At 71.6% G+C, this 57671-nt stretch carries 49 protein-coding genes and 4 tRNA genes (2 of these 53 only partly in view); 20 read left to right on the top strand and 33 right to left on the bottom strand.

The genetic code is table 11. The features are described 5' to 3' along the window. Positions 1 to 30: the 3' portion of an MIP/aquaporin family protein gene (locus ACO0E0_RS08025; RefSeq protein ID WP_422870875.1), read on the top strand. 693 nt of this gene lie to the left of the window's left edge; 30 of the gene's 723 nt are visible here — the last part of the coding sequence; its start codon lies beyond the left edge, outside the window; the stop codon is at positions 28 to 30. A 127-nt stretch (positions 31 to 157) separates the two neighbouring features. Then, entirely contained in the window at positions 158 to 1669 is a 1512-nt protein-coding gene (gene glpK, locus ACO0E0_RS08020) for a glycerol kinase GlpK (RefSeq protein WP_422870874.1), read from the top strand. A 212-nt stretch (positions 1670 to 1881) separates the two neighbouring features. Here the strand turns inward: glpK and trpD are convergent, their stop codons facing one another. Then, the gene (trpD, locus tag ACO0E0_RS08015) at positions 1882 to 2940 is read right to left on the bottom strand and encodes an anthranilate phosphoribosyltransferase (protein ID WP_422870873.1); all 1059 of its coding nucleotides are present in this window, start codon (positions 2938 to 2940) and stop codon (positions 1882 to 1884) included. A 78-nt stretch (positions 2941 to 3018) separates the two neighbouring features. Between trpD and ctaE the strand changes: the two genes are divergently transcribed. From ctaE to ACO0E0_RS07990, 5 genes are all read left to right on the top strand, one after another. Beyond that, positions 3019 to 3648 carry an aa3-type cytochrome oxidase subunit III gene (gene ctaE, locus ACO0E0_RS08010; RefSeq protein ID WP_422870872.1) on the top strand — a complete coding sequence of 210 codons (630 nt, stop codon included), beginning with the start codon at positions 3019 to 3021 and terminating at the stop codon, positions 3646 to 3648. A 21-nt stretch (positions 3649 to 3669) separates the two neighbouring features. Continuing rightward, on the top strand, positions 3670 to 4494 hold the full coding sequence (gene qcrC, locus ACO0E0_RS08005; protein WP_422870871.1) for a cytochrome bc1 complex diheme cytochrome c subunit: 825 nt from the start codon (positions 3670 to 3672) through the stop codon (positions 4492 to 4494). 33 nt (positions 4495 to 4527) lie between these two features. Further along, a complete protein-coding gene (gene qcrA, locus ACO0E0_RS08000; protein ID WP_422870870.1) occupies positions 4528 to 5592 on the top strand; it encodes a cytochrome bc1 complex Rieske iron-sulfur subunit in 1065 nt (354 codons plus the stop codon). Further along, positions 5592 to 7286, top strand: coding sequence for a cytochrome bc1 complex cytochrome b subunit (gene qcrB, locus ACO0E0_RS07995; protein WP_422870869.1), 1695 nt, complete (start codon positions 5592 to 5594; stop codon positions 7284 to 7286). Before qcrA ends, qcrB begins: the two co-directional genes overlap by 1 nt. A gap of 176 nt (positions 7287 to 7462) precedes the next feature. Beyond that, entirely contained in the window at positions 7463 to 8434 is a 972-nt protein-coding gene (locus ACO0E0_RS07990; RefSeq protein ID WP_422870868.1) for a phosphodiesterase, read from the top strand. Positions 8435 to 8604: 170 nt separating this feature from the next. On the opposite strand, the gene ACO0E0_RS07985 is transcribed toward ACO0E0_RS07990, so the two are convergent. The 4 genes from ACO0E0_RS07985 to ACO0E0_RS07970 all read right to left on the bottom strand — a co-directional run bounded on the left by ACO0E0_RS07985 (position 8605) and on the right by ACO0E0_RS07970 (position 12853). Next, positions 8605 to 10155: a stealth conserved region 3 domain-containing protein gene (locus tag ACO0E0_RS07985; RefSeq protein WP_422870867.1), complete on the bottom strand. Its 1551-nt coding sequence runs from the start codon at positions 10153 to 10155 to the stop codon at positions 8605 to 8607. A gap of 100 nt (positions 10156 to 10255) precedes the next feature. Next, positions 10256 to 10633 carry a DUF6804 family protein gene (locus tag ACO0E0_RS07980; RefSeq protein WP_422870866.1) on the bottom strand — a complete coding sequence of 126 codons (378 nt, stop codon included), beginning with the start codon at positions 10631 to 10633 and terminating at the stop codon, positions 10256 to 10258. 80 nt (positions 10634 to 10713) lie between these two features. Further along, entirely contained in the window at positions 10714 to 11313 is a 600-nt protein-coding gene (locus tag ACO0E0_RS07975) for a GDSL-type esterase/lipase family protein (RefSeq protein WP_422870865.1), read from the bottom strand. Between the two features lie 31 nt (positions 11314 to 11344). Beyond that, positions 11345 to 12853, bottom strand: coding sequence for an SDR family oxidoreductase (locus ACO0E0_RS07970; protein WP_422870864.1), 1509 nt, complete (start codon positions 12851 to 12853; stop codon positions 11345 to 11347). A 25-nt stretch (positions 12854 to 12878) separates the two neighbouring features. On the opposite strand from ACO0E0_RS07970, the gene deoC reads away from it, so the two are divergent. The 3 genes from deoC (at position 12879) to ACO0E0_RS07955 (ending at position 15404) form a co-directional block, all read left to right on the top strand. After that, positions 12879 to 13622: a deoxyribose-phosphate aldolase gene (gene deoC / locus ACO0E0_RS07965; protein ID WP_422870863.1), complete on the top strand. Its 744-nt coding sequence runs from the start codon at positions 12879 to 12881 to the stop codon at positions 13620 to 13622. Between the two features lie 128 nt (positions 13623 to 13750). Continuing rightward, a complete protein-coding gene (locus ACO0E0_RS07960) occupies positions 13751 to 14695 on the top strand; it encodes an ROK family protein (RefSeq protein ID WP_422870862.1) in 945 nt (314 codons plus the stop codon). 169 nt (positions 14696 to 14864) lie between these two features. Continuing rightward, positions 14865 to 15404, top strand: coding sequence for a hypothetical protein (locus ACO0E0_RS07955; RefSeq protein ID WP_422870861.1), 540 nt, complete (start codon positions 14865 to 14867; stop codon positions 15402 to 15404). 69 nt (positions 15405 to 15473) lie between these two features. On the opposite strand, the gene ACO0E0_RS07950 is transcribed toward ACO0E0_RS07955, so the two are convergent. From ACO0E0_RS07950 to ACO0E0_RS07870, 17 genes are all read right to left on the bottom strand, one after another. Beyond that, positions 15474 to 17825: a RelA/SpoT family protein gene (locus ACO0E0_RS07950; RefSeq protein WP_422870860.1), complete on the bottom strand. Its 2352-nt coding sequence runs from the start codon at positions 17823 to 17825 to the stop codon at positions 15474 to 15476. 64 nt (positions 17826 to 17889) lie between these two features. Next, on the bottom strand, positions 17890 to 18249 hold the full coding sequence (locus ACO0E0_RS07945) for a rhodanese-like domain-containing protein (RefSeq protein WP_422870859.1): 360 nt from the start codon (positions 18247 to 18249) through the stop codon (positions 17890 to 17892). Between the two features lie 2 nt (positions 18250 to 18251). Then, a complete protein-coding gene (gene secF / locus ACO0E0_RS07940; protein ID WP_422870858.1) occupies positions 18252 to 19247 on the bottom strand; it encodes a protein translocase subunit SecF in 996 nt (331 codons plus the stop codon). Then, positions 19247 to 20998 carry a protein translocase subunit SecD gene (gene secD / locus ACO0E0_RS07935; protein WP_422870857.1) on the bottom strand — a complete coding sequence of 584 codons (1752 nt, stop codon included), beginning with the start codon at positions 20996 to 20998 and terminating at the stop codon, positions 19247 to 19249. Before secD ends, secF begins: the two co-directional genes overlap by 1 nt. A gap of 120 nt (positions 20999 to 21118) precedes the next feature. After that, positions 21119 to 21529, bottom strand: a complete 411-nt coding sequence (locus ACO0E0_RS07930; RefSeq protein ID WP_422870856.1) for a preprotein translocase subunit YajC — start codon at positions 21527 to 21529, stop codon at positions 21119 to 21121. Positions 21530 to 21634: 105 nt separating this feature from the next. Further along, on the bottom strand, positions 21635 to 22687 hold the full coding sequence (ruvB, locus tag ACO0E0_RS07925) for a Holliday junction branch migration DNA helicase RuvB (RefSeq protein WP_422870855.1): 1053 nt from the start codon (positions 22685 to 22687) through the stop codon (positions 21635 to 21637). Beyond that, on the bottom strand, positions 22684 to 23295 hold the full coding sequence (ruvA, locus tag ACO0E0_RS07920; RefSeq protein WP_422870854.1) for a Holliday junction branch migration protein RuvA: 612 nt from the start codon (positions 23293 to 23295) through the stop codon (positions 22684 to 22686). The genes ruvB and ruvA overlap by 4 nt, the downstream gene beginning before the upstream one ends. Beyond that, positions 23292 to 23900 carry a crossover junction endodeoxyribonuclease RuvC gene (gene ruvC, locus ACO0E0_RS07915; protein ID WP_422870853.1) on the bottom strand — a complete coding sequence of 203 codons (609 nt, stop codon included), beginning with the start codon at positions 23898 to 23900 and terminating at the stop codon, positions 23292 to 23294. Before ruvC ends, ruvA begins: the two co-directional genes overlap by 4 nt. Positions 23901 to 23907: 7 nt before the next feature. After that, positions 23908 to 24675, bottom strand: a complete 768-nt coding sequence (locus ACO0E0_RS07910) for a YebC/PmpR family DNA-binding transcriptional regulator (RefSeq protein ID WP_422870852.1) — start codon at positions 24673 to 24675, stop codon at positions 23908 to 23910. Between the two features lie 133 nt (positions 24676 to 24808). After that, a complete protein-coding gene (gene pdxT / locus ACO0E0_RS07905) occupies positions 24809 to 25402 on the bottom strand; it encodes a pyridoxal 5'-phosphate synthase glutaminase subunit PdxT (RefSeq protein WP_422870851.1) in 594 nt (197 codons plus the stop codon). Between the two features lie 3 nt (positions 25403 to 25405). Then, positions 25406 to 26323, bottom strand: coding sequence for a pyridoxal 5'-phosphate synthase lyase subunit PdxS (gene pdxS, locus ACO0E0_RS07900; protein WP_422870850.1), 918 nt, complete (start codon positions 26321 to 26323; stop codon positions 25406 to 25408). A 30-nt stretch (positions 26324 to 26353) separates the two neighbouring features. Continuing rightward, positions 26354 to 26896, bottom strand: coding sequence for an HIT family protein (locus ACO0E0_RS07895; protein ID WP_422870849.1), 543 nt, complete (start codon positions 26894 to 26896; stop codon positions 26354 to 26356). A gap of 1 nt (position 26897) precedes the next feature. Further along, positions 26898 to 28802 (bottom strand): threonine--tRNA ligase, encoded by a 1905-nt coding sequence (thrS, locus tag ACO0E0_RS07890; RefSeq protein ID WP_422870899.1) that lies wholly within the window; start codon positions 28800 to 28802, stop codon positions 26898 to 26900. A 239-nt stretch (positions 28803 to 29041) separates the two neighbouring features. Continuing rightward, positions 29042 to 29575 (bottom strand): adenine phosphoribosyltransferase, encoded by a 534-nt coding sequence (locus ACO0E0_RS07885; RefSeq protein WP_422870848.1) that lies wholly within the window; start codon positions 29573 to 29575, stop codon positions 29042 to 29044. A 73-nt stretch (positions 29576 to 29648) separates the two neighbouring features. Beyond that, the gene (locus ACO0E0_RS07880; RefSeq protein WP_422870847.1) at positions 29649 to 32261 is read right to left on the bottom strand and encodes an ATP-dependent Clp protease ATP-binding subunit; all 2613 of its coding nucleotides are present in this window, start codon (positions 32259 to 32261) and stop codon (positions 29649 to 29651) included. A 154-nt stretch (positions 32262 to 32415) separates the two neighbouring features. Next, the gene (gene ybaK, locus ACO0E0_RS07875; RefSeq protein ID WP_422870846.1) at positions 32416 to 32901 is read right to left on the bottom strand and encodes a Cys-tRNA(Pro) deacylase; all 486 of its coding nucleotides are present in this window, start codon (positions 32899 to 32901) and stop codon (positions 32416 to 32418) included. Between the two features lie 68 nt (positions 32902 to 32969). Beyond that, the gene (locus ACO0E0_RS07870) at positions 32970 to 33200 is read right to left on the bottom strand and encodes a hypothetical protein (protein WP_422870845.1); all 231 of its coding nucleotides are present in this window, start codon (positions 33198 to 33200) and stop codon (positions 32970 to 32972) included. An 85-nt stretch (positions 33201 to 33285) separates the two neighbouring features. On the opposite strand from ACO0E0_RS07870, the gene ACO0E0_RS07865 reads away from it, so the two are divergent. Together ACO0E0_RS07865 and ACO0E0_RS07860 are read left to right on the top strand one after the other, a co-directional pair. Next, on the top strand, positions 33286 to 34071 hold the full coding sequence (locus ACO0E0_RS07865; RefSeq protein WP_422870844.1) for a hypothetical protein: 786 nt from the start codon (positions 33286 to 33288) through the stop codon (positions 34069 to 34071). Next, positions 34068 to 34931, top strand: a complete 864-nt coding sequence (locus ACO0E0_RS07860) for a UbiA family prenyltransferase (protein WP_422870843.1) — start codon at positions 34068 to 34070, stop codon at positions 34929 to 34931. Before ACO0E0_RS07865 ends, ACO0E0_RS07860 begins: the two co-directional genes overlap by 4 nt. Before the next feature lie 37 nt (positions 34932 to 34968). Here ACO0E0_RS07860 and ACO0E0_RS07855 read toward each other — a convergent pair whose 3' ends face one another. Next, the gene (locus ACO0E0_RS07855; RefSeq protein WP_422870842.1) at positions 34969 to 36216 is read right to left on the bottom strand and encodes an FAD-dependent oxidoreductase; all 1248 of its coding nucleotides are present in this window, start codon (positions 36214 to 36216) and stop codon (positions 34969 to 34971) included. A 490-nt stretch (positions 36217 to 36706) separates the two neighbouring features. Here ACO0E0_RS07855 and ACO0E0_RS07850 point away from each other — a divergent pair, with 490 nt between their 5' ends. Further along, positions 36707 to 38125, top strand: coding sequence for an MFS transporter (locus ACO0E0_RS07850; RefSeq protein WP_422870841.1), 1419 nt, complete (start codon positions 36707 to 36709; stop codon positions 38123 to 38125). Between the two features lie 63 nt (positions 38126 to 38188). Here the strand turns inward: ACO0E0_RS07850 and ACO0E0_RS07845 are convergent, their stop codons facing one another. The 4 genes from ACO0E0_RS07845 to ACO0E0_RS07830 form a co-directional block, all read right to left on the bottom strand. After that, positions 38189 to 40477, bottom strand: a complete 2289-nt coding sequence (locus tag ACO0E0_RS07845; RefSeq protein ID WP_422870840.1) for a carboxypeptidase regulatory-like domain-containing protein — start codon at positions 40475 to 40477, stop codon at positions 38189 to 38191. Positions 40478 to 40579: 102 nt separating this feature from the next. Further along, positions 40580 to 41116, bottom strand: a complete 537-nt coding sequence (locus ACO0E0_RS07840) for an NUDIX hydrolase (protein WP_422870839.1) — start codon at positions 41114 to 41116, stop codon at positions 40580 to 40582. A 156-nt stretch (positions 41117 to 41272) separates the two neighbouring features. Next, positions 41273 to 41629 (bottom strand): PRC-barrel domain-containing protein, encoded by a 357-nt coding sequence (locus tag ACO0E0_RS07835; protein WP_422870838.1) that lies wholly within the window; start codon positions 41627 to 41629, stop codon positions 41273 to 41275. Between the two features lie 67 nt (positions 41630 to 41696). Then, entirely contained in the window at positions 41697 to 42695 is a 999-nt protein-coding gene (locus ACO0E0_RS07830) for a glycoside hydrolase family 16 protein (protein WP_422870837.1), read from the bottom strand. Positions 42696 to 42871: 176 nt separating this feature from the next. Between ACO0E0_RS07830 and ACO0E0_RS07825 the strand changes: the two genes are divergently transcribed. Further along, the gene (locus ACO0E0_RS07825) at positions 42872 to 44587 is read left to right on the top strand and encodes an ABC1 kinase family protein (RefSeq protein ID WP_422870836.1); all 1716 of its coding nucleotides are present in this window, start codon (positions 42872 to 42874) and stop codon (positions 44585 to 44587) included. Between the two features lie 16 nt (positions 44588 to 44603). Here the strand turns inward: ACO0E0_RS07825 and ACO0E0_RS07820 are convergent, their stop codons facing one another. Continuing rightward, a complete protein-coding gene (locus ACO0E0_RS07820; protein WP_422870835.1) occupies positions 44604 to 46454 on the bottom strand; it encodes a glycoside hydrolase family 2 protein in 1851 nt (616 codons plus the stop codon). 185 nt (positions 46455 to 46639) lie between these two features. Then, positions 46640 to 48745, bottom strand: coding sequence for a glycosyltransferase family 39 protein (locus tag ACO0E0_RS07815; RefSeq protein ID WP_422870834.1), 2106 nt, complete (start codon positions 48743 to 48745; stop codon positions 46640 to 46642). Between the two features lie 175 nt (positions 48746 to 48920). On the opposite strand from ACO0E0_RS07815, the gene ACO0E0_RS07810 reads away from it, so the two are divergent. Further along, positions 48921 to 50003, top strand: a complete 1083-nt coding sequence (locus ACO0E0_RS07810; protein WP_422870833.1) for a LacI family DNA-binding transcriptional regulator — start codon at positions 48921 to 48923, stop codon at positions 50001 to 50003. Position 50004: 1 nt separating this feature from the next. Then, entirely contained in the window at positions 50005 to 51855 is a 1851-nt protein-coding gene (locus ACO0E0_RS07805; RefSeq protein ID WP_422870832.1) for a DEAD/DEAH box helicase, read from the top strand. Between the two features lie 133 nt (positions 51856 to 51988). Here ACO0E0_RS07805 and ACO0E0_RS07800 read toward each other — a convergent pair whose 3' ends face one another. From ACO0E0_RS07800 to ACO0E0_RS07785, 4 genes are all read right to left on the bottom strand, one after another. After that, positions 51989 to 53230, bottom strand: a complete 1242-nt coding sequence (locus ACO0E0_RS07800; RefSeq protein ID WP_422870831.1) for an MFS transporter — start codon at positions 53228 to 53230, stop codon at positions 51989 to 51991. 179 nt (positions 53231 to 53409) lie between these two features. After that, positions 53410 to 53484 (bottom strand) — tRNA-Val (locus tag ACO0E0_RS07795). A gap of 24 nt (positions 53485 to 53508) precedes the next feature. Next, a tRNA-Cys gene (locus ACO0E0_RS07790) sits at positions 53509 to 53582 on the bottom strand. A gap of 73 nt (positions 53583 to 53655) precedes the next feature. Next, positions 53656 to 53727, bottom strand: a tRNA-Gly gene (locus ACO0E0_RS07785). Positions 53728 to 54007: 280 nt separating this feature from the next. Between ACO0E0_RS07785 and ACO0E0_RS07780 the strand changes: the two genes are divergently transcribed. The 4 genes from ACO0E0_RS07780 to ACO0E0_RS07765 form a co-directional block, all read left to right on the top strand. Further along, positions 54008 to 54080, top strand: a tRNA-Val gene (locus ACO0E0_RS07780). Between the two features lie 133 nt (positions 54081 to 54213). Continuing rightward, on the top strand, positions 54214 to 55719 hold the full coding sequence (locus tag ACO0E0_RS07775; RefSeq protein WP_422870830.1) for a DUF3375 family protein: 1506 nt from the start codon (positions 54214 to 54216) through the stop codon (positions 55717 to 55719). Beyond that, entirely contained in the window at positions 55712 to 56578 is an 867-nt protein-coding gene (locus tag ACO0E0_RS07770) for a DUF4194 domain-containing protein (protein ID WP_422870829.1), read from the top strand. Before ACO0E0_RS07775 ends, ACO0E0_RS07770 begins: the two co-directional genes overlap by 8 nt. After that, positions 56575 to 57671, top strand: the 5' end (the start) of a protein-coding gene (locus tag ACO0E0_RS07765; protein WP_422870828.1) for an ATP-binding protein. The gene runs 2278 nt beyond the window's last position; 1097 of the gene's 3375 nt are visible here — the first part of the coding sequence; the start codon lies at positions 56575 to 56577; its stop codon lies off the right edge, out of view. Before ACO0E0_RS07770 ends, ACO0E0_RS07765 begins: the two co-directional genes overlap by 4 nt.

The raw sequence follows: 57671 nt of genomic DNA, 5'->3' as shown, positions 1-57671 counted from the left end.
CTCTCCGGACCGCTCCTCCCCCTCACCTGACGCAGCCCGGGCGGCACGACCGTCCGGCGTCGCACACCCGGCCGGGGCGGTCCCACCGCCCCGGCCACCCACACCCCGCCGGGGCGGTCCGACCGCCCCGGTCCCCGAACACCCGTAAGGAGCACCAATGGCCGACTACATCGTCGCCATCGACCAGGGCACCACGTCCACCCGCGCCATCGTCTTCGACCACTCCGGCTCGATCATCTCGACCGGACAGAAGGAGCACGAGCAGATCTTCCCGCGTGCCGGGTGGGTCGAACACGACCCCGCCGAGATCTGGGACAACACCCGCGAGGTCATCGGCCAGGCACTGTCCCGCGCCGACATCACCCGCCACGACGTCGCAGCCGTCGGCATCACGAACCAGCGCGAGACCGCGGTGGTGTGGGACCGGACGACCGGCAAGGCGGTCTACAACGCCATCGTCTGGCAGGACACGCGCACGCAGTCGATCGTCGACGAGCTCGCCGACGGCGACACCGACCGCTACAAGGCGATCGTCGGGCTCCCGCTCGCGACGTACTTCGCGGGCACCAAGATCATGTGGATCCTCGAGAACGTCGAGGGTGCACGGGAGAAGGCCGAGGCGGGCGACCTGCTCTTCGGCACGACGGACACCTGGGTCCTCTGGAACCTCACCGGCGGCGTCGACGGCGGCGTCCACAAGACGGACGTCACGAACGCCTCCCGCACGCTGTTCATGGACCTCGAGACGCTGCAGTGGCGCGACGACATCCTCGCCGACTTCGGCGTCCCGAAGTCGATGCTCCCGGAGATCGTCTCCTCGTCCGAGGTCTACGGCCAGGTCGAGTCCTCGAACCTCCTCCGCGAGGTCCCGATCGCCGGCATCCTGGGCGACCAGCAGGCCGCGACGTTCGGGCAGGCCGCGTTCGACAAGGGCGAGTCCAAGAACACGTACGGCACCGGCAACTTCCTCATCTTCAACACGGGCGAGGACATCGTCCGGTCGGAGAACGGACTGCTCACCACCGTCGGCTACAAGCTCGGCGACCAGCCGACGCACTACGCCCTCGAGGGGTCGATCGCCGTCACCGGGTCCCTCATCCAGTGGCTCCGCGACAACCTCGGGCTCATCGGCAGCGCTCCGGAGGTCGAGGCGCTCGCCAAGACCGTCGACGACAACGGTGGCGTGTACTTCGTGCCGGCGTTCTCGGGGCTGTTCGCGCCGTACTGGCGCCCGGATGCCCGCGGCGCGATCGTCGGCCTGACCCGCTACGTCAACAAGGGGCACATCGCCCGTGCGGCGCTCGAGGCCACGGCGCTCCAGACCCGCGAGGTCCTCGACGCCGTGAACGCGGACTCGGGCGTCGACCTGACCGAGCTCAAGGTGGACGGCGGCATGACCGCGAACAGCGAGCTCATGCAGTTCCAGGCGGACATCCTCAACGTGCCGGTGGTGCGCCCGGTCGTGGCGGAGACCACGGCGCTCGGTGCCGCCTACGCCGCGGGCCTCGCCGTCGGGTTCTGGTCGAACCTCGACGAGCTCCGCGCGAACTGGCAGGAGGACAAGCGCTGGACGCCGAACCTCGACGACGCCGAGCGCGAGCGCACCCTGCGCCTCTGGAAGAAGGCCGTCACGAAGACCTTCGACTGGGTCGACGAGGACGTCAACTGACGCTGCTGGTGCCCTGACCCGGGGCCTTCTCGGCCTCGGGGTCGAGGGCTCGGGGTCGAGAACGCGGAGACCCGCAGTCCGGACATGTCTGGACTGCGGGTCTCCGCGTTCTCGGCGGGCGCTCTCGGCGGGGCGGCGCTCTCGGCCGGCGTCCTCGGCGGGGTGGCCGGACCGTCCGCGGCGCGACACGCCCGCCGAGCGTGAGAGCGGACTCAGCCTGCGGCGGGCGACACGCCCACCCAGTCGGCGAGTTTCCGCTCCCCCGCACCCGAGTCGATCGCCTGCGCCGCCACGACGAGCTCCTCGCGGAAGCGGTGCAGGAGCGGCCGGGACGCCTGCATCGGGTCGCGGGCGAGTCGGAAGGCGACGAGCCCGGCGGCGGCGTTCAACAGCACGATGTCGCGGACCGGCCCCGGTTCGCCGGCGAGGACACGGCGCACCACCGCCGCGTTGTGCTCCGGGGCACCGCCGAGCAGGTCCTCGGTGCGGGACCTGGCGATGCCGAGGTCCCGGGGGTCGAGGTCGTGCTCGGTGACCGAACCGCCCGAGACCTCCCAGATGTGGCTGTGGCCGGTGGTGGTGAGCTCGTCGAGACCGTCGTCGCCCCGGAACACCAGCGCGGTCGCGCCGCGCGTCTGGAACACGCCGGTGATGATCGGGACGAGGCCGAGCTGGGCGACGCCGACCGCGTTCGCCTCGCAGCGCGCGGGGTTGACGAGCGGCCCGAGGAAGTTGAACACCGTCGGGACCCCGATCTCGCGGCGCACCGGGCCGGCGTGGGCGAACCCGGGGTGGAACGCCGACGCGAACGCGAAGGTCAGCCCGACACGCCGGAACGTCGCGGCGACACGCGCGGCGTCCATCGTGAGGTCCAGGCCGAGCGCGGCGAGCACGTCCGAACTGCCGGACTGCGAGCTCGACGCGCGGTTCCCGTGCTTGACGACGGGGACACCGGCCGCCGCGACGACGATCGCCGCCATGGTGGACACGTTGACCGTCCCGACCACGTCTCCCCCGGTCCCCACGATGTCGAGGGCCATCGGGTCGACGTCGAGCGGTACGGCGGACTCGAGGACGGCGTCGCGGAACCCGACCACCTCGCTCACGGTCTCGCCCTTCATCCGCAGGGCGACGAGGAACGCAGCGATCTGGGCCGGCGTGGCCTGTCCGCCGATGATCCGCTCCATGGCCCATGAGGACTCGCTGATCGTGAGGTCGGTGCTGGCCATGAGGGAGCCGATGACGGCAGGCCACGAGATCGAGTCGTCCATGGCTCGATCGTACTGATCTGGAAAGCCCCGCCAGTTCGCCACGAAAACACTGTCGGTGGTTTCGGCCATAATGGACCTGTGACAAGCACCCCTCTCTCCAGACCAGTCAGCGGAACGGTCCTCAACCGGCCGAACCCCGTCGCTGTGGGGACGATCGTGTGGCTGGGCAGCGAGGTCATGTTCTTCGCCGGCCTGTTCGCGATCTACTTCACGCTGCGGAGCACGTCGCCCCAGCTCTGGGCGACCGAGACGGCCAAGCTCGACGTGCCCTACGCCGCGACGAACACGATCGTGCTGGTCCTGTCGAGCTTCGCGTGCCAGTTCGCCGTCTTCGCCGCGGAGCGCTTCCAGGTGCACCGCACCAGCTGGAAGCCGCGCGACTGGGGCATGACCGAGTGGTTCTTCGTCACCTACTGCATGGGCGCCGTGTTCGTCTGCGGTCAGATCTTCGAGTACGCGAACCTCTGGCACGAAGGCGTCACCCTCCAGTCGAGCGCCTACGGCTCCGCCTTCTACATCACGACGGGCTTCCACGGCCTGCACGTGACGGGCGGCCTCATCGCCTTCCTCCTCACGCTCGGGCGTGGGTTCGCGGCGAAGAACTTCGGTCACAAGGAAGCGACCACCGCGATCGTCGTGTCGTACTACTGGCACTTCGTCGACGTCGTCTGGATCGGCCTCTTCGCCGTCATCTACCTTCTCCAGTAGGAATCGGATACCGCACACAGCATGTTCTCCCGCACCAAGACCGCGCGCTCCGGCGCCAAGAAGGGTCGCCGCTCCCCCCTGGCGACCGTCTCCCTGATCGTCGTGGGTCTGATGACCACCGGCGGTGCGTACGCGCTGTTCTCCTCCTCGGCGAACGCCGACACGTCACAGTCGGACGTCGTCGCGGCGAGCAGCCAGTCCAAGGTCAACGAAGGCCAGAAGCTCTTCGCGTCGAACTGTGCGACCTGTCACGGCCTGAGCGCGCAGGGCACCAACGACGGCCCCTCGCTGATCGGCGTCGGCGCTGCCTCCGTCGACTTCCAGGTCGGGACCGGTCGCATGCCGCTCGCCCAGAGCGGGCCGCAGGCCGCGGAGAAGCCCTCCCAGTTCACCGACTCCCAGGTCAGCGAGCTCGCGGCGTACGTCGCGTCGCTCGCTCCGGGCCCGGCCATCCCCTCGGAGAAGCTCGCGGCAGGTGGCGGCGACACCGCGGCCGGCGCCGAGCTGTTCCGCGTGAACTGCGCCATGTGCCACAACGTCGCCGGGGCCGGTGGCGCGCTGACCGAGGGCAAGTACGCCCCGAACCTGCACTCGGTCTCCGGCCGGCACATCTACGAGGCCATGCTCACCGGTCCGCAGAACATGCCGGTGTTCAACGACCTGAACATCACGCCGAAGCAGAAGTCCGAGATCATCAGCTACCTGAAGTACATCCAGGACAACAAGTCCCCGGGTGGCTTCGCGCTCGGTGACATCGGCCCGGTCTCCGAGGGCCTCTTCATCTGGATCTTCGGGCTGGGAGCGGTCGTCGCGATGACCGTCTGGCTCACCGCGAAGTCCAACTGATCGTCCGTGTCGAACGACACTGAAGGGAACACCATGGCAGAGCACGACGACGAGACGCTGAACTCGTCCTCGGCTGTCGAGAAGCACGGCGCGACGACGCCGGCCGGTACGGCGGTCCTGCCGGTCGAGCCGTTCGAGAACCCGGGCGAGCCGCCGCACCGCCCCCGCCGCACCGACGTCGACCCGAAGAAGGAGCGCCTCGCCGAGCGGCAGGTCGCGACGTTCTTCTACCTCTCGATCGTCGGGAGCGTCCTGTCGATCGCGGCGTACATCGCGTTCCCGATCAACAGCAACGACTTCAGCACGGTGCGGACCGCGAACCTGTTCCTCGGACTGTCGATCGCCCTCGCCCTCCTCGCGCTCGGCATCGGCACGGTCTACTGGTCGAAGTCCCTCGTCGTCGACCGCGAGATCACGGAGCAACGGCACCCCACGCGCGGCACCGACGCGACCCGCGCCAAGGCCGTCGAGGCCTTCCGGCTCGGCGACAAGGAATCCGGCTTCAACCGGCGCTCCCTGATCCGCAACAGCCTCATCGGCGCACTCGTCGCGTTCCCGCTGCCCGGCATCGTCCTGGTCCGGGACCTCGCCCCCTCGGCCGACCCGAACGAACTCCTCCGCCACACCATGTGGCAGAAGGGCACGCGACTGACGAAGGACCCCACCGGTCTGCCGATCAAGGCGTCGGACGTCACGCAGGGGTCGGTGTTCCACGTGATCCCGGACGGGCTGCTCGAGAAAGAGGACATGCTCGAGGAGAAGGCCAAGGCTGCCGTCCTGCTCATGCGCCTCGACCCCGCCGACCTGCACCCCACCAAGGGCCACGAGAACTGGTCGTACCAGGGCATCGTGGCATACTCCAAGATCTGCACCCACGTCGGGTGCCCGGTCGCGCTCTACGAACAGCAGACGCATCACCTGCTGTGCCCCTGTCACCAGTCCACCTTCGACGTCGCGCACAACTGCGAGGTCATCTTCGGACCGGCCAGCCGTCCCCTTCCGCAACTTCCCATCTCGATCGACTCCGATGGATACCTGGTCGCCCAGAGCGACTTCCACGAGCCGGTCGGACCGAGCTTCTGGGAGCGAGAGCGCTGATGACCACCACAGCACCCCGTACCACCACGACGTCGCCCGCGACGCCGCCGCAGGCACCTGCAACACCGAGTTCGCGCCTCGTCGGAGCCGCCGCGAACTACATCGACGAGCGCACGAGCATCTCCGGGATCGTGAAGGAGGTCGGGCGCAAGATCTTCCCCGACCACTGGAGCTTCATGCTCGGCGAGGTCGCGCTGTACTCGTTCGTCGTGATCCTGCTGTCCGGGACGTTCCTGACGTTCTTCTTCCAGGCGTCGATGTCCGAGGTCACCTACGACGGCTCCTTCGTACCGCTCAAGGGCGTCGAAATGTCCGCGGCCATGCAGTCGGCCCTGAACATCTCGTTCGACATCCGCGGCGGCCTCTTCGTCCGACAGATCCACCACTGGGCGGCGCTGCTGTTCGTGGCCGCGATCGGCCTGCACATGCTCCGCGTGTACTTCACCGGTGCGTTCCGCAAGCCCCGCGAGCTCAACTGGTTCATCGGCTTCGTGCTGTTCATCCTCGCGATGGCCGAGGGCTTCACCGGGTACTCGCTGCCCGATGACCTCCTCTCCGGCAACGGTCTCCGGATCATCGTCGGCATGGTCGAGGGCGTCCCGGTGATCGGGGTCTGGATCACCTACCTGCTCTTCGGCGGCGAGTTCCCCGGGACCGCGATCGTCGGGCGGCTGTACACCCTCCACATCCTGCTGTTGCCCGCGATCCTCGTGGCGATGCTCGGCATCCACCTGGTGCTCATCGTCATCAACAAGCACACGCAGTGGGCCGGGCCCGGCAAGACGAACGACAACGTGGTCGGCGTGCCGATCCTCCCGGCGTTCGCGGCGAAGGCCGGCGGGTTCTTCTTCATCGTCGCGGGCATCCTCGCGCTCATCGCCTCGATGTTCACGATCAACCCGATCTGGAACTACGGCCCGTACGACCCGTCGCCGGTGTCCGCGGGGACGCAGCCGGACTGGTACATCGGGTTCGCCGACGGTGCGCTCCGCCTCGTGCCGCCGCACTGGGAGTTCGTGATCTGGGGCAACTACACCCTGTCGATGAACATCCTGGCGCCGATCATCGTCCTGATGGTGCTGCTCGGAGCCGTCGCGTTCTACCCGTTCTTCGAAGGGTGGGTGACCGGCGACAAGCGCGAGCACCACATCCTCGACCGTCCGCGGAACGCCCCGACCCGGACCGCGATCGGTGCAGCCGGTGTCACGCTCTACGCAGGCCTCTGGGCCGCGGCGAGTTCCGACATCATCGCGACGCACTTCCTCGTGTCGATCGACCAGGTGATCCACGTCATCCAGGCGATCGTCGTCCTCGGTCCGTTCGTGGCCTTCTGGATCACGAAGCGCGTCTGCATCGCGCTGCAGAAGAAGGACCGCGAGATCGTCCTGCACGGGTACGAGTCCGGTCGCATCGTCCGGCTCCCCCACGGCGAGTACATCGAGGTGCACGAGCAGCTCGACGAGTACGAGCGCTGGCGCCTGCTGCAGTTCAACGAGTACAAGCCGCTCATGCTCCAGCCGAACAGCCGGGGCAAGGTCACCGTCTTCGAGAAGGCTCGGGCCAGTGCGTCCAAGTTCTTCTTCGAGGACCGGATCACCCCGGTGTCGAAGGCAGAGCTCGACGCGGCCCACAGTGCGCACCACGGCCCGGAGGTCGGCGCCGCACACGCCACGAAGGAACTCTCCAACCACTGATCACCACCAGGATCACGCGACGCCCCCGGACACCTCGTGTCCGGGGGCGTCGTTCATGTCCGGGAGGCACGACACGCCCACCCAGTTCGGGTCACGTTCACCCAAGGGTGCTGGACTGGTCCCAGTCGGTGTGACATGGTTGTGCGCGCTGATCCCGTCGATCGAATGAGAGACCAATGGACTCCCGGACGGCTGAGCACCCTCGGCCGAACCACTTCCTGCTCCACCTCAGTGACACGCACCTCATCGCAGCCGACGCCGATCTCTACGGCGACGTCGACTCCGCGGCGCGTCTGGCGCAGACGATCGCCGAGATCGAAGCGTCCGGGGCCCGCCCGGAGGCGATCGTCCTGACCGGCGACATCGCCGACAAGGGCGAACGTGGCGCCTACGACCGTGTCCGCCGGATCATCGAGCCCGCCGCCGAACGCATCGGCGCGCAGGTCATCTGGGCCATGGGCAACCACGACGAGCGCGGCGCGTTCCGCGAGCGGCTGTTCGGGTTGCAGGCGACCGATCGTCCCGTCGACTTCGTGTACGACGTCAACGGACTGCGCGTGATCACGCTCGACACGTCCGTCCCCGGCCAGCACCACGGCGAGGTGTCCGACGAGCAGCTCGACTGGCTCGCCGAGGAGCTGTCGACGTTCGCGCCGCACGGGAGCATCCTCGCGATGCACCACCCGCCGGTCCCGAGCGTGCAGGACCTCGCCGTGCTCGTCGAACTCCGCGGGCAGCAGGCACTCGCCGAGGTCGTCGAAGGGAGCGACGTGCGCGCGATCATCGCCGGGCACCTCCACTACTCGACGACGGCGACGTTCGCGGGGATCCCGGTCTCGGTCGCGAGCGCGACGTGCTACACGCAGGACCTCAACCAGTTCCACGGCGGGACACGCGGCCAGGACGGTGCGCAGGCGTTCAACCTGGTGCACGTCTACGGGGACACGATCGTCCACTCGGTCGTGCCGATCGGGCAGTACGCCACCGTCGGGGAGCAGGTGCCGGCCGAGGTCGTGGCGGCGCGGCTCGAGGCCGCCGGCGTGACGATCCCCCCGGCCGTCGAACCAGCACCGGTCACGGCGAGCATCCCGGTCTTCGACGAGGAGTCGATCGCCGCCGCAGCCGAGGCGGCGCGCCGGCGGAGCTGACGGCGGGCTGAGGCCCTCGTCGCGTGCTCCTCAGGGGAGGCGCCGCGCGTGGCTGGGTTCCGGCGCCTTCGTCGCAGGCTCCTCAGGGGAGGCGCGCGCATCGTGGCTGGGTTCCGGCGCCTTCGTCGCAGGCTCCTCAGGGGAGGCGCCGCGCGTTGCTTCGCAACGCCCTAGCTCGGCGCCTCCCACGGCGCCGGGAACGGGAAGTAGCGCTCCAGGAAGCTCGTCACACGCTCGGTGCGCTCCTCGTCCGAGACCTCGGGGAAGCTCCCGTCGTTGAGGCAGAAGAAGTCCGCGTTCCGCTTCTTCAGCAGGTCGTCGAGCGCCGCGAGCCCGGACACCATCGTCGTGTCGACGTACCGCACCACGGCGCTCTCCTGCACGATCGCACGGCCCGTCATCAACGCGTAGTAGTGGTACAGCGAGTTCGTCACGGAGATGTTGTCCGCTGCCCGGAACCGTGACGCGGCGGTCCGCGCGAACTCCGCCGCGAACTCGTGCTCCATCTCGGACAGGACGCTCGCCCGCAAGGGGGTGGCCGCGTGTTCGAGGTGCCTCGTGGTGACCGCGCCGAACCGCTGCTGCAGGAGCTGACGGTTCACACGCGCGGAGTTCTCGAACCCGCTCCGCTCGAGGCTGTTGCGCCCGAGCCCGATGCGCGTCGTCGAGAGGATGAACTTGGAGATCGACCCCGGCGAGAAGAACATCGACGGATCGACGAGCCGACCGAAGAACATGTCGTCGTTCGAGTAGATGAAGTGCTCGCTGATCCCCGGGATGTGGTGCAGCTGCGACTCCACGGCCTGCGAGTTGTGGGTCGGGAGCACCGAGGGGTCCGCGAAGAACTCCTCGCTCCGGACGATGCGGACGCCGGGGTGATCGGCGAGCCACGCCGGCGCCGGCGAGTCGGTCGCGATGTAGATCTGGCGGATCCACGGTGCGAAGGTGTGCACGGACCGCAGCGCGTACTTCAGCTCGTCGATCTGCCGGAATCGTGCCGGAGCGTCGTCGCCCTCCCCCAGGACCGCATCGGCCTGCTGCGCCTGCCGCGCTCGCTGGTACTCGATGGCGTTGCCGTCGACCCACGAGAACACGATGTCGATCGGGAACGTGATGTCCGAGACGTGGTCGTCGAACATGTGCTCGACGGTGCGCCAGGTCCGTCCGTACCGCTCGACGTCGGTCAGCAGGTACTCGGCGAGCGGGAGACTCCGACGCATCATCGCGTTCTCGACGGGGGCCAGGACGTCCGTGTCGGTGACGCGCCAGAACTCCAGCTGCACCGCGGTCGACGCTCCGTACCGCAGGCGCCCGAGCGGTTCGAGCCGGGGTCGGAACACCCGGAGGACATCGCGGCCGACCGCGCCGAAGCCGTCGTCCGCGACCAGCACGGCCGGCTCCCCCGGCGGCTTGGCGTAGAGCGGTTCGTTCGCGCTCGCGTCCATCAGGGCGCTCTCGGCCCGGCCGCGGTCGCGCTCGTCGACGGCGATCACGGGACGGGAGTCGTTGCCCCGGATCAGGAGGTGCTCGACGTCGGCGGCGGTCAGGACGTCGTCGAGGAACAACAGGTCCTCGAGCATCGACTGCTGCGGTGTCAGGTGGCCGTTGAGGAGTGTCAGGCGGCCCTTCCGCACGACGACGTCAGGGCGGTCGAGACCTCCGGACGACGGTCGAGGGTTCAACAACGGGCTCTCGGTCACCGGACGCGTCTCGCCTGCCATTCATCCCCTTCGGAAGGACTCGGTTCATCTGCCGGTCTGATCACCGGCTCTCGAATACTACCTGCCCGGACGGAACGCCCGTTCGCGGTCGATCCCGGGCTCAGACGTCGTCGCGTGGCACCTTGACGAGGATCCCCACGGCGATGAACGCGGCCGCCGCCACCACCTGGAGGGCGGCCCAGACCTGACCGGGGACGGGGATCGCCACGAGCGGGTTCCAGAGCACGACGACGACGCCCGCGACGGCGATGCCGATCCAGTTGTGGCCGCGGACGGCGAACACGAGCACGATGAGTGCGAGGACGGTGACGCCCCACCGGACGAACACGAACGGTCCGGACCCCACGAGGGCGACGCACGCGAGGAGCACCACCGCCGTCAGGAGACCGGGTGCGAGTGCGGGCCGCGTGAACGCCGGCTCCGCCGACGCCGCCGCGCCGCGACGGCCGGAGGACGAGACACCCGAACCCGAGCGCACGGAGTCCGAGCCCGAGCCCGCCCGCGCGCGGCTCCCCGCGCGCGTCGAACCGATCGGCGGACGGCCGGGTCGTCGCGCCATCAGTTGGCGAGGTCGCCCAGGTCGATGATGCTGATCGGCCGGGACATCGGCGGCTGCTCCCGCAGGCGCTCGAGCGCCGGGACGAGTTCGTCGACGACGGCGTCGTACCCCGCGTCCGTCAGGTGCAACCCGTCCTCGGTGAACCGTTCGGAGAGGTGGTCGCCGTCCGCGAGTGCCGGCCAGAGGTCGAGGAACTGGGCATGGCAGGTCGCGACGAACTGCCGCAGGTGCCGGTTCGTCTCGATGATCCGGGCCGTGAAGACGGCCTGGCGCGGCAGGATCGACACGAGCAGCAGTCGCACGCCCGGGAGGTCCCGCCTGAGGTCGACGAGGATCGTCTCGACCGTCCGGACGACGTGCTCGACGCTCGCCTTCTGGTTCCCGAAGTCGTTCGTGCCGATGAGCAGCACGATCGCCTCGGGGGCCGCCGCGACCACCTCGTCGAGCCGGGCGAGCACGCCGTCGGTGGTGTCGCCTCCGACCCCCAGGTTCATCACGCGGTCGTCGGGGAACCGGGTCTGCCAGTCGCCTTGCTCGGTGATGCTGTCCCCGAGGAACAGCAGGGGTTCCCGGGTCTCGCTCGATACGCCGTCGGTCATGACCGCCTCCTCGTGTCGTCGGGCCATTCTGTCAGGACGGAGCGGGTTCGTGCGTGCGGGCGTCCTCGGACGCTGCGTCCGCGCGCCCGGCGCCGCGTTCGGCCCGCGCGGTGATCCGCTCGACCATGCCCGGGAAGATGATGCCGTGGAACGGCAGGATCGACCACCAGTACAGGCGTCCCGCGAGTCCCTTCGGGAACCACAGGGCCCGCTGGTGGTACACCGAGCCGTCCGCGGTGGGCTCGACGGACATCTCGAGCCATGCACGCCCCGGTGCTTTGAACTCGGCGCGGAGCCGCAGGAACCGGCCCCGGTCGATCCGTTCCACACGCCACCAGTCGAGGACGTCGCCCGTCTCCAGCCGGTCTGCACTCCGCCGTCCGCGGCGCAGTCCGACGCCGCCGGCGATCCGGTCCATCCACCCGCGCAAGGCCCATGCCAGCGGGAGGGAGTACCAGCCGTTGTCGCCACCGATCGACTCGATGACGCGCCAGACCTCCTCGGCCGGGGCCGACGTCGGCCTGGTGCGCTCGTCGACGTTGACGATCCGTCCGGCCCAGTCGGGGTCACTCGGCAACGGGTCGCTCGGCGCGCCGGTCACGCTCGCGCCGCGCCAGCTCGTCTCCACCTCGCCGTCCGCCTCGCGCTCGAGGGCGAGGCGCACCGCCCGGCGGTACGGCAGGAGACCCTCGGCGGGTCGCGGGACGACGTCATCGATGTCGTGCTCGCGCTGCACGCACTCGTACTGGAGCGACGCGATGATCGGCGTGGCGAGGGCTCGTGGGATCGGCGTGACGAGGTTCACCCACTGCGACGCGAGCCACGGCGTCAGGACCGGGAGCGACGAGATGGGGCGCTGCGGGAGCCCGGCCTCGACGGCGTACCCGTTCATCATCTGCCCGTACCGGAGGACGTCAGGGCCGCCGATGTCGAACGTCCGGTTGACGTCGGCGGGCGCGTCGAGCGACCCGATGAGGTAGTGCAGGACGTCCCGGACGGCGATGGGCTGGATCTTGTTCCGCACCCACTTCGGTGCCGGCATCCAGGGCAGCACGTCCGTGAGGTGCCGGATCATCTCGAACGAGGTGCTCCCGGAACCGATCACGACGCCGGCCTGCAGTGCCACGGTGGGGACGCCGGAGTCGATGAGGATCCGTCCGACCTCGGCCCGTGACGACAGGTGCTTGCTCGTCGCACCGTCCGGGTGGAGTCCCCCGAGGTAGACGAAGCGCGCGACACCGGCGTCCGCCGCGGCGCGGGCCATGATGGTCGCCGACGTGCGCTCGGTCTCCTCGAAGTCCCCGTGCCCGCCCATGCTGTGCGCGAGGTAGAACACCGCCTCCACGCCGTCGACAGCCCGACGGACCGCATCGGCGTCCAGGAGGTCGCCCGGCAGGACCTCGACCTCGTCCCGCCACGGGACGTCGTCGAGCTTGTGGGGCGATCGAGCGAGGACCCGGACGTCGTGCCCGGCGGCCACCAGGCGCGGGGCGAGACGGCCGCCGATGTACCCGGTCGCACCGGTGACGAGGACGCGCATGTCAGGCACGGTACGCTCGGATGCTGTGGACAGTGCAGCCTCCCCCGCCGTGACCATCGCGAACGCCGACGACGTCCGTCGCCTCATCGACCATGCGGTGCTGAAACCCGAGCTGACCCGCGCGGACGTCGACGCGCAGCTCGACGAGGCAGCCGCGCACCGCGTGTTCAGCGTGTGCGTCCGACCCTCCGACGTCGCCCACGCGGTCGCGCGTCTGCAGGGCACGGGCGTCCTCGTCGGCACGGTCCTCGGGTTCCCGCACGGGACGACCACGACGAGCACGAAGGTCGCCGAAGGGCTCCAGGCGATCGCCGACGGCGCCGTCGAGCTCGACATGGTGCAGAACATCGGCGCTGCCCGCTCCGGCGCCTGGGACGTGGTCGAGGCAGATGTCCGTGCCGTCGTGCAGGCCGCCGGGGACGTCGTCGTCAAGGTGATCCTCGAGACGTCGTTCTTGACGGACGACGAGGTCGTCGCTGCGAGCCGTACCGCGCAGTCCGCCGGAGCCGCGTTCGTGAAGACCTCCACCGGGTTCGCCGGCGGCGGTGCGACGGCGGAGCACATCGCCCTGATGCGACGGACGGTCGGGGCCGGGACCGGGGTCAAGGCCTCCGGCGGTGTCCGCGGACTCGATGCCCTCCTCGAGATGGTCGCCGCCGGCGCCGATCGCATCGGCACGAGCGCCTCGGCCCGGATCCTCGACGAGTACGAGCACCGGGCGGCGACCGGGTCCGCCTCGGACGCCGGGGACGACACGTCCTCGTACTGACCCCGCGCCGGTCCGCCGAACGGCGACCGGAGCGCGACCGGGGCGGGCGCACGCCGACACGGCGGACCCGTCCCGTCCCTCCAGGCCGGATCCGGCCGCCACACCGACACCACGCATCGGAGCGTCCCATGTCATCCACACCGACCCCGCTCGCACTGGCCGTCGACCTCGGCGGCACGAAGGTCGAGGCCGCGCTCGTGACGAGCGCGGGCGTCGTGGTGTCCGAGTCCCGCTTCCGCGCCACGACCGGCCCGGAGAAGACCTCGGACGAGCTGCAGGTCGCGGTGGACCAGGTCGTGACGGCCGCCCTGGCCGCATCACCCGCGGATGCGACGCTCATCGGGGTCGGGGTCGGCTCGGCGGGCCCGATCGACGAGGAACACGGCCGCGTCTCCCCGCTCAACATGCCGGTGTGGCGCGACCACCCCCTCCGTGACCGGATCGCCGCACTCGTCCCCGAAGGCCTCCCCGTGACGCTCCGCATGGACGGACTCTGCATCACCCTCGCCGAGCACTGGGTCGGTGCGGCCCAGGGGTCCGACCACGTGATGGGCATGATCGTCTCGACCGGTGTCGGGGGCGGTCTCATCCTGCACGGCCGCACCGTCAGCGGACCGACCGGGAACGCCGGGCACATCGGTCACGTCGAGTGCGGCGGTTTCGACGACCGCTGCGCGTGCGGCGGCACCGGGTGTCTCGAGGCGGTCGCGAGCGGCCCCAAGACGGTCGCGTGGGCGCGGCGCCAGGGTTTCGTGGGCACGACCGGCGAGGACCTGTCCGCCGCGTACGCCGCGGGCGACCCGGTCGCCCGGGCGGCCGTCGAACGCAGCGGACGGGCGCTCGGTCAGGCGATCGCCGCGGCGACGTCGCTCGTCGACCTCGAGGTCGTCGCGATCGGCGGCGGGTTCTCGCACGTGACCCCCGACCTGTTCGCGTTCGCGCGGGCCGCGGTCGCGGAGCGCGCCGAGTTCGGGTTCGTGACCAAGGTGCGGATCGTGCCGACCGGGCTGTCCCAGGACGGCCCGCTCATCGGCGCCGCGGCCCTGGTGCACCGCGCCGACGTCCTGCGCTGACCATCGGCGCTGACGGCCGGCGCTGACGGCCGGCACTGACCACCGGTGCCGACCGCCCGCGTCCCGCGCTGATCGCCCGCGTCCCGCGCTGACCGCGGTCCGGCCGGTCGTCCTCCACAGATGTCGGGCGGATGCCCCGCCCGGACGCCATGGCTGGCACGCTGTCGGCATGACCGATCAGGACCGACTCGCTCCCACGGAGCTGCGCGCTGCACTCCTCGACGGCGAGCTCTACACCGTGGGCGACGCGTACCTCTCCATCGCCGACACGGACGACACCGCTCGTCGGGCGCGGGAGTTCGGCGCGGCGGTCGGTCACCCGTCCCTGGTCGCCGAGCGGACGTCCGCGGCATGGATCTGGGGTGGCCTGTCGCGCGCCCCGGTGCGGCACACCGCCTGCATGCGGCCGGGCACGCGCCTCCGCGGCCCCTTCCCGGGCATCGTCGTCCGGGAACCCGCGTTGACCGGGGCCGAGCTGGTCCGGATCGACGGCGTGTGGGTGACGACACCGCTCCGCACGGCGGTCGACCTGCTCCGCGACGGGCGAGCCGGGCTGGACGGCGTCCGCGGACTGATCCACGCCCGTGGCATCGACGCAGCGGCGATCCGTTCGGCCCTCGAGACGGCGGGGCCGCGCCCGCAGTGGCGACGAGCGCTGCGGGTCCTCAGGACCATCGAACGCCCCGACCAGGAGGCACGGACCGGGTGACCGCGTCCGTGCGGGCCGGAGGCGGCACGGACCGGGTGACCGCGTCCGTGCGGGCCGAAGGCGGCCCGGTCAGCCGGCGCTGACCCGGTAGACGTCGTACACGGCGTCGATGCGCCGGACCGCGTTCAGCACCCGGTCGAGGTGCGTCGTGTCCCCCATCTCGAACACGAACCGGGACAGCGCGAGCCGCTCGTTCGACGTCGACACCGTGGCGGACAGGATGTTCACGTGGTGCTCCGAGAGCACCCGCGTGACGTCGCTGAGCAGGCCCGACCGGTCGAGCGCCTCGATCTGGATCTGGACGAGGAACACGCTCTTGGACGACGGCGCCCACTCGACCTCGATCATCCGGTCGGGCTCCGACATGAGCGACTGGACGTTCGTGCAGGCCGCCTGGTGCACGGAGACGCCCTGCCCCCGCGTGATGAACCCGACGATCTGGTCGCCCGGCACCGGGGTGCAGCACTTGGCGAGCTTCACGAGGATGTCCGGCGCACCGCGGACGAGCACGCCGCTGTCGGAGTTCCGCGGCACACGCCCGGACACCCGGCTCGGGAACGTCAGCTCCGGCTCGTCGGTCTCGGTGTCCGTCTGCACCGACGCGAGGACCTTCTCGATCACCGACTGGGTGGAGACGTGCCCCTCGCCGATGGCCGCGTAGAGCGCCGAGACGTCCTCGTAGCGGAGTCCGGAGGCGACCTCGGCGATGGTGTCCTGGCTCATCAGGCGCTGGAGCGGCAAGTTCTGCTTGCGCATCGCCCGGGCGATGGCATCACGGCCCTGTTCGATCGCGTCCTCGCGGCGCTCCTTCGTGAACCACTGCTTGATCTTGTTCCGGGCACGGGGGCTCCGGACGAACGCGAGCCAGTCCTGACTCGGCCCGGAGTCGGGGTTCTTCGACGTGAAGATCTCGACGACGTCGCCGCTCGACAACTCGCTCTCGAGCGGGACGAGCCGCCCGTTGACCTTGGCACCCATCGTCCGGTGGCCGACCTCGGTGTGCACGGCGTACGCGAAGTCGACCGGGGTGGCACCGGCCGGCAACCCGATGACCTTGCCCTGCGGGGTGAAGACGTAGGTCTCCTTGGCGCCGATCTCGTACCGCAGCGAGTCGAGGAACTCGGTCGGGTCGCTCGTCTCCGCCTGCCAGTCCGAGATGTGCGCGAGCCAGGCCATGTCGGCGTCGGACCGCGGCGAGGTCTCGACTTCGCGCCCGGACATCCGCTGTTTGTACTTCCAGTGCGCGGCGACACCGAACTCGGCACGCTGGTGCATCTCGTGCGTGCGGATCTGGATCTCGACCGGACGGCCCTGTGGCCCGAGGACACTGGTGTGGAGCGACTGGTAGAGGTTGAACTTGGGCGTCGCGATGTAGTCCTTGAACCGGCCGGGCAGCGGCGTCCAGCGGGCGTGCACGGACCCGAGCACCGCGTAGCAGTCGCGGACCGTGGGGACGAGGACGCGGATGCCGACCAGGTCGTAGATCTCGTCGAACTCGCGCCCGCGGACGATCATCTTCTGGTAGATCGAGTAGTACTGCTTCGGGCGTCCCATGACGTCGCCGCGGATCTTGGCCGACTTGAGGTCCCGCTTGACCGCGCCGATCACGTTCTGCACGAACTGCTCGCGCTTCGGGGTGCGCTCCTTGACGAGGCTGTCGATCTCGACGTACAGCTTCGGGTGCAGCACCGCGAACGACAGGTCCTCGAGCTCGAGCTTGATGGCCTGGATCCCGAGCCGGTGCGCGAGCGGGGCGTAGATCTCGAGGGTCTCGGTGGCCTTCCGGGTCGCCGAGCTCGACTCCACGAACCCCCACGTCCGCGCGTTGTGGAGCCGGTCCGCGAGCTTGATGACGAGCACGCGGATGTCCTTCGACATCGCGACGACCATCTTGCGGACGGTCTCGGCCTGGGCGCTGTCGCCGTACTTCAGCTTGTCGAGCTTCGTGACGCCGTCGACGAGCATCGCGATCTCGTCGCCGAAGTCGCTCCGGAGTTCGTCGAGCTGGTAGTCGGTGTCCTCGACGGTGTCGTGCAGGAGGGCGGCGGCGATCGTGATCGGTCCGATGCCGAGGTCGGCGAGGATCTGCGCGACGGCGACCGGGTGCGTGATGTACGGCTCGCCGGACTTCCGCTTCTGGCCGTCGTGCGCCCGCTCCGCGACCGTGTAGGCACGTTCGATGAGGGTCACGTCGGCCTTGGGGTGGTGCGTCCGGACCGTGCGGATCAGCGTGTCAACCGCGCCGGCCGGCTGAGCGCGGGAGAACAACCGCGGCAGCAGCGATCGGAGGGACCCGATCGACCCGGTCGTGTTGATCCCGCCCGGGGCACTGCCGGGTCGTGACGGGGACTGCGGACGGACGGACTCGGGGTGCGGGGCGGTGGACTCGTCCGACGCTGACGACTCACGCGTGTCCGTCATGCTCCACCTCTCGCACCGTCCCGATGGGACTGCTCTGCCGTGGCACCAGACTACGCGCGCGTGCTCAGCGGTCCGAATCGGGTTCGCCGTCGGCGTCGGGCATCGCGCCGTCGACGACCACGACGGCTCCCCCGGCGCCGTGCCACGCGACCATGCCGCCGGCGAGGCTCACGGCCGGCACGCCGGACCGCTCGAGCGCGTCGGCGACCTGCGCCGACCGGCGACCCGAGTGGCAGACGATGATCGCCGGGTCGGCGTCGTCCGCGTCGACCTCGGTCCAGCGGTCCTGGAGCGAGGACATGGGGAGGAACGAGGCCTCCGGCGCATGACCGGCGACCCATTCGTCCTGCTCCCGGACGTCGATGAGCCGCGACCCGGCGGCGACCCGCTGCATCGCCTCGGCGACGCTGATCTCCTGCACCATCGCTACGCCGCGTCGACCGTCTGCCGCGACGCCGCGGCGGTCTTCTTCGCGTCGGCCTTCTTGATCTTGTCCTCGCCCTCCCGCAGGTTCGCGTAGAGCGGGCTGGCGATGAAGATCGTCGAGTAGGTGCCGACGATGATGCCGATGAACAGGGCGAGCGAGATGTCGCGGAGCGTCCCGGCTCCGAGCACGTACGACCCGATGAACAGGATCGCAGCGACCGGCAGGAGCGCCACGACCGAGGTGTTGATCGACCGCACCAGCGTCTGGTTCACCGCCAGGTTCACCGACTGCACGAAGGTCCGCCGTGAGCCGTCCTGGTCGTGTGCGGTGTTCTCCCGGACCTTGTCGAACACCACGACGGTGTCGTAGAGCGAGTACCCGAGGATCGTCAGGAACCCGATGACCGCGGCGGGGGTGACCTCGAAGCCGACGATGCCGTAGACCCCCGCCGTCAGGATCAGGTCGTGGAGCAACGCGACCATCGCGGACAGCGACATCTTCCAGGTGCGGAAGTAGAGCGTCATGAACACCGCAGCCAGGATCAGGAAGATCACGAGCCCGCGGATCGCCTGGTTCAGGACGTCGGCACCCCACGTCGCACCGATGTAGGACGAGGCGACCCTCGTGTCCGGGACGTCGTACGCCTTGGCCAGCGCCTCGGCGACGTCGTCGTTCTGCGAGGTCGTCAGCTGCGACGTCTGGACACGGATCGAGTCCTGCCCGAGCTGCGACACCCGCGGGATGACGTCCCGGACGACGCCTTCGACGGCGTTCGTGGCGACGGACTGGTCGAGGGTCTTGACGTTCGAGATCGTGAACTCCGACCCGCCGGTGAACTCGATGCCGAGGTGGTAGCCACCGCGCAGGAACGGCACGACGGCGGAGACGACGATGCAGATGATCGCGATCGTGTACCAGATGCGCCGCTTGCCGACGATGTCGAAGGACCGCTTGCCGGTGTAGAGGTCGCTGCCGAACTGGCTGAAACTCGCCATCAGCTTTCCTTCCGGTCGGTGCTGTCGGTGCCGTCGGTGGTCGCGGACTCCTTGCCGGCGAGGGCCTTCCGCTCGGCGATCGTCTGCCGACGCTCCGCCTCGCGCGCCGACTTCTGGCGCTTGCCGTCGACCACCGGCGCACGGAACTGCGCCCGGCCCCGGTAGACGGCACCGAGTGCTGTCGGGTCGAGTCCGCTGAACCGGTGCCCCTCGCCGAAGAAGCGCGTGCGGGCGATGAGCTGCAGCATCGGGTGGGTGAAGAGCGCCACCACGATGATGTCGATGATCGTCGTGAGCAGCAGGGTGAGCGCGAAGCCCTTGACGTCGCTGACGGCCAGGATGTAGAGCGTGATCGCGGCCAGGAAGTTGACCGAGTCGGACGCGATGATCGTCCGGAGCGCCCGTTTCCACCCGGCCTCGACCGCCGACTCGAGGCCCCGGCCGTCGCGGAGCTCGTCGCGGATGCGTTCGAAGTAGACGATGAACGAGTCCGCGGTGATGCCGATCGCGACGATCAGACCCGCGACGCCCGCCAAGGACAGGCGGTAGTCGATGCGCCAGGACATGATCGCGATGACGAGGTAGGTGATGGCGCCGGAGATCCCGAGGGACAGCACCGTCACGAACGCGAGTCCGCGGTACTGGATGACGGAGTAGATCACGACGAGCAGCAACCCGATCAGGCCGGCGATGAGGCCCCCGATGAGCTGCGCGGACCCGAGTGTCGCCGAGATGACCTCGTTCGACTGGACCGTGAAGTTGATCGGCAGCGCGCCGAACTTCAGCTGGTCCGCGAGGGTCTTGGCGGACTCGGCGGTGAACGACCCGCTGATCTCCGCCTTGCCGTTCGTGATCGCCGCGTTCGTCGACGGTGCCGTGATGACGTTGCCGTCGAGGACGATCGCGAACTGGTTCTGCGGCGCGCTCAGCGCCACCAGACGCGACGTCACCTTGCGGAAGTCCGTGGAGCCCTGGCCGTTGAACGTCAGGTTGACGACCCACTGCCCGGTCGAGACGCCCTGCGAGTTCTGGCCGATGCCGGACGTCGCGTTGCTGACGTTCTTGCCGAGGACCTCGACGGGACCGAGGATGAACTTGCTCGTGTTCGTCGTGTCGCAGGTGACGAGCGGCTTGGAGTCCGGGGCGTCCGTGACGTCGTCCGGAGCCTTGCAGTTGTAGTTCTGGTAGAGGTTCGCGAGCCGCGGGCTGACCCAGTTGAGGTCGCTGGCGCTCGTCGGCTTGGCGGTCGGGCTCGGGTCGAGCGAAGCGGGCGGGGAGTAGGGGGTCGGGGATGCCGACGCTCCGGAGCCCTTCCCGCCGACCGCGGTGTCGGTCGCCGCCGAGGTGTAAAGCACCGGGCGGAAGGTCAGCTTCGCTGCGGCCTCGATGCGCTGGATCGTCTGCTTGTCCGGCTTGCCCGGGATCGACACGACGATGTTGTTCGCGCCCTGGGTGTTGATCTCCGACTCGGACACACCCGTCGCGTCGATGCGCTGGCGGATGATGTTGACGGCCTGGTTCAGCTGGTCGGCGCTGACGCTCGAACCACCGGTGTTCTTGGCCGCCAGGGTGATCTGCGTGCCGCCCTGGAGGTCGAGGGCGAGTTCCGGGACCCAGCTGGCGCCCTTCGCCCACGCGACCTTGTTCGCCAGGATCGTCGCGGTGCCGTTCAGCGCCGCGAGCGCAGCGATGATGATGACCAACCAGGTGAGGGAGCGAAGCGCCTTCTTGACGGGTGTCGTTCGTGCCACCGGTGCGTCTCGTCTTTCTGTACGGGCCCGCACCGCGCGAGGGCGACCGGGTCTGAGGAGGGGGTGCCCTCGGGACGGGCGGCGCGACGGCCGCCCGGGCTCGGAATGGTGGAGGGGTTCCTAGCGAATGTCGGGGTTGGTCCCGGGGCGCTTCGACGCGTCGTCGTCGGTCGTCTCGATGCGCTCGCCGTAGACCGGTTCGCCGTTCAGCTCCATCGGCGGGGTGGTCGTCTCGTCGGAGGGCGTGGTGTCGACGTCGTCGACGTCGTCCTCGACGACCCGGGAGAGCGTCTGGCGGTGCACCGTGATGACGGTGCCCGGCGCGATCTCGACGTCCGCGGTCACCTTCTCGTCGTTCACGGAGAGGAGCGTGCCGTAGATCCCGAAGGACAGCATGACGCGCGCACCCGGGATCATCTTCGTCGCGAGCTCGGCCTGCTGGTTCTTCCGCTTCCGGCTGTTCCGGACCATGAGGAACACGAGCCCCACGAGCAGGAGCAGCATGATGATCGTCGTCGGGTTGAACTGCATGAGGTGTGGCCTTCCAGACTGCTCGAAACGGGCGGGAGCAGTCTAGGGTACGTCGCTGTGACGATCGTCAGCACGATGGCGTGCCGCCGGATCGTCCCCGGTGTGTCAGTCCTCGTCGTCGAAGAGACTCGGCTCGGCACCGACCCGGAGCTGTCCCGGGGCCGACCGCCCGGGGGTGAGCCCCATGTGCTGCCAGGCCAACGGCGTCGCGATCCGGCCCCGGGGCGTCCGCGTGACGAGTCCGACCCGGACGAGGAACGGCTCGACGACCGCCTCGATCGTCTCGCTCTCCTCGCCCACCGACACGGCGAGTGTGTTCAGTCCGACCGGCCCGCCGTCGAACCGCGTCAGCATCGTGTCGAGGACGGCGCGGTCGAGCCGGTCGAGGCCGAGGCCGTCGACGTCGTAGAGCTCGAGGGCGCCGCGCACGGACGCCAGGCCGTCGTCGCCGCCGTGCACGAGGGCGAAGTCCCGGACGCGGCGGAGCAGCCGGTTCGCGATGCGGGGTGTGCCACGCGACCGCCCGGCGATCTCGCGGAGGGCGTCCCGCTCGATGCCGAGGTCGAGGAGCCCGGCGGCCCGGACGAGCACCTGCTCGAGCTCGGCCTCCTCGTAGAACTCGAGGTGCGCCGTGAACCCGAACCGGTCGCGCAACGGGTTCGGGAGGAGCCCGGACCGCGTGGTCGCGCCGACCAGGGTGAACGGGGCGAGGTCGAGCGGGATGCTCGTCGCACCGGCGCCCTTGCCGACCATGATGTCGATGCGGAAGTCTTCCATCGCGAGGTAGAGCATCTCCTCGGCGGAGCGGGCCATCCGGTGGATCTCGTCGATGAACAGGACCTCGCCCGGGACGAGCGAGGACAGCAGCGCGGCGAGGTCGCCGGCGTGCTGGATCGCCGGACCACTCGACATCCGGAGGGGCCGGTCGGACTCGTGCGCGACGATCATCGCGAGCGTCGTCTTGCCGAGTCCGGGCGGCCCGGCCAGCAGGATGTGGTCGGGGGTCCGGTCCTGCATCGCGGCGGCCGTGAGCAGCAGCTGGAGCTGCCCGCGGACCTTCCGTTGCCCGACGAACTCGGCGAGGGACTTCGGGCGCATCGCCCCCTCGAACGCGAGTTCCGCGTCGGACTCGGCGCCGGAGGACGTGATCCCGCTCATCGGGCGGCCGCCGACGGGTTGAGGGTGCCGAGCGCGGCGCGGAGCAGCGCCTGGGTGCCCATCGCCTCGACGCCGGGCTCGTTGTGGATCGTCGCCTCGACCGCGATCCGGGCGGCGTCCTCGCGCCAGCCGAGACCGACGAGGGCCACGATGACGTCCTCCGACGCGGGGTGCGCGACTGGTGCCGCGGCGACGTGCTCGGTCACGACGGCGGTCACCTTGCCGGCGAGCTGCACGGTGATGAGCTTGGCGGTCTTCGGTCCGATCCCGCTGACCTTCCGGAACGCGGCGTCGTCGTCGTCGGTGACGGCCCGTGCGACCTGCGCCGGTGTCATCGTGGCGAGCACGCCGAGGGCGGACTTCGGGCCGACGCCCGACACGCTCCGGAGCAGGTCGAACACCTCGAGCGCCTCGGTCGTCTCGAAGCCGAACAGCGAGAAGTCGTCCTCACGGACGATGAGCGCGGTGCGCAGGAAGACCTCGGCGCCGTGGCGGACCGTCAGCGCGTGTTGCGGGGTCACGGTCACGGCGTACCCGACGCCGCCGACCTCGAGCACGAGCCGGGACCCGGCGACGTCGATGCAGGTTCCCCGCAGGCTCGCGATCATGCCCCGAGCCTACGGGCCGCGGCCGACGTCCCCGTGCCGACAGACCGCGACACGACGGAGCGTTCGGCCTCCTGCCACGCCCGCTGCGCCGGGGTGAGTCCCCCGGTCCCGGACGTGCCCGCGTCCGGTGCGCCGCGCCTCCAGGCATGACAGATCGCCAGGGCGAGCGCGTCCGACGCGTCCGCGGGCCTCGGTGCCTCGGCGAGACCGAGCACCCGCGCGACCATCGTCGCGACCTGCTTCTTGTCGGCGTTGCCGTAGCCGCTGATCGCGGCCTTGACCTCGGACGGCGTGTGCAGCGCGACGGGGATGTCCCGCGAGGCGGCGGCGTGCATCGCGAGGCCGGCCGCCTGCGCCGTGCCCATCACGGTGCGGACGTTCGCCTGCGCGAACACCCGCTCGACCGCGACGGCGTCCGGGCGGTACTCGTCGATGGCGGCGGCGATGCCCGACGCGATGAGGACGAGACGTCGTTCCAGCGGCATGTCCGCCGGCGTCCGGACCACCGACACGTGCACGAGCGTCGCGCGCCGGTTCGCCGCGACCTCGACCACGCCGACACCGCAGCGCGTGAGGCCGGGGTCGATCCCGAGGACGCGGACCACCGGGTGGCTAGTCCTCGTCGTCGGCGTCGAGCTCGGCCTGGACGTCGGCCGGGATCGCGAAGTTCGCGTAGACGTTCTGGACGTCGTCGCTGTCCTCGAGCGCGTCGATGAGTCGGAACACCTTGCGTGCGGTCTCGGCGTCGACGTCGATCTTGAGGCCCGGGACGAACTCGGCGTCGGCGGAGTCGTAGTCGATCCCGGCGTCCTGCAGCGCCGTGCGGGCCGCGACGAGGTCGGTGGCCTCGGTGATGACCTCGAAGCCGCCGCCCTGGTCGGTCACCTCTTCTGCCCCGGCGTCGAGCACTGCGCCGAGGACGTCGTCCTCGGACAGTCCGTCGACCTTGGCCACGGAGATGACGCCCTTGCGTGCGAAGTTGTAGGCGACGCTGCCCGGGTCGGCCATCGTGCCGCCGTTCCGCGTCATCGCGGTCCGGACCTCGGCCGCAGCGCGGTTCTTGTTCTCGGTGAGGCACTCGATGAGCATTGCGACACCGTTCGGGCCGTAGCCCTCGTACATGATGGTCTGGTAGTCGATCGACTCACCGGTGAGGCCGGCACCGCGCTTGATCGCGCGGTCGATGTTGTCGTTCGGGACCGAGGTCTTCTTGGCCTTCTGCACGGCGTCGACCAGCGTCGGGTTGCCCGACATGTCGGCGCCGCCCATCTTGGCGGCGACCTCGATGTTCTTGATCAACTTGGCGAACGACTTCGCACGGCGGCCGTCGATGACCGCCTTCTTGTGCTTGGTCGTCGCCCACTTGGAATGCCCGGACACGGTTCTCCTACGGTTGGTGGCAGATCCCGACCATCTTACGGCCGGGAGGCGCGGGTCGGCGCCGCCACGCGCCTCCCGTCCGCCCACACCTGCCGGGTCAGGCACACCTGCCGGGTCGGGCACACCTGCCGGGTCAGGCGGCGGCGACCATCTGCAGGAAGCGGCGGTGGAAGCGGTCCTCGCCCTCGACGACCTCGGGGTGGAAGGCGGACGCGAGGACGTTCCCCTGCTGCACGGCGACCGCACGACCGTCGGGGAGTGCGCCGAGGACCTGCACCCCGGCCCCGTGGGACTCGACCACCGGCGCCCGGATGAACACCGCGTGCACGGGCTGGGCACCGAGCTCCGGCATCGGGATGTCGATCTCGAACGAGTCGTTCTGCGTCCCGAAGGCATTCCGGGTGACCGTGGTGTCGAGCACGTCGAGCGTCTGCTGACCGTCGATGGCGTTCGTGAGCCGCGACGACAGCATGATCATGCCCGCACAGGTGCCGTACGCCGGCAATCCGGCCCGGATCGCGTCGCGGAGCGGCCCGGCGAGCCCGAACAGCCGGGAGAGCTTGTCCATCACGCTCGACTCGCCACCGGGGATCACGACGCCGTCGAGCGCGGCGAGCTCCTCGGGTCGCCGGAGCGACACGACGTCCGCGCCGAGACGCCCGAGCGACGCGACGTGCTCGCGGAAGTCACCCTGCAGAGCGAGGACGCCGATGCGTGGTGCGACCACCGGCTACCAGCCGCGCTCGGCCAGACGGTGCGGGGCCGGGACGTCGGCGACGTTGATGCCGACCATCGCCTCGCCGAGACCTCGCGACGCGTCCGCGATCACCTTCGGGTCGTCGGAGAAGGTGACGGCCTTGACGATCGCCGCAGCGCGCTTGGCCGGGTCGCCGGACTTGAAGATGCCGGATCCGACGAACACGCCGTCGGCGCCGAGCTGCATCATCATCGCGGCGTCGGCCGGGGTGGCCACCCCGCCGGCGGTGAACAGCACGACCGGGAGCTTGCCGGTGGACGCGACCTCCCGAACGAGGTCGATCGGTGCCTGCAGCTCCTTGGCGGCGACGTAGAGCTCGTCGTCGGCCAGGTTCCGGAGTCCAGCGATCTCCTTGTTGATGGTGCGGATGTGCTTCGTCGCCTCGGAGACGTCGCCGGTGCCGGCCTCGCCCTTGGAGCGGATCATCGCCGCGCCCTCGGTGATCCGGCGGAGGGCTTCGCCGAGGTTCGTCGCACCGCACACGAACGGGGTGGTGAACTTCCACTTGTCGATGTGGTTGACGTAGTCGGCGGGCGACAGGACCTCGGACTCGTCGATGTAGTCGACGCCGAGTTCCTGCAGCACCTGCGCCTCGACGAAGTGGCCGATGCGCGCCTTCGCCATGACGGGGATCGAGACCGTCGCGATGATCTCCTCGATCATGGACGGGTCGGACATGCGGGCGACGCCGCCCTGCGCACGGATGTCGGCGGGGACGCGCTCGAGGGCCATGACGGCCGTGGCTCCGGCGTCCTCGGCGATCCTGGCCTGCTCGGCGTCGACGACGTCCATGATGACCCCGCCCTTGAGCATCTCGGCGAGGCCGCGCTTGACGCGGTCGGAACCGGTGATCGAGGTGCCGGGGGTCGGGTTCGCAGTGCTGTCGCTCATGATGCCTCCATCCTAGACGGGGGCCGGAGGTCAGTGCGGCCAGGCGTCCGCGACGAGCTGCCGGGTCTCACCGAGCAGCTGGGTGATCGCCTTGGTCCGCGCGATGATCGGGAAGAAGTTCGCGTCCGACTCCCACCGCGGCACCACGTGCTGGTGCAGGTGCCCGGCGATCCCGGCCCCGGCGACCTGGCCCTGGTTCATGCCGATGTTGAACCCGTCGCAGTGCGCGACCTGCCGCAGCACGCGCATGGCGGTCTGCGTCAGCGTCGCCATCTCCCGGGTCTCGTCCGGGGTCGTCTCGTCGTAGTGGGGGACGTGCCGGTACGGGCAGACGAGGAGGTGCCCGTTGTTGTACGGGTACAGGTTCAGCAGGACGTAGGCGTGCTCGCCCCGCGCCACGATGAGCGTCTCCTCGTCCGGGTGCGCCGGCGCGGCGCAGAACGGACAGTCGTCCTGGTGACCCCGCCCTTCGCCGGCGCGCCCGGACTCGATGTACACCGCACGGTGCGGCGTCCAGAGCCGCTGGAACGCGTCGGGCACGCCGGCGAGGTGGTCGGCGGAGTCGAGCTCCACGTCAGACCTGCGCCCGGTCCCGGATCGCCGTCACGATGCGCTCGATCGCCTCGGCCACCGGCACGTTGTTGTCCTGCGAGCCGTCGCGGAACCGGAAGCTCACGGCGCCCTGCTGGCGGTCGTCGTCGCCGGCGATGAGCTGGAACGGGACCTTCTGCTTGGTGTGCGTCCGGATCTTCTTCTGCATGCGGTCGTCGGAGTGGTCGACCTCCGCGCGCACCCCGTGCTCCCGCAGCTGGGCGACGACGCCGTCGAGGTAGTCGCCGTACTCCTCGGCGACCGGGATGCCGACGACCTGCACCGGCGAGAGCCACACGGGGAACGCCCCCGCGTAGTGCTCCGTGAGGACGCCGAAGAACCGCTCGATCGAGCCGAACAGCGCACGGTGGATCATCACCGGGCGCTGACGGGAGCCGTCGGCCGCGGTGTACTCGAGCGCGAACCGCTCGGGCAGGTTGAAGTCGAGCTGCACGGTCGACATCTGCCAGGTGCGGCCGATGGCGTCGCGGGCCTGCACCGAGATCTTCGGCCCGTAGAACGCGGCACCGCCCGGGTCCGGGACGAGGTCGAGCCCGGAGTCGTCGGCGACCTCGGCGAGCGTGGCGGTCGCTTCCTCCCAGACGTCGTCGGACCCGACGTACTTCTCCGGGTCCTTGGTCGACAGCTCGAGGTAGAAGTCGGTCAGGCCGTAGTCGCGGAGCAGGGAGAGCACGAAGTTCAGCGTCCGGGTGAGCTCGGCCTTCATCTGCTCACGCGTCGTGAAGATGTGGGCGTCGTCCATGGTCAGACCACGGACGCGGGTCAGGCCGTGGATCACGCCGGACTTCTCGTTGCGGTACACGGTGCCGAACTCGAACAGGCGGAGCGGGAGGTCGCGGTAGGACCGCGGCTGCGACCGGTAGACGAGGATGTGCATCGGGCAGTTCATGGGCTTGAGGTAGTAGTCGGCCCCCTGTCGGGTGATCTCGCCCTCGTCGTTCCGCGCCTCGTCGAGGTGCATCGGCGGGAACATGCCGTCCCGGTACCACCCCAGGTGCCCGGACTGCTCGAACAGGTCGCCCTTGGTGATGTGCGGGGTGTTGACGAACGAGTACCCCTCGGCCTCGTGGCGGCGACGGGAGTAGTCCTCCATCTCGCGGCGGACGATCCCGCCCTTGGGGTGGAAGATCGCGAGTCCGGAGCCGATCTCGTCCGGGAACGAGAACAGGTCGAGCTCCGCGCCGAGCTTGCGGTGGTCGCGCTTGGCGGCTTCCTCCAGGCGCTCGAGGTGGGCCCGGAGCTGGTCCTTGTCCGGCCACGCCGTGCCGTAGATCCGCTGGAGCTGCGGGTTCTTCTCCGACCCGCGCCAGTACGCGGCGGCGACGCGCATGAGCTTCGACGCGTTGCCGATGATCCGGGTGTTCGGCAGGTGCGGGCCGCGGCAGAGGTCCTGCCAGACGACCTCGCCGGACTTCGGGTCGACGTTCTCGTAGACCGTGAGCTCGCCGGCACCGACCTCGACGCTCTCGCCGGACTCCCCGTCCGCCGCCGCGCCCTTCAGCCCGATGAGCTCCTGCTTGTACGGCTCCCCCGCCATCAGCGCACGGGCCTCGTCGTCGGTGACGACCCGGCGGACGAACCGCTGGCCCTGCTTGATGATGCGGTCCATGCCCTTCTCGATGACCTTGAGGTCGTCGAGGGTGAACGGCTCGGCGACGTCGAAGTCGTAGTAGTAGCCGTCCGTGATCGGCGGACCGATGCCGAGCTCGGCGTCCGGGTTGATCGCCTGGACTGCCTGCGCGAGCACGTGGGCCGCGGAGTGCCGGAGGATGTCGAGCCCGTCCTGCTCGGCGAGCGTCACCGGGTCGACGACCTGGCCGGGCTCGACGGTGGCCGCGAGGTCCTTGAGCACGCCGTCCACGCGGATAGCGACGACCGATCGTTCGCCGGCGAAGAGCTCCGTCCCCGTCGTGGTCGCTGCCGCCGCGGTGGTTCGGGGCCCCTCGGGGGTCTCCGGGACGGCGGATGCGGGTGCGACTGGCTCGGTCACGATGGTGGGACTCCCTCTGTGCGGTTGGTGCCCCAACTGTACCGGCGGACGAGCGGACCGGCGGTGCGGGCCCGCGCCGCGCCTCCAGACCGGTCGGGAGGCGCGCGGCGCGTCCGTCAGGCGGGTGCGGAACCGAGCGTGTGGACCGGGAGGCGCGGTTCCAGACGGGCGCGCCCGTCCAGCCCGTCGAGCTCGAGCAGGGCGCTGAAGCCGATCGCGACGTAGCCGGCGCGCTCGAGCAGCTTCAGGGTGGCCTCGCTCGTGCCGCCGGTCGCGAGGACGTCGTCGACGACGAGCACCCGGGTACCCCGCGGGAGCTGGCCCGGGCGGAGCTCGACGGCGGCCTCGCCGTACTCGAGGGCGTACTGCTCGCTGAGCACCTCGCCGGGGAGCTTGCCGGCCTTCCGGACCGTCAGGACGCCGACCCCGCGCTGCGCGGCGATCCCGCCGGCGAGGGCGAACCCGCGCGCCTCGATGCCGGCGACCGCGTCGAACTCCGGGAAGGGCTCGGCCAGCGCGGTGCACACCACGGGGAACGCGACGGGATCGGCGAACACCGGGGTGACGTCGCGGAACACGATCCCCGGCTTCGGGAAGTCCGGCACCACGCCGGTCAGTCGGTGGACGAGGTCGGTCGCTGTTTCGCTCATCCCCCCACGCTATGGCGTCGAGGATGCACGAACCCGGGGTCGGCCGCGGCCGGCACCCCGGGTTCGTGCGTGCTCAGCGCGTCGCGGCGAGCTCGGGGTGCAGGACCGTGGCCGCGAGTCCGCCGTCGACGACGTCGACCCGGACGGTGTCCGCGGCCGACACGGACGACCCGACGACGAGGTCAGCGATCCGGTCCTCGACCTCACGCTGGACCACCCGGCGGAGCGGACGCGCCCCGTACTCGGGCTCGTACCCGTGTTCCGCGAGCCAGTCCACCGCGGCGTCGGACGCCGACAGGTGCACGTCCTGGGTCGCGAGCCGCAGACGGGTGTCGTCGAGCAGCAGACCCACGATCGTCCGCAGCTGCTCCCGGTCGAGCTTCCGGAAGAGCACGATCTCGTCGATCCGGTTCAGGAACTCGGGCCGCATCGACTCGCGCAGCCGGCCCATCACCCGGTTCCGGAGGTCGGACTCGGTGAAGCCGCCATCCGCCGCCGCCGAGAACCCGAGGGCGCCGGACCGCGACGCGAGGAACTCCGACCCGAGGTTCGACGTCATGATCACGACCGTGTTCCGGAAGTCCACCGTGCGACCCTGTCCGTCGGTGAGCCGCCCGTCGTCGAGCACCTGCAGCAGCAGGTTGAAGACGTCCGGGTGGGCCTTCTCGACCTCGTCGAGCAGGATGACCGAGTACGGGTTCCGGCGGACACGCTCGGTGAGCTGCCCGGCCTCGTCGTACCCGACGTAGCCGGGAGGGGCACCGACGAGTCGCGACACCGTGTGACGCTCGCCGAACTCGCTCATGTCGAACCGCAGCATCGCCGACTCGTCGCCGTACAGCGACGCCGCGAGGGTCTTCGCGAGCTCCGTCTTGCCGACGCCGGTCGGCCCGAGGAACAGGAAGCTCCCGACGGGTCGACGCGGGTCGCCCATGCCGGTCCGTGAGCGGCGGACGGCCTTCGCGATGGCGGTGACGGCGTCGTCCTGTCCGACGACCCGCGCGTGCAGTTCCTCCTCGAGCGCACCGAGGCGGGTCCGCTCGTCGGCCGAGAGCCGCGACGCGGGGATCCCGGTCGCGCGGGAGACCACCTCGGCGATGTCGGCCTCCGTGATCGTCGCGGTCGCCTGGTCCGGAGCGGAGGCACGACCACCGTCCGCCGATGTGGCTGCCGTGATGCGCGCCTCCAGTCCGTCGATCTCGTCGCGGATCCGCGACGCGTCCTCGTAGGCCTCCTCCCGCACGGCCGCGTCCTTCGCGGTCCGCAGCGTCGCGAGGGAGGTCCGCAGGGCGTCGACGTCCTCGGTGCCGCTCAGCGCCAGACGACGACGGGCACCGGCCTGGTCGACGAGGTCGATCGCCTTGTCCGGCAGGAACCGGTCGCTGACGTAGCGGTGCGACATCTCGACCGCCGCGCGGATCGCCTCCGGCGAGTAGGAGACGCCATGGTGCTCGGCGTACCGCGGAGCGAGACCGGTGAGGATCGCGACGGCGTCCTCGACGCTCGGCTCCCCCACCGTGACGGGCTGGAACCGACGCTCGAGCGCGGCGTCCTTCTCGATCCGTCGGTACTCGGCGAGGGTCGTCGCACCGACGAGGTGCAGGTCGCCCCGGGCGAGCCGCGGCTTCAGGATGTTGCCCGCGTCCATCGAGCCGCCGTCGCCACCACCACCGGCGCCGACCACCGTGTGGAGCTCGTCGACGAACACGATGAGCTCGTCGCGGTGCGCGGCGATCTCGTCCATCGCGGTCGTGAGACGCTCCTCGAAGTCGCCGCGGTACCGCGTGCCGGAGAGCATCGCGGGCAGGTCGAGCGCCACGACCCGCTTCCCGCGGAGGAGTGCCGGGACGTCGCCGTCCGCGATCCGCTGGGCGAGACCCTCGACGATCGCGGTCTTGCCGACGCCGGGCTCGCCGATCAGCACGGGGTTGTTCTTGGTGCGGCGGAGCAGGATCTCGATGGTCTGCTCGATCTCCGTGGCACGACCGATCACCGGGTCGACACCGCCGTCGCGGGCGAGCGCGGTGAGGTCGGTGCCGAACCGGTCGAGGGTCGGCGTGTCCGATGCCGGCTCGTCCGCCGGGGCACCGGGCATCGGCTCGCCCGACGCGGCGGCCCGAGCGGCCTCCTGCGCGAACGACTGCATGGTCTGCGGGGTGACCCCGGCGGCGCCGAGGAGCTGCCCCGCGACGGTGTCCTGTTCGACGACGAGCGCGAAGAACACGTGCTCCGGGTCGACGTAGGTCGAACCGAAGGCACGGGCCGACTGCGTCGCGTCGAGGAGCACGCGCTGCGCGGACGGGGTGAGTGCGGGCCGGCCGTCGATGCGCTCGCCGGAGGGCTCGGGGAGCCGCTCGTCGACCGCCCGGGTGAGCTCGTCGACGTCGGCGCCCGCGGAGCGGACCACCGCGGCGAACGGCTCGTGCGTGACCAGCACGCGGAGCAGGTGCAGCGCGTCGATCTCGTGGTGCCCGTGCGCCACGGCGAACTCCGCCGAGGCGCGCAGCACCTCGTGGGTGCGGCGACTCAGCAGACGCGTGATGTCGACGGGCCGACCGAAGGGGACGGACCGTTGCCGGCCGGAGCCGGCGTCCGCGATGAGCCGCGCGAGGAACGCATCGAACGCGTCCGCGTTCTCGTCGCCGTTCAGACCGGACGTGCCGGGGGTGCCGGGGGTGTCGGACAAGGGAACCTCCTGTGGAACTTGAGTGCCTACGACTCAATGCAACGCAGGAGGGGTCAGTCCATTCCCGGTCCGCCGACGGACTTGCGCGGACAGGACTCAAGTCCGTGCGGGCTCCGTCGGGCGGGCTCCCCCGCGCGGGCTCCCCCGCGCGGGCTCAGTCGCGGGCGATCGCGGCGGTGGATCCGCGCGTCACCGTCAAGAGGTCGGCCGGCGTCAGCTCGATGTCGAACCCGCGACGACCGCCGCTCACGAAGATCGTCGGGTACGCCTCGGCAGACCGGTCGAGCACGGTCGCGAGCGCGGTCTTCTGACCGACCGGGCTGATGCCGCCGACGACGTACCCCGTCCGGCGCTCCGCGAGCTCCGGAGCCGCGAGGGTCGCCTTCTTGCCGCCGACCGCCGCCGCGATCGCCTTGAGGTCGAGACGGTTCGCGACCGGGACGATCGCCACGGCGAGGCGCCCGTCGACCTGGACGACGAGCGTCTTGAACACCTGCGCCTCACGGAGCCCGAGTGCCGCCGCGGCCTCCTCCCCGAAGTTCGTCGCGGTGTCGCGGTGCTCGTACACGTGCGACGTGTACGGCACCCCCGCACGGTCGAGCGCGACCGTGGCCGGCGTCGTCGGGGCGGAGGCGGTCATGGTCCGATCCTGCCGGTGTGCCGCGTCGGATCGGGGAACCGTTCCGGCGCGGCGGTGACGCGGACCGGTCAGCCCTCGTTCTGCGGCCCCTGGTCAGCAGGGTCGTACTCGGTCCCGCGTCCCTGCTCGTCCTCCGGCAGCGGGTTGCCCCGTTCCGCGGAGACCCCGCCAGCGTTCGTCGCGACGTAGTCCCGTTCGCCGGACTGGGTGTCCTCGCTGAGCGGCTGGGTGAGGTCCCCGCCGAGGACGGTGTCGGCGGCGGTGTGCTCGGGCGTCTGGTCGTGCGTGGGATCGGACATGGACTCGGTCTACCCGACATCGGACCGAGCCGCCCGTTCCCCCAGGGGCTCCGAAGGACAGAATGGACGACGACGAAGGAGTGCCATGCCGATCGAGGACGACCCGGTGTCCGGCCCGAGCGAGGACCGGGCGCGGCTCGAAGCGGTCGCCTACGGCGCCGGCTCCTCGCCGGCGGACGCCGCGGCGGCGCGCGCCGCCCTCGCCGGACTCCAGGCGCGGCGCGGTGCCGTCCCCCTGGCCACCCCGGCCACGCCCCCGGTCCCGGCTCCTGCGCCGGGACCGCCCGCAGCCGGATCGCAGACTGCGACCTCGTCCGCGCCGGCCGCGCCGGGCCTCCCGTCCACGGTGCGCAGCTCGCTCCTGACGCGCGTTCGTCGACACCGTCTGCTGGTCCCCGGTGTCCTGCTCGCGACGGCGCTCGTCGCGTTCGGCGCCGGGACCGCGGTCGGCGCCGTGCGCGAGGCCGCCGGGGACGCCGCCGCGAGCAGCGGCGGGAGCGCGAAGGACGACGCCGACGGGGCGCTGACGATCTCGCAGCTCCTCGCGATGCCCCAGACGTTCGCGGACCAGCTGCCCGGCGCGATCGTCGCACCGGTCGTGCTGCACTCCACGCGCCTGGTCTACTCGAACAAGTCGCTGTCGGCGGACGACTCCCAGACCCCGTGGGACGTCTACGCCGCACGGGGGAACGACGCCGGGACGATCTGCCTGATCGCCACCGCGGACGGACTCACGAGCAGCCAGTCGTGCTTCCCGGCACGGGACGTCCTGTCGGGCACGGTGTCGCTCGTCGCCCAGGCGCGGAGCGGCATCCTCGCCGTCCGGGTGGACTCCGGCGTCGTCCGCGGCCGCGTGGCCCCGAACGCGTGACGGGCGTCCTCGGCCGGGTCCGGCACCTCGCGGCGTCGTCGCACCCCGGCCCCACCGCGACCGTCACCGTGCTCGCGACGGTGCTCGCCGTGGCGCTCGGGCTCGGCCCGCTCCGCATCGTCGTGATCGCACTCGTCGTGCTCGTCGGGCAGCTCTCCATCGGACTCGCCAACGACTGGATCGACGCGGACCGCGACCGTCTGGTCGGGCGGTCGGACAAGCCGGTCGCGCGGGGACTCATTCCGGTCTCGACCGTGCGGACCGCGGCGATCGCGTGCGGCCTCGTCGCCGTCGCCGCCTCGTTCCTCCTCGGCCCGGCGGCCGGGATCGCGCACACGGTGCTCGTCGCCTCCGGATGGGCCTACGACGCGTGGCTGAAACGGACGCCCGCGTCGGTGGTGCCGTTCATCGTGGCGTTCGGGCTGCTGCCGGCGGTCGTGACGCTCGCCGGCCCGACGCCGGTGCTGCCCGCCGCGTGGGCCGCCGCGACGGGGGCCGTCTTCGGCGTCGCGATCCACTTCACGAACGTGCTCCCCGACCTCGCCGACGACCGGGCGACCGGCGTCGTCGGACTCCCGCACCGCCTCGGCCGGCGCGTCACGGGGGTCCTCGCGTTCGCGGCGCTCGCGGTCGCCGGCGGGCTCGTGCTCGGTGGACAGTTCGGCGGTCCGGATCCGGTCGGCGGGTGGCGGGCCGGGCTCGCCGTGGCCGGGTTCGCCGTGACGGTCGGACTCGCGGTCGTCGGTGCGGTGATCGTGGTGCGTCGGCCGCCGACGCGGCTGCTGTTCCGCCTCGTGATCGTGGCGTCGCTGGTGCTCGTCGTCGAGCTGGCGCTGTCCGGGTCGCGCCTCGCCGGCTGACTCCTCCGACCACGGCCGCCGGCGGGCGGCCGACGGCTCAGACGTGCCGCATCGAGTAGACGTCGGCGAGCAGTCGCGCCGTGGGCAGGCCGAGCGCGGCGCGGAGGCCCGCCTCGCGGGCGAGGATGGCCGATCCTGCCGCCGGGCGTCCGAGCCGCATGTTCCACTCGGCCTGCCGTGCCGCCACCCGTGCGCGCCGGAGCTGACGCCGTTCGAACGCGAGGAGCGCGTCCACCGGGATCGTGCCTCCCGTCCGGATCGCGTCCGTCAGCATCGGTGCGAGCGCGACCGCGTCGAGCCACCCGAGGTTCATCCCCTGTCCGCCGATCGGACTGATCTCGTGCGCGGCGTCGCCGACGAGGACGACCCGGCCGTGCACCATCCGCCGGACGATGCCGCGGTGCGGGCGGAACCCGCTGACCATCGTGCACGTGGCCGGGTCCGGGGCGGTCCCGGTGCGCTGCCGCACGATCGCGGCCAGTGTCGCCGGAGCACCGGGATCGCGGTCGTCGAACGGCGCGTCGGTCCACACGACGTACCGCCGGGTCCCGTCCGGCAGCGGGAACGACTCGACCACCCCGTGCGGGCCGACGTCGATGACGGCGTCGGGGGACCCGGGTCCGGTGGCGGCGTCCGGCCGGGCCCGCCGGGGGTCGGGGTCGGCGAAGTCGCCCATCGCGTAGGCGTCGGTGTACGAGCGGACGTCACGAGGCGCGCCGAGCATCGTCCGCACGGGGCTCCGCGGACCGTCCGCCGCCACCACGAAGCGCGCCTCGACGGTGCTGCGGTCCGGGTCCGACCCAGCCGGGTCCGACGCCGCGCGGTCCGGGTCGGCGGCCACGGACCGGCTCGTCGTGAGCCGCACCCGGTCCCGGTCGGTGGTGTCGAGGGAGTCCGCACTCCGGCCGCGCAGCAGTGCCCCGGGTGCGAGTGCCTCGAGCCGACTCCGCAGGACCTGCTCGGTCCAGGACAGCGGGGTCGTCGCGACGAAGGGGAACCGCGGCGACACACCGCCGAACGAGAGCGCGCCGAGCGTCCGACCGCGACTCGTCGCGACACCGCGCCCGACCCGGACGGCATCGGCGAGGACCGCGTCCGCGACACCGACCCGCGCGAGTGCCTCGAGCCCCGGCGGGTGCAGGCCGATCGCCCGGGACGACCGGGACGGTTCGGCGCGTCGCTCCACGACGAGGACGTCGACCCCGGCCTGGGCGAGGAGCGCGGCGGTCAGGACGCCGACGGGACCGCCGCCGACGACCAGGACGTCCACGTGGCGGGTCGTCACGGCATCGGCCAGGAGGCACGTCCACACCCCGGCACGTCCCGCACCGGGTGCAGACGCCCGGGTCGACGGTGCGGTGGAGGGCCCGGGTCCGGAGTCGTCGTGGTCGGTGTCGTCATCGTCCGGAGCCTAGGCGTCCGGAGCGTGTCGTGTCCCGCGCCGCGGCGCCGACCACGCCGTCGACGGGCGCGCCAGCACTGCGATGGAGCGCTCCCACATTCGGAGGCAGCTCACAGTGGATCCCCCGTCCAGGAGGTTGCGCGACCCCCGGGGACCCGTGTCAGACTCGTTGGAGCGCCCTCGCCGTGGAGTGGCTGGTCCGCCGCCGCCCGATCGGGTCCGACGGACCGATCCCGTCCAGTCCCCCGTCCGAGTGAGTGCGCGCCGCATCGACCCCAGGGTCGTCGCGCTGCGCTGTGCCCGGCACCCGCGGCCTCCCGTCGCGCGTGTCGTCGCACCGTCCGGACCGACGACGCACCCGAGGAGGTCCGCCGTGTCCACCAGCACCCAGTCCACACCGACCGTGCACGCGAACGACGAGCACGCGAACGTCGAGCACGCGAGCCACGAGCGCACCCGCGCCGCGCATCCGCACACGCAGCCCGTGACGCTCACCACGAACTCGGTGGTCGGGATCGCCGTGCTGGGGCTCGCGACGTTCTTCGCCATCACGACGGAGCTGATGCCCGTCGGGCTGCTCGGGCCGATGAGCACCGACCTCGGCGTCAGCGACTCGACGATGGGGATCGTCGTCACGGTCTACGCCGCCGCCGTGGCGCTCCTCGCGCTCCCCCTCACCGCCGCGACCGCGCGCATGCCGCGGAAGACCGTGCTCGTCGCGACGCTCGTCGGCTACACGGTGTCCAACCTGGTCATCGCCCTGGCGCCGAGCTTCGCCGTGGTGTGCGTCGGCCGCGTCGTCGGCGGGGTCGCCCACGCGCTGTTCTTCTCGGTCGCCTCCGCGTACGCCACCCGGATCGTGCCACCGCGGCTCGCCGGTCGGGCGATCGCGTTCGTCTACTCCGGCAGCTCCCTCGGCTTCGTCATCGGCGTGCCGGTCGCCACGAGCGTCGGCGAACACCTCGGATGGCGGCTCGCCGTCGGCGCGGTCGCGGCGTGCGCCGCGGCGCTCGCGGTCGTCGCGCTCGCCTTCCTGCCCTCGGTCCGCGGGACGTCGTCGCCGCACGTCGGCTCGCCACGCGCCTGGGCCAGGACCGGCTTGCTGTCCGTCGTCGTCGCCGACCTGCTCCTGTTCGCCGGGCACTACGTCGTGTACACGTACATCGGCCCGTACGCCATCGACGCCGGTCTCGGGTCCGACATGGTGAGCGGCGCCCTCCTCGTGCTCGGCGCCACCGGCGTGGTGGGCCTGTGGGTCGCCGGCGTGTTCGTCGACCGGGCGCCGCGGCAGACCCTGATCGCCGCCGTGGTCGTCATGGCCGCCGCCTTCGTGGCGCTCCCCGTCGTGCACGGGTCGCTCGGCGGCACCATGGTCGTCGCCGGGGTGTGGATCGCCGCGAACGGGACGACCGGCACCCTGTTCATGGCCGCCGCGATCCGCGCCGGCGGGGTCGGCCCGGAGATCGCGGGGGCTCTCGTCAACGCCGCCTCGAACATCGGCATCGCCGGTGGCGCGTTCGTCGGCTCGCAGGTGATCGGGCTGTCGGGGCTCCAGGCCCTGCCGGTCGCCGCGGGGGTGCTCGTGGTCGGGTCGCTCGCGGTCGTCGTCGCGGCCCGCCGGGGCTTCCCGGTGCTCGGCCACGACCGCGCGATGCTGTCGACGACGTCGATCGAGGCGATCACGTCCTCGTTGGCGGTCGTCACGACGTCGATGCCCGCCATCACCCGCGGGATCCAGACCCTCACCGGGTCGGTGGCGGTGCCCCGGAAGCCGCGGCGCGCTCGCGGGTGACCGGAGCGGGCGGCGGCTGGCGGGCGGGCGGCCGCAGTCGGGCGGCCGTTGTCGGGCGGCCGGTCAGTCCTCCAGGTGGTCGCGGTGGCGGCGAGAGCGGATCGCCCTGGCGACGAGGAAGACCGCGCCGAGGGCCACGAGCAGCCCCGCACCGACGATCGCCGGCGCCGGGTCCGACCCGGTGAACGCCAGCGAACCGGGCCCTGCCGAGGTCCCGACGGTCGACCCGACGCCCGGACCGCCGCCGGTCCCAGGTCCGCCGCCGCCGGTCCCGCCGCCGCCGGTCCCGCCGCCCGTCCCGCCACCGGGCGGTTCGACCGCCGCGACGACGATCGCCGGGATGGTCGTCGAGCCCGACGTGCCGGTGGTGAAGGTCACCGGGGCGGCGCCCGCGACGGAGGCCGTGTAGGTCGTCGACGGCGCGAGCCCGCCGACCGCGTAGGTACCGTCCGAGGCCGTGGTGGCGGTGGCCGGAGCACCGCCGCCGGCGACGACGGTCACCGTCCGTCCGCCGGCCGGTGTCCCGGCCGTGTCGACGACCGTGCCGGTCGCACGGACCGACTCCGGCACGACCAGGGCGTCGATGGCGACGTCGGCGGTGCCCGCCGTGAACGTCACCGGAGCCGCCCCGGGCGCACTGGCCGTGTAGGTCGTGCCCGGCACGAGACCGGGCACCGTGTAGGTGCCGTCGGACTGCGTCTGCGCCGTGAGCGTCGTGCCGCCGCCGGCCGGGGTGAGCGTGACGGTGGTGCCGGCGACGGGGGCCCCGGCCGAGGTCTCGACACCCCCGCTGCCCGTGACGGACGCCGGCGCGGGCGTCGTGAACGCGAACTCCGGCACCGTGACGTCGGCGGCTGCGACCTCGGCCGTGCGGGTGTCGGTGCCCGTCGCACCGGCCGGCGGGGTGATCCGCACGACGTAGTCGGTGTCCCGGGCCACGGCAGGGAACGACCAGGCGCCGCGCGCGTCGGTGGTCGTGGTGCCGACGACCGTGCCGTCGGGACGGCTGATCGTGACGGTGGCGTCGGCGTACGCCTGCGCGTCGAGGGTCGCCGTGCCCGCGACCGCCGAGGTCGGCACGGCGACGTCCGGCACGGTCACCGGCGGCACGGGGGTGCCCGGGGTGCCGGCGGCTCCGGTCGTGACCGTCGTCGGGGTCGCCCCCGGCGCGGTGACCGTGTACTCGGTGTCGGGTGCGAGGCCGGCGGCCGCGTACCCGCCGGCGTCGTTCGACGCGACCGTCCGGACGTCGGTCGGGTCGGTGTCGTTCGTGATCGTGACGGGGACGCCGACGGCGGGCGTGCCGGGCTGGTCCTCCGACTCGACGGTCCCGGTCACCGAGGTGGTGCCGGTCGGCGAGGTGAAGGCGACGTCGACGGTGCGGCTGCCGGCCTCGAGGCTGACCGTCTGCGGGAGACCGCCGTCGGCGCCGGACGGTCGGGTGACGGTCACCGACCAACCGTCCGTCCGGGCGAGTCCCGGGACGGTGTAGGTGCCGTCGGCCGCGGTGGTCGTCGTCGCGACGAGCGCACCGTCCGACCGGATCTCGACCGTCGCGCCGCGGTACGGCTGTCCGTCGAGGGTCGCGGTGCCGCTGATGGACGCCGCGACGGCGAACCAGGTCTGGTACACCGGGAACCCGCTGCGCTGCTGGTACGTGATGGTGAGGGTGCGGAGCGCCACGGTCGGCGAGAACCACGCCGTGGCACCCGCGGTGTCCCGGGCGCCGGTGTTCCCGACGAGCGTGGCGGTGGCCGCGTTCCAGGTGGGGACGTCCGAGCCCGGGTCAGGGTCGTCGGCGCTCCGGACGCAGCTCGGGCCGCCGGGTGACACGGACGAGCACGAGTTGTAGGAGGACCGGTACCCGAGTGCGGCCGGGGACACCGCCGCACCGGTGGTGTCGGTCGCGCTGATCGTGGCCTGGTCCGCGTCGACGTCGCCGAGGACGAACGACCATGCGCCGATCGGCATCGGCGTCGTCGGGTCGAACGTGTAGGTCGTCACCGAGGCGTCGGCCGCGGTCGGCTGGTCGCGGTTCGGCCGGAGGTTCAGGTAGGTCTCGCCGCGGCTCGACCCGTACAGCTGCCCGGGCGGCGAGGCGGGTCCCTGCCAGGTGCTCGCGCCGCTGACGACGGTGGCCTGGCGTGCCGTGCTGGTGAACGTGGTCGCCGGGAACCCGTCGAGGGTCATCGTCCCGGTGTACGCACGGGCAGTGGTGGACATGAGGGCGAACGTCCCCCACGACGACGGCGTCGTCGCCGCGGACGCGGCACCGGCTCCGCCGAGTGCGGCAGCTCCCGCGGCCACCGCGATGGTCGTCCCGGCGATCCAGCTGCGAAGTCGACGTCGCATCGTGGCCCCTCTCGATCTGCGCCCCGGACCCCTCCCGCGACGTCGGACCGAGCCTAACCGCGCGGGGGCCGCCCGGGAACGCCTCGGGACCGGACCGTGACCTCAGCCCTCCCGCCGGCCGAGTTCCGCGAGCGCGTCGATCGCGGCGACCTGCCCGGCCACGAGCATCGTCCGCGCCGCGTCGATCGACACCCAGCGCGCGTCGTCGACCTCGGGGAAGGCGACCATCCGGCCGGAGCCCCGCGGCAGCTCGACCTCGAAGGTGTTGCTCCGCACGTCCGCGACGACCAGGTCGGACTCCCCCGCGAACACCACGACCCGTTTGCCGGACGCCTGCCGGAAGGTCCCGAGCTCGCGGTAGTCCACCTCGGGAGCCGGCACCCCGATCTCCTCGGCGAACTCGCGCCGCGCCGCCGAGAGCGCGTCCTCGACGGTCCCGTCGGGCAGCGTCCCGAGTTCGCCCTTCGGGATCGACCACGACCGCTCCCGCCGCCGCCAGAACGGTCCGCCCATGTGCGCGACGAACACGTCGAGCTGCCGGGGTCCTGGACCCGGCGACGTCCGCGGCGCCGCTGCCGCACCCCGCGCCTCCAGGCCGTCCGCAGCGCGGAACAGCAGGATGCCCGCGCTCGTCACCACGGGTGCACCACCGGCCGGGTCGGGACCGTTCGGGACGTCATGGACCGGAGGCTACGCTCCGGTCCCGGCCGGGAGGCCCGTGGCCAGGTGCCAACGCAGCCCGCGCGCCGGGTCCACGCGTCCGGCACCGGCCGGGCTGTCCGGCGCCGCACCGCGTCAGCGACGACCGAGGCGCCGCTCTCCGCCGGCACCGGTGCGGTACTCGAGCCCGTAGTGCTGGAAGATCTCCGGCTCCGCCTCGGCCTCGAGCTCGCCGTCGGTGGCGATCGACGGCGCGTCCTTGATGCGCTTCTTGTCGAAGGTCACCTTGAGGTGCTTCGGCGCGACCGTCGCACCCGCCAACGGCACGAACACGAGCCGCTGCCGACCGATGATCCCGGTGGTGACCGTCGCGAAGGCCGGCTCGCTCGTCGCCGTGTCGAAGTAGATGCTCTCGAGCGTGCCGACCTTGTCCTCGTCGCTGTCGACGACCGGGGAGCCGATCCAGTCACGGATGTTGCCTGCCTCGAACACTGTGGTTCCCTCCACCGCGTGGTCAGGGCCGCCGCGGTGGCCTCGACGCTAGTCGTCCGGAGCCCGGTCAGTTCCAGATGGAGATCCAGTCGATGTCGACGTGGCCGGAGGTGTCCTTCGGCACCGTGCCCTCGCCGATGAAGGTCTCGGCCTGGAGCGTCACGCGCATCGCCTTCGTCGGGACCGCGTTCGAGACCGACGCGACGAGCGCTCCGTCCCAGTAGAACCGGACCGCGGTCTTGTCCCACTCGGTCGTCGCGATGTGCCAGTCGGACTGCGTCGTGGCCGCGAACTGCTGGGTGGACGGCATGAACGTCATGTTCCCGGTGGCAGCGTTGTAGCTGCCGGGCACCGCGCTGACCGGACGGACCCGGCCGCCGAGGTCGCCCTCCGGCCAGTCGATCTCGCCGTCGTTCCAGCTGTCGCTCGACGGCCAGAACATCCCGACGAACTTGTAGCCCCGGACGGTGTCGGTGCGGTAGCGGATCGACACCCGGCCGGTGGTGTGCGGCGCGTACCCGTCGGGCATGATCGTCGCGACGAGCGGTTGGTTGTTCTCGGAGTGCATCCAGAAGTCGAGACTGCCGTCGGACACGCTGAGCACCTTGTTCGGTGCGTACAGACCCTGCCCGCTCGTGTCGCGCTGCCCGTCGTAGGCCTGGATCGCGGGGTACTTCGCGAGGACGGTGCCGAGCGGGGCGTCCCTCGTGAAGTCCTCGGCGTACGACTGCACCCACGTCCGTCCGTTCGCGACCACGTTCCCGACGGGCATCGCCGTCGCGGACGACGAACCGTTCGCCGGCGCAGCGGTGGGCGGCGCGGCGGTGGGCGGCGCGGTCGGCGACGGACTCGGAGTCGGACCCCCGCCGGAGGTCGGGGTCGGCGACGGCGCGGTGGTCGGTGTGCCGCTCCCGCCGGTGATCGGCGCCCACACCGGGTCCGCACGGACGAGCCCGTCGGCGGTGATGTCGGCCGTCGCCGGACCGGGCTGCACGGACACACCGAGGAGCGCTGCACCCACGACGAGCGGGGCGACGACCAGTCCGATCCTGCGAACGCGAACCACCGACACTTCGTTCTCCCTGTACCCCACGCACCCCTGCGCGGTTCGTGCTGCGCCGAACGTTCTCCCTGGGGAACCAGCACACCATCTGGGTTTCCCTGCGGCATCCCCCACTGCGAGTGCCGCCATTCCGGGGTACAGCCCAGCCCCCTCCCGGCGATCAGGACGAGGATGACGAGGTGTCCCCCGCGCGTGCTGCCTCCCTCCCGAAGATCGGCGACATCGTCGCCGGCGACGACGCACCGGGGACGGGGACGATCCTCGACCGCGGTCGCCGCTTCGCAGAGCTCGTCCGGATCGCCCGCCGCCACGGGCTCCTGCCGTTCCGCCGGTTGGACTTCTCGCGCGACCCCGCGACGAGCGATCTCCGCCGCCGACAGGCGGAAGGCCTCCGACGGGCGCTCGAGGAAGCCGGCGGCGCCTTCGTCAAGATGGGGCAGCTGCTCTCGACGCGGGACGACCTGCTCCCCGACGAGTGGATGGCGGCCCTCGCGCACCTGCAGCGGAACGTGGCCCCGGCGCCGTGGGAGTCGGTCGAAGCACTCCTCGTCACCGATCTCGGCGCACCCATCGTCGAGGTGTTCGCGTCCTTCGACGCCGAGCCCGTGGCCGCGGCGTCGATCGCCCAGGTCCACCGCGCGACGCTCCCGGACGGCCGGTCCGTCGCGGTGAAGATCCAGCGTCCGGGCATCGTGGCGGTCGTCAAGCGCGACGTCGACATCGCGCTGCGGGTCACGAAGTTCCTCGCCAGGACCTCCCCGCAGGCCCGCCGACTCGGCGTCGAGGACGTCGCCGAGCAGTACGCCGACGACCTCGTCCGCCAGGTGGACTTCCGGCTCGAGGCGATCAACCTCGCGGCGCTCCGGGCGACCCAGGCGCGGAGCCCACGCGCGTCCGAGCTCCGCCTCCCCGAACTGCACGGATCGCTCTCCACCGGCCGGGTGCTCGTGATGGAGTACGTCGAGGGCGAGACCCTCAGCGCCGTCCGACAGCACGGCACCGCGCCCGCCGACCTCGAGGGGACGATGCGGACCGTCCTCCGGGCGTTCATCCGCCAGGTGGTGTTCGACGGGGTCTTCCACGCCGACCTGCACCCGGGCAACATCCTGCTCGCCGACGACGGCCGTCCGGCCCTGGTGGACTTCGGGTCCGTCGGTCGACTCGACCTGAGCCTCCGCGAGACCGTGCAGGAACTGCTCATCGCCTACCTGCAGGCCGACACCCGGCGCATCGCCGACGCGGTGCTCACGATGGCGCCGCTCTCGGACCAGAACCAGGAACCCGCATTCCGCCGAGACCTCGCGACGTTCGTGACCTACCAGCTCGGCCCGGGATCACGGGTCGGCATCGACACGGTCGACGCCGCGGTCGAGGTCTTCGCGCAGTACGGCATGGCGGTGCCCGCGGACTTCGTCGCAGCAGGTCGCGCGTTCGCGATCCTCGACGGCACGCTCCGCTCCGTGGTGCCGGGGTTCGACCTGCTCGAGGAGTCGAAGGCGCTCGCCGGGGAGCAGGCGGGCGACCAGCTCACGGTCCGCAACGTCCGCGAGCTCGTGCTCCGCGAGGTCCTCGGCGTGCTGCCCGGGATCCGTCGCCTGCCGCGGCGGATCGACCGGATCGGCGAGGCGCTCGAGTCCGGGAACCTCTCCGTCAACGTGCGGCTGCTCGCGGACCGACGCGACCGTCGGCTGCTCGTGGGACTCGTCCGACAGGTGCTCCTCGGCGCGGTCGGCGCCGGGTTCGGCGTGCTCGCGCTCGTGTACCTCGCGATGCCGCAGCCCGAGCCGCGGGGCGCGGTGGGCACGGCGACGGTCGGGGTCGTCCTGCTGGTCGCCGCGATCGTCGCGCTCGGCGCCGCGCTGGTCGACGCCGTCCGGACGCGCTCGCGGAGCTGAGCGCGTCCGGACCGCGTCAGTCGCGCTGCTCGTAGGCGGCCGGGGTGACCTGCACGGCGCGGATGCGCTCCAGGTCGAACTTCGGGTTCCGGTCGAAGTCGTAGATGCCGTTCTCCTCCTGGAACACGTCGGTCAGCTGCGTGTAGCAGTAGCCGAACATGTCCGGGTTCTCGAGCAGCACGCGCGTCAGGCCCTCGAACCGCTCGTGCCAGTCCTCGACCCCGGCGACCCGCTGGCCGTAGCCCCACGACGTCTCGCGGTCCGGGTCGTCCGACTCCTCCTGCGCCCGCGCGGCGTTCCACCAGATGCCGCCGTACTCGGACACGAAGTACGGCTGCCCGACGTACGGGTACGAGATCGGGTTGGCGCGCTCCTCGGTCGGGAAGTGCTCCTCGTTCGTGTACGGCCGACCGTCCGCGAGCCCCGCCTGCTCGACCCGGAACGCCGCGGGGTCCTGCTCGTACGAGTGCGAGTCGTAGACGTCGACGTCCCGCACCCGGTGCGAGTACCCGGACGCGTCGATCACCGGGCGGGTCGGGTCGGCGGCCTTCGTCGCGAGGTACATGCCGAGCGTCACGTCGTCGAGCTGCGTGATGCGGTCGTGGAGCGCCTGGTGGGTCTCGTTCAGGGGGCACCAGCCGATGATCGACGGGTGGTTGCGGTCGCGACGCAGCACCTCGAGCCACTCGGTGACGAACGACGCCGTCGGCTCCTGGTTGTGCCCGACGGGTCCACGACCGGAGACGCCCCAGTCGCCGAACTCGCCCCAGACCAGGTACCCCATCCGGTCGGCGTGGTGGTAGAACCGCTCCTCGAACACCTTCTGGTGGAGGCGCGCACCGTTGAACCCCGCCGCCATCGACAGCTCGATGTCCCGCTGGAGCGCGGCGTCGTCGGGTGCGGTCATCAACGTGTCCGGCCAGTACCCCTGGTCGAGGACGAGGCGCTGGAACACGGGCTCGCCGTTGATGAGGACGCGGTTGCCGTCGATCGCGACCGAGCGGAGGCCGGCGTAGGACACGACCTCGTCCACGGACGCACCGGGGTCGGCCGGGTCGACCAGCCGCACCGTCAGGTCGTAGAGGTGCGGGTCGGCCGGTGACCAGAGGCGCACCCGGTCCTCGGGGATCGTGAGCGTCATGCGCGGTGCGAGGTCGTCCGCCGCGATCCGGCGGGTCACCACCTCGCCGGCCCCGTCGGACAGCGTCGCCTCCACCTGGAGGCCCGCGGTGCGGTGCGAGAGGTCCGCCGTCACCAGGAAGCTGGCGTCGGCACGCTGCGGCACGACGTCGAGCGAGCGGATGTGGGCCCTCGGGACCGGCTCGAGCCAGACGGTCTGCCAGATGCCGGTCGTGCGCGTGTAGTTGCAGCCGGTGTTGTCGAACCAGGTCGCCTGCTTGCCGCGCGCCTGCGGCTCGGTCGGGGTGTCCCGCGCCCGGACGACGATGGTCGCCTCCGTGCCGGGGGTCACGACGCCCGCGAGCGAGGCGGTGAACGAACTGAAGCCACCCCGGTGCCGGGCGACCTCGACGTCGTCGACCCAGACCGTGGCGTCGTGGTCCACCGCGCCGAAGTGCAGGAGGACGTCGCGTCCGGCCCAGTCCGCCGGGATCCGGACGGTGCGCCGGTACCAGACGGCGCGCATGAAGTCGGTGTCGCCGATGCCCGAGGCCGTCGACTCCGGCGCGAAGGGCACGAGGATCTGCCCTTCGAGCTCGCGCGTTCGGAGCCCGCGCTCGAGACCGGAGTCGCCGCGGTCGATCTCGAACTGCCAGGTCCCGTTGAGCGTCAGCCAGTCGGGGCGGACGAGCTGCGGGCGCGGGTGCTCCGGCTTCGGGACGGTGGTGGTCGGGGTGGTCTGCGTCATCGCGTCCTCGTCGAGTTCCGGTGGCCGTGCATCGATGCACGGACCGCGTCCGACGACGGTACCGACGGGTGCGCCCGGACGCAAGGACCGTCACGTCGCCGGGGCGACCGCGGGACGGACGGGAGGCGCGGCCGGGTCGCGACCCGCGCCTCCCGTCCGGTGGCCGCCCGGGTGTGTCGGGACGGTCAGCCGCACCGCCAGACGGTGTCCGCCGGCCGTCGTGCGGCTCCGGACGCCCGACCGGCGGCCGCGCCCGGCACCCGGCGCACGGGTCCGGGACCGGTGTCGCCGAGCGACGTGCGGCCCACGACGGTGCAGTCCGCATCCGCGACGAACCGGCGGACCGGATCGTCGCCGGACCGGGCCGGGCCGGTGACGACGATGTGCACGCCGGCCGCGACCGCCGCCCGGACCGCCGACTCGGTGAACACCGGCACCTGCCCGGAGAAGCCGCCGTCGGTGAGGACGCTGTCCCCGGTCGCGTCGATGACCGCGGCCGACACCTGCCACGAGTCGGTGATGAACAGCGGACGGCCGTCGACGCCGTCCCCCTCCCGGCGCGCCGTCGCCACGAGCGCGGCCACGCTCGACCGCATCGGTGCCGAGCCGCCCCAGACGTCCGGCCTCGAGACCCGGAACGTGGTCGCAGGCGCAGGCCCGTACCGTGCGAGGACGCCGACCGACGCGTCCCCACCGCTGCCGTCGCGTGCGGCGTCGAGCGCCTGCAGGGAGAACCCGATCGGTCCGGCGAGCACGACGGCCCCGACCGCGAGGGCGAGCACCGGCCTCCTCCCGACCGCGGTCCACCGGGCGCCCCGGGTTCGGGCGGCCGGGGTGCGGGCGGCCGGGGTGCGCGCGGCGACGACTCCCGCGGTCGCCACCGCGGCGACGACGACGATCGTGACCGGCACCGCGAGGACCGATGGTGTGTGCGCGTCGAACGCCAGCACCAGGGCCCACGCCGCCTGCAGGACGAGCACGCCGACGACCGCGCCCCGCGCCCACCGCCGACCGTCGCGCAGCACCAGCACGGCCTCGCGCCACCCGGACGCCGCGAGCAGGCACAACTGGACGCCGACGGCAGCGACGTAGGCGGTGTGCGGGATCCGTGCCACCGAGAGCACCGCCGCCGCCGTCAGCAGCCACACCACGAGGACGAGGAGCATCACCGGGACCGGCTCGGACGCGTCCGCTCGTCGACGTCCGCGCCACCGGAGCACGCCGGCGACGACCGCGAACACCGCGATCGGCCAGAGCCAGCCGACCTGGGACGCGTACTCGGTCCCGAACAGCGTCAGCAGACCGTGGGACGCGGCGGGACCGCCGTGCGCTCCCCCTCCTGCGATGACCCGCACGACGGACCCGACGCCGTGCGCGTGCACCGGCCCCGCGCCGGCCGAGCGGCTCCCGACCGCCCCGGGGAACGCGCCGGGGAGGATCCGGTCGACCCCGTTGTACCCGAACACCATGGCGACGACGCTGTCGTCCGTGGAGCCGTCGACGTAGGGTCGGTCGGCCGACGGCACCGCGAGGACGGCGAGGACCCACGCGAGCGACGCGGCGACGGACGCCGCCCCCACCAGGACGCCGCGCCCGAGCGCGACGCCGACCCGCCCGCGCCCGCGCCCGCGCCCGCGCGAGTTCGCCGACCGGGACGTCAGCGCCTGGACCACGGTCCCGAGGACGAGCGCGGGGAGCACGAGCCAGGCCTGCATCATCTTCGCCTGGAACCCGACGCCGACGAACACGGCAGCGACCAGGAGCGGCCACCACCGCCCGGTGAGCACGGCACGCTGCCAGCTGAGGAGCGCCAGCGCGAGCGCCATCGTGAGCATCCCGTCCTCCATGGGGTGCCCGAACATCGACACGAAGATCGGGGTGCTCGCCGCAGCGACGGCCGCGGTGAGGCCCACACCCCGTCCACCCCACCGGAGTCCGATGAGCGAACATGCCCAGACCGTCAGGACGCCCTCGATCACCTGCGGGAGCGCCACCGCGGACGTCGAGGCGCCGAACACGCGCATGCTGAGCGCCTGCGGCACCGCGAAGCCGCTCAGCTTGTCGAGCGTGACGGTGGCCGCCGGGTCGAAGCTCCCGAACGCGAGCGCCCGCCACGACTCGGACATCGACCGTGCGGACGCCTCGTAGAAGGCCGAGTCACCACCCCTGGCGAGGTTCCAGCTCGCCAGCACTGCGAAGGCGACGAGGACCCCGACGAGGACCGATCGCGCCCAGACGGGTTCGTGCCCCCACCGGGCGAGGGACGGACGGGGATCGGTCGCGGGGGGCATGACGGCCACCGTCCGGCGTGGTCCTGGGTCGGGACGATGACGACACGGGGGCGCGCCTGCGAGTCGACCGCCGGGGCTGAGACAACGCGGAGCCTCGGCGGCACCCCGACCCTGCGACGGGTCTCGGGTCGCCGACACCGCGGCACCGCCGTGCCACGGCCGGTACGGTGTCGGCATGACGACACGACGCGCGGTGGCGGAGGCGGCGGGGGTCTCCCTCCGCACCGTGAGCAACGTCGTGAACGGGCACCGCTACGTCGCCGACGACACCCGCGCCAGGGTGCTCCGCGCCATCGACGAGCTCGGCTACCGCCCGAGCGAGCTCGCGCGCAACCTGAAGCGCGGGCGCTCCGGACTGCTCGGCCTCGTGCTGCCGGACCTCGACACCCCCTACTTCGCCGAACTCACCCGCGCGTTCGTCGAGGAGGGCGATCGCCGCGGGGTCACGGTGGTGATCGACCAGACCGACGGCGACCTGGCACGGGAACGGCGACTCATCGACCGGCTCGGTCCCGGCGCCGTGTTCGACGGGTTGATCGTCGGCGCCCTCGCCCTCCGCGACGAGGACCTCACGGCCGTCGGCCCCGACCGACCGCTCGTGTTCCTCGGCGAGCACGTGCTCGCCGGTCGCGACCACGTCATGATCGACAACCGGCTCGCCGCGCGACAGGCCGTCGAGCACCTCGTCGCCACCGGACGGCGCCGGATCGCCGCGATCGGCGCGATCGGCCGCCCCGGCGAGCCGGCCGGACCGGGCGCGAGCTCGCTGCGTCTCGACGGGTACCGGGACGGCCTGGAGGCATCGGGTCGCGTCGTCGACGACGGCCTGGTCGAGCACGTGCCGGGCTTCCGTCGGGCCGACGGCGCGGCGGCGATGGCGCGGCTCCTCGACCGTTCGGACCCGCCGGACGCGGTGTTCTGCTTCTCGGACCCGCTCGCGCTCGGCGCCCTCCGGACCCTCCTGACGCGCGGGGTGTCCGTGCCGGAGGACGTCGCACTCGTCGGGTTCGACGACGTCGAGGACGGTCGGTTCAGCACGCCGTCGCTCACGAGCATCAGTCCGGACAAGTCGGCGATCGCCCGCGCCGCGCTCGACCTGGCCATCGACCGCATCGACCGGGGAGCGGCAGGAGCGCCGCCCGCAGACGCCGGCACCGTGGTCATCGCGCCGCACCGGCTCGTCGTCCGGGAGAGCAGCAGCACAGCGGTCACCGGGCAGGCGGCACGCGGGAACAGCCCGCACCCAGTACCGTTCTAGCATGAGCACCGACACGAACGCCCGAACCGAGGCGACCACGGACGAGGCCGACACCGCCCCCGTGACCACCTTCTCCGACCTCGGGCTGAGTGACGCCGTCCTCAAGGCCGTCAAGGACATCGGCTACGAGACCCCGTCGGCCATCCAGGCCGCGACCATCCCGACGCTCTTGGCGGGCCGCGACGTCGTCGGGCTCGCCCAGACCGGCACCGGCAAGACCGCGGCGTTCGCGCTGCCCGTCCTGTCCCGACTCGACGTCTCGCAGAAGCAGCCGCAGGCCCTGGTGCTCTCCCCCACCCGCGAACTCGCGCTCCAGGTGTGCGAGGCGTTCGAGCAGTACGCCTCGCACATCAAGGGCGTGCACGTCCTCCCCGTCTACGGCGGGCAGGCGTACGGCGTCCAGCTCTCGGCACTCCGACGGGGCGTGCACGTCGTCGTCGGCACCCCGGGGCGCATCATGGACCACATCGCCAAGGGCACCCTCGACCTGTCGGAGCTCAAGTACCTCGTGCTCGACGAGGCCGACGAGATGCTCAAGATGGGCTTCGCGGAGGACGTCGAGACGATCCTCGCGGAGACCCCGGACGACAAGCAGGTCGCGCTGTTCTCGGCGACGATGCCCGCCCAGATCCGTCGCATCTCCAAGCAGTACCTACGGGACCCCGAGGAGATCACGGTCAAGCAGAAGACCACGACCTCGGCGAACACCACGCAGCGCTACCTCATGGTGTCCTACCCGCAGAAGGTCGACGCGCTCACCCGCATCCTCGAGGTCGAGAACTTCGAGGGCATGATCGTGTTCGTCCGCACGAAGAGCGAGACCGAGACCCTCGCCGAGAAGCTCCGCGCCCGCGGGTACTCCGCCGCGGCGATCAGCGGCGACGTCGCACAGGTCCAGCGCGAGCGGACCGTGAACCAGCTGAAGTCCGGCAAGCTCGACATCCTGGTGGCGACCGACGTCGCCGCCCGCGGTCTCGACGTCGACCGCATCAGCCACGTCGTGAACTACGACATCCCGATCGACACCGAGTCCTACGTGCACCGCATCGGCCGCACGGGTCGCGCCGGTCGGAGCGGTGCGGCGATCAGCTTCGTGACCCCCCGTGAGCGTCGCCTGCTCGGCGCCATCGAGAAGGCCACCCGGCAGCCATTGACGCAGATGCAGCTCCCGACCGTGGAGGACGTCAACGTCACGCGCCTCACCCGGTTCGACGACGCGATCACCGCCGCGCTGGAGCAGCAGGACCGGATCAGCGGGTTCCGCGACATCATCGGGCACTACGTCGAGCACCACGACGTCCCGGAGAGCGACGTCGCCGCAGCGCTCGCGGTCGTCGCGCAGGGTGACGAGCCGCTCCTCCTCGACCCGGCCGAGGAGCGCAAGCGGCAGGCGCAGGACGCTCGCGGGCCCCGCGTCTTCGACCGCGACGACCAGACCGGCGGTCGTCCGGAACGCCGACCGCGGTCGGGCGGGCAGATGTCCGCGTACCGGATCGAGGTCGGGCGACGGCACCGGGTCGAACCGCGGCAGATCGTCGGGGCGCTCGCGAACGAAGGCGGTCTCAGCCGCGACGACTTCGGTCAGATCCGGATCCAGCCGGACTTCTCGATCGTCGAGCTGAGCGCCGACCTGTCCGCCGACGTCCTCGACCGGCTCCGCGACACCCGCATCTCGGGCAAGCTCATCGAGATCCGCCCGGACAGCGGCCCCCGTCGGAGCGCCGGCGCCGACCGCCGCCCGCCGCGCGACGACCGGTACGTCGACCGTCGGAACGACGCGCCGCGCGATGCCGACCGGCGCGACGACCGTCCGGCGCGCAAGCCGCGCCACAAGGACCGCGACCAGGACTGAGCACCGCGCGCGGCCGCATGCCGGACGCGGCCGCCTCCCGGACGGGAGGCGCGGGACCAACTGGTTCCGCGTCTCCCGTCCGTCGCATCCCCGCAGACGGACGCCGCGCGGCGTCCCTCGTCATGACGCTGAGTCACTGATGATCGTGCCCGCGAGCACCCCTGTCGACCGTCGCGATGACCAGGTTGCCGATGGCCGCGACCACCACGACCGCAGCCGCCATCGCCGACACGGACATCGCCGCCGACGTCCCGAGCCGCTGTCCGACCTCGCCGACCAGCGCCGACGCGATCGACTGCCCCACGATCACCGCGGACCCGAGCATCGCCATGGTGGTCGCCGAGCGGCCGATCGGGGCTCGCTCCGCGCCGAGACTGTACTGCGCGACGAGCGTCGGTCCGATGCCGACCCCCATCACGACGAGGACGATCGCGACGGCGACGACGGACGACGACGACGCGAACGCGATCGACCCGCCGAGCAGCACGCACCCGAAGACCAGCCACCGCCACGCGAGGGTGAACCGGGCCGGGAACGCCGCTGAGCCGAGCGCGAACGCCGCCGAGCCGATCCCCATCAGCCCGTAGAGCAGCCCGGCTCGCGACGCACCGCCGTGCTCCGTCATGAAGGCCGTCAGTGCGGTGAGCGTCGCCCCGAAGAACAGGCCGATGCCGAGGATGCCGACGACGACGGTCACGAGCCGCAGCCGGACGAGCTCGCGCGCCGGAGCCTGCACGGCCTCGCGGTCGTGGGCGACCGCGAGGCGGCCGGTCGGGTGCAGGGCGAACGCGGTGACGAACACGAACGTGAGGACCGACGCCCCGGCGACGGCCACCCACGGCGCGATGGCACTCGCGAGCACCCCGACCAGGAACGGGCCGATGATGAACACCGTCTCGTCGGCGGCCGACTCGTACGCCATCGTCCCGCTCAGCATCCGCGCACGGCGTTCCGGAGCGATCCGTTGCCGGATGATCGCCACGAGCCGCGTCCGGGACATCGGCGCGACCTGGGGGGCCGACGCACCGATCAGGAACGACATCGTCAGCACCGCGAGGTCCGGGGCGTCGCTCTGCACCACGAGCGGGAAGAACGCGAGGAACGTGCCGTTCACGACCCCGACCGGGACGAGGACCCGACGCTGCCCGAACCGGTCCGCGGCGGCGCCGAGCAAGGAGCCGAAGAGCGCCGACCCGATGCCGACGGACGCCGAGTTGACCCCGCCGAGGGAGAGTGATCCGCGAGCGGCGACCACGAGGGTCAGCACGCCGACGACCATCATCGCGAACGGGAGCCGGGCGACGAACGCCACGGGGAAGTAGAACCGGCCGGCGGTCGTGACCAGGGAGGGGCCGGAGGAACGGGCCTGGAGCATGTGTCGGTGCCTTCTGGGCCGGACCCGGGCGGTCCGACCGGAGTCGGGGTGCCGCCGTTGTCCGCCGAGTGGTGCTCGACAGCCGGTAGATACACGCTGTGCGCCACCAGGATAGACGATCGACCGGATCCGCAGGGGCCTCGGACGACGAAACCCCCGGCCGGGGCCGGGGGTTTCCGTGGTGGGCGATACTGGGATCGAACCAGTGACCTCTTCCGTGTCAGGGAAGCGCGCTACCGCTGCGCCAATCGCCCAGATGAAGTACCACTGACGTGGTGTGGAGGTGGGGACGGGATTCGAACCCGCGTGTACGGCTTTGCAGGCCGCTGCCTCGCCTCTCGGCCACCCCACCGTGATCAGGTGCACCCGATCGGTGGGGTACCTCTCTGGTGAGATCCGGTGTCCACGAGGAACACCAGCACTCGAGCGGATGACGAGATTCGAACTCGCGACCCTCACCTTGGCAAGGTGATGCGCTACCACTGCGCCACATCCGCACGGGAACCCGACGATGACGCTGTCCGGTTCTCGTTGCTCGCCGCATCGCTGCGACTGACGCAACTGTATCCGACCCCGAGGCCCAATGCCAAAACGGCCGAGCGCGATGAGCGTCACGAACGGACGCGAACCCCGGAATTCCGGGCCTGGGGCGGGTCCGCGATCCGCGTCATCCGGGCGTGTCCGCGCTCGTTCGCCTGCCACGCCACGCGCGACGCGTGCCGAATAGGACTCCCCGCGGATATCCACTACTATCGACGAGCGCGGTTCGCCGCGGAGGGGCGATTGGCGCAGTTGGTAGCGCGCTTCGTTCACACCGAAGAGGTCATCAGTTCGAGTCTGGTATCGCCCACCCTCATGTCAGTTCCCATCATCCGGCCCATGCTGTGCCCTGAGCTCACGGGGACCGAGCTCACGGGGACCGAGCGCACGGGGACCGGGCGCACGGGGACCCAGCGCACGATCACGCGGCTCCGGAGCCGCGGATGACCGACGTCGACCGCGAGTACGCCCGCGTCCGCGCCGTGCTCGACCGTCCGACGCTCCGGCTGATGTCCCGCCCGACCTCCGCCGCGGTGATCACGGTCTTCCGCACCGTGTTCGACCGCGACGTCCAGTACGTCCCCGCGGAACGCATGCACCTGCAGGTCGAGGAACACGTCGCGCGACTCGAGCAGACCGGCGCGCGCGTGCCGGGTGCCGACCGCGACGACGAGGACCGCCCGACCGGGCGCTCGCTCTGCCGCGAGTGGGTGCACGCGCAGTGGCTCGTGCGCTCGAACTCCCCCGACGGCGACGAGCAGTACTCGCTGACGTCGCACGCGCTCGAAGCGCTCAGCCTCGTCGACGCACTGTCGGCCGACCGGGCCCTCCTCAGCGAGTCCCGGCTCACGATGATCGTCGACGCCGTGCACCGCTGGGCGGACCGAGCCGACCCCGACCGAGCCGGACACCTCCGTCGGCTCGACGCGCAGATCGCCGAGCTCCGGGCCGAGCGCGAGCGGATCGCCGCGGGCGGTGACGTCGTCTCGGTCGACGAGTCCCGGATGCGCGACGGCTACGCGAACCTCATCGACCTGATCCGGCAGCTCCCGAGCGACTTCAAGCGCGTCGAGGAAGCCGTGTCGACGATGCACCGGGAGATCGTCGAGGACTTCCGGCAGGAACGCCGTCCCATCGGCGAGATCCTCGACGACTACCTCGCGCGGACCGACTCGCTCATGGAGTCGACCCCGGAGGGCCGGGCATTCGAGGGCGCGTTCGAGCTGCTCCGGGACGACGCCCTGCTGCTCCGGCTCCGCGAGGACATCGCCACGATCCTCGAACACCCGTTCGCCAGGTCGTTGACGGCGCAGGAACGACGTGCCTTCCGGAACACGGTGGCGATCCTGCGGCAGGGCATCGAGGACGTCCTCGTCCAACGGCGGCAGCTCACGGCGACGCTCCGTGACCAGATCGTCGCGCACGACGTCGTGCGGAACCGCGAGCTCGAGCGCACGCTCCGGAGCGTCAACCGACGGCTCGCGACGTGGATGGACGGCTCGAGCACCCGGGCCAGGGTCGACCTGGAGCTGTTGCCGCCCACCGCCGTCGTCGAGCACCTGCGGGAGCGTCTCCACGACCCAGACGCCGAGACCGTGCCACCGCCGATCGAACCCGAGGACCTCGACGCGTTCGAGCCCGTGGAGGTCGACGACCTCCGACGGCACGGCGGACCACTGCTCGACGAACTGCGGACCGCGCTCCGCACGGCATCCCGTGCGGACGGCGCCCGCACCACGGACGCGGTGTTCAACGCCCTGCCCGCTGGACAGCGCCGACCGGTGGAGCTGTTCGGGCTCGCCCACCTGCTGGCTGCGGTCCCGGACCTCGACGACTCCCCCGCCTCCACCCACCTGGCAGTCCGCACCGACGGCACCACCATCGCGTTCGAGATGCCCGCGATCCCGGTCCCGGCGTGGATCGAGACCCCCGAGGAGCCTCATGAGTGAGCAGTACCCGTCGAGTCCGGCCCTGGCACCCGACGACGTCGACTTCCTCGCGACCGCGGTGGGCGCGGAGGAGGCGATCGGGACGGAGGACGCCGACACCACCTTCGCGCTCTTCGAGGGGGACGAGGGGCGTCTCGGCGACGCGGAACGGCGCGCGTTCGTCGCCCTCCTCCGCCATCGCTACGTCAGCGCCCGCTCCCATCCCGCCGAGTGGCGCACCGTCCTCGCGGCCGAGCACCTGCTCCGCTCCCGGCTGAACGACCTGTTCCTCGAGCTGCACCTCGACACCGACCGGGAGGTCGCGTTCAAGCGGCAGGCGCGCTCGGAGAGCACCCGTCGCCCGTTCCCGACGCTCCTCCACGACACCGCCTACACGCGCGAGGAGACCCTCGTCCTGGTCTACCTGCGGATGCGACTCCGCACGGACACCCGCCCGGGGCCGGACGAGGTCGTCGTCGACCGGTCGGAGATCCTCGGGCACGTCGCCGGGTTCCGACCGGTGACCGCGACGGACCGTACCCGCGACGAGGGCCGCGTGGCGAAGGCCATCGACCGGCTCGTCACCGCCCGGGTGCTGCTCCGCACGACCGACCCCGACCGGTTCCGCGTCGCGAGCGTGCTCGAGGTGCTCCTCCCCCTCGAGCGGTTGCACGAACTCGACGACTGGCTGCGGTCGGCGACCGAGACGTCGGCGACCGAGACGTCGGCGGCCCCGGCGTCGGCCCGGACGCCGTCGGCCCGGACGCCGACGGCAGGGTCGTCGGGGACCCCGTCGTCGGCGACCGACGAGGTCGAGGACGACGTCGCCGACGACCCGACGGACGCCCCGCTCGAAGGGCTCGAGGAGGACCACGCATGACGGACACGTTCCCGGACCAGGACCTCGCGCTCATCGACGTGGTCGCACAGTGGCGTGCCGAGAGCCTGCAGGTGGTCAACTGGGGCGGGTTCTCCGGCCATCGCCGGATCGACCTGGCCGAGGGCTCGACGCTCGTCTCCGGCGCGTCCGGCACCGGCAAGTCGACGCTGATGGACGCCTACCTCGCGGTGATGATGCCGTCCGACGTGCCGTTCAACGGCGCCTCGAACGACGCGACGACGGGCCGGGCCCGGAGTGCCGACCAGCGGAACCTGCTGACCTACCTCCGGGGCAAGGTGGACTCCCGGCGCGACGCGGAGACCGGCATGCTCCGCGACGTCAACCTGCGCGGCGACGACCAGGCGACCTGGGGTGCCGTCGGTGTGACGTTCCGGAACGACGACGAACGCCGCTTCACGGTGTTCCGGGCGTACGTCGTCCCGAAGCGGGCCCGCGGGGTGGCCGACATCCAGATGACGATGGCGACCGTCGACGACGACTTCGACCTCGCACGCCTCGAACGGTTCGTCCCGACGCGGTTCCACCACGCCGAGCTCGCGGGACACGTGCCGGGACTCGTCGTCCGCGACACGTACACCGAACTCGCCTACACGCTGCAGACGCGCCTCGGGATCGGGGACAGCGGTGGCGGCGGGCGGGCGATGCGGCTCCTCGCCCGGATCCAGGCCGGACAGCACATGCCGACCGTCGACACGTTGTACAAGTCGATGGTGCTCGAGACGCCCGGGACCTACGACGCGGCCGACCGTGCCCTCGGCCACTTCGCCGCGCTCGACGACGCCGCCACGGCGATGGACACCGAGGAGCGCAAGGTCCGGATCCTCGAGCCGATCCGGGAGCTGCACGCGGAGATCGAGCGGAGCCGGTCGGCGGCCGCGGCACTCGACGGCATCGGCGCGCTCGATCCGGCCACCGACGCGCCGCTCGTCTGGTGGACCGCGGACCGGAAGCGTGCGCTGCTCGACGCGGAGGTCGCCAGGAACGCCCGGGAGCGCACCGTCGCCCGCGCGGCGCTCGAGGCCGCGTCCGCGCGTCACACGGCCGTCGAGGTCCAGCTCCGGGACGCCGAGGC

Source organism: Curtobacterium phyllosphaerae, assembly GCF_049341865.1.
Lineage (GTDB): Bacteria > Actinomycetota > Actinomycetes > Actinomycetales > Microbacteriaceae > Curtobacterium > Curtobacterium phyllosphaerae.
The sequence above is the reverse complement of the archived record's forward strand: the minus strand, read 5'-3'. Positions and strand labels throughout refer to the sequence as shown.

Excerpts from the sequence above, each read along its gene's own strand:
- glpK (WP_422870874.1), top strand. The coding sequence starts at position 158 with ATGGCCGACTACATCGTCGCCATCGACCAGGGCACCACGTCCACCCGC.
- trpD (WP_422870873.1), bottom strand. The coding sequence starts at position 2,940 with ATGGACGACTCGATCTCGTGGCCTGCCGTCATCGGCTCCCTCATGGCC.
- qcrC (WP_422870871.1), top strand. The coding sequence starts at position 3,670 with ATGTTCTCCCGCACCAAGACCGCGCGCTCCGGCGCCAAGAAGGGTCGC.
- qcrA (WP_422870870.1), top strand. The coding sequence starts at position 4,528 with ATGGCAGAGCACGACGACGAGACGCTGAACTCGTCCTCGGCTGTCGAG.
- qcrB (WP_422870869.1), top strand. The coding sequence starts at position 5,592 with ATGACCACCACAGCACCCCGTACCACCACGACGTCGCCCGCGACGCCG.
- ACO0E0_RS07990 (WP_422870868.1), top strand. The coding sequence starts at position 7,463 with ATGGACTCCCGGACGGCTGAGCACCCTCGGCCGAACCACTTCCTGCTC.
- ACO0E0_RS07985 (WP_422870867.1), bottom strand. The coding sequence starts at position 10,155 with ATGGCAGGCGAGACGCGTCCGGTGACCGAGAGCCCGTTGTTGAACCCT.
- ACO0E0_RS07975 (WP_422870865.1), bottom strand. The coding sequence starts at position 11,313 with ATGACCGACGGCGTATCGAGCGAGACCCGGGAACCCCTGCTGTTCCTC.
- ACO0E0_RS07970 (WP_422870864.1), bottom strand. The coding sequence starts at position 12,853 with ATGCGCGTCCTCGTCACCGGTGCGACCGGGTACATCGGCGGCCGTCTC.
- ACO0E0_RS07960 (WP_422870862.1), top strand. The coding sequence starts at position 13,751 with ATGTCATCCACACCGACCCCGCTCGCACTGGCCGTCGACCTCGGCGGC.
- ACO0E0_RS07955 (WP_422870861.1), top strand. The coding sequence starts at position 14,865 with ATGACCGATCAGGACCGACTCGCTCCCACGGAGCTGCGCGCTGCACTC.
- ACO0E0_RS07950 (WP_422870860.1), bottom strand. The coding sequence starts at position 17,825 with ATGACGGACACGCGTGAGTCGTCAGCGTCGGACGAGTCCACCGCCCCG.
- ACO0E0_RS07945 (WP_422870859.1), bottom strand. The coding sequence starts at position 18,249 with ATGGTGCAGGAGATCAGCGTCGCCGAGGCGATGCAGCGGGTCGCCGCC.
- secF (WP_422870858.1), bottom strand. The coding sequence starts at position 19,247 with ATGGCGAGTTTCAGCCAGTTCGGCAGCGACCTCTACACCGGCAAGCGG.
- ACO0E0_RS07930 (WP_422870856.1), bottom strand. The coding sequence starts at position 21,529 with ATGCAGTTCAACCCGACGACGATCATCATGCTGCTCCTGCTCGTGGGG.
- ruvB (WP_422870855.1), bottom strand. The coding sequence starts at position 22,687 with ATGAGCGGGATCACGTCCTCCGGCGCCGAGTCCGACGCGGAACTCGCG.
- ruvA (WP_422870854.1), bottom strand. The coding sequence starts at position 23,295 with ATGATCGCGAGCCTGCGGGGAACCTGCATCGACGTCGCCGGGTCCCGG.
- pdxS (WP_422870850.1), bottom strand. The coding sequence starts at position 26,323 with ATGAGCGACAGCACTGCGAACCCGACCCCCGGCACCTCGATCACCGGT.
- ACO0E0_RS07885 (WP_422870848.1), bottom strand. The coding sequence starts at position 29,575 with ATGAGCGAAACAGCGACCGACCTCGTCCACCGACTGACCGGCGTGGTG.
- ybaK (WP_422870846.1), bottom strand. The coding sequence starts at position 32,901 with ATGACCGCCTCCGCCCCGACGACGCCGGCCACGGTCGCGCTCGACCGT.
- ACO0E0_RS07870 (WP_422870845.1), bottom strand. The coding sequence starts at position 33,200 with ATGTCCGATCCCACGCACGACCAGACGCCCGAGCACACCGCCGCCGAC.
- ACO0E0_RS07865 (WP_422870844.1), top strand. The coding sequence starts at position 33,286 with ATGCCGATCGAGGACGACCCGGTGTCCGGCCCGAGCGAGGACCGGGCG.
- ACO0E0_RS07845 (WP_422870840.1), bottom strand. The coding sequence starts at position 40,477 with ATGCGACGTCGACTTCGCAGCTGGATCGCCGGGACGACCATCGCGGTG.
- ACO0E0_RS07820 (WP_422870835.1), bottom strand. The coding sequence starts at position 46,454 with ATGACGCAGACCACCCCGACCACCACCGTCCCGAAGCCGGAGCACCCG.
- ACO0E0_RS07815 (WP_422870834.1), bottom strand. The coding sequence starts at position 48,745 with ATGCCCCCCGCGACCGATCCCCGTCCGTCCCTCGCCCGGTGGGGGCAC.
- ACO0E0_RS07810 (WP_422870833.1), top strand. The coding sequence starts at position 48,921 with ATGACGACACGACGCGCGGTGGCGGAGGCGGCGGGGGTCTCCCTCCGC.
- ACO0E0_RS07805 (WP_422870832.1), top strand. The coding sequence starts at position 50,005 with ATGAGCACCGACACGAACGCCCGAACCGAGGCGACCACGGACGAGGCC.
- ACO0E0_RS07800 (WP_422870831.1), bottom strand. The coding sequence starts at position 53,230 with ATGCTCCAGGCCCGTTCCTCCGGCCCCTCCCTGGTCACGACCGCCGGC.
- ACO0E0_RS07775 (WP_422870830.1), top strand. The coding sequence starts at position 54,214 with ATGACCGACGTCGACCGCGAGTACGCCCGCGTCCGCGCCGTGCTCGAC.
- ACO0E0_RS07770 (WP_422870829.1), top strand. The coding sequence starts at position 55,712 with ATGAGTGAGCAGTACCCGTCGAGTCCGGCCCTGGCACCCGACGACGTC.